General features: G+C 68.1%; 43 protein-coding genes and 1 pseudogene (2 of these 44 cut by a window edge). 22 read left to right on the forward strand and 22 right to left on the reverse strand.

The window, feature by feature from the left end; genetic code table 11:
- The 3 genes and pseudogenes from ACLJPX_RS18395 to ACLJPX_RS18405 form a co-directional block, all read left to right on the forward strand.
- Positions 1-442, forward strand: the final stretch of a protein-coding gene (locus ACLJPX_RS18395) for an acetyl/propionyl/methylcrotonyl-CoA carboxylase subunit alpha (protein ID WP_410601170.1). It extends 920 nt beyond the left edge of the window; only the last 442 of its 1,362 coding nucleotides appear in the window; its start codon lies off the left edge, out of view; the stop codon is at positions 440-442.
- A 283-nt stretch (positions 443-725) separates the two neighbouring features.
- Positions 726-944: pseudogene (locus ACLJPX_RS18400) on the forward strand (AfsR/SARP family transcriptional regulator); the annotation flags it as partial.
- A 48-nt stretch (positions 945-992) separates the two neighbouring features.
- A complete protein-coding gene (locus ACLJPX_RS18405; protein WP_410601333.1) occupies positions 993-2,645 on the forward strand; it encodes a BTAD domain-containing putative transcriptional regulator in 1,653 nt (550 codons plus the stop codon).
- A gap of 126 nt (positions 2,646-2,771) precedes the next feature.
- Here ACLJPX_RS18405 and ACLJPX_RS18410 read toward each other — a convergent pair whose 3' ends face one another.
- Complete coding sequence (locus ACLJPX_RS18410) at positions 2,772-3,995, reverse strand: nucleotide disphospho-sugar-binding domain-containing protein (RefSeq protein ID WP_410601171.1); 1,224 nt, start codon at positions 3,993-3,995, stop codon at positions 2,772-2,774.
- 688 nt (positions 3,996-4,683) lie between these two features.
- Positions 4,684-4,995 carry a hypothetical protein gene (locus ACLJPX_RS18415; protein ID WP_410601172.1) on the reverse strand — a complete coding sequence of 104 codons (312 nt, stop codon included), beginning with the start codon at positions 4,993-4,995 and terminating at the stop codon, positions 4,684-4,686.
- Between the two features lie 967 nt (positions 4,996-5,962).
- On the opposite strand from ACLJPX_RS18415, the gene ACLJPX_RS18420 reads away from it, so the two are divergent.
- The 4 genes from ACLJPX_RS18420 to ACLJPX_RS18435 are packed head-to-tail and all read left to right on the forward strand — an operon-like array spanning position 5,963 to position 9,544.
- Positions 5,963-7,285: a M20/M25/M40 family metallo-hydrolase gene (locus tag ACLJPX_RS18420; protein WP_101608016.1), complete on the forward strand. Its 1,323-nt coding sequence runs from the start codon at positions 5,963-5,965 to the stop codon at positions 7,283-7,285.
- Positions 7,285-8,163: an alpha/beta fold hydrolase gene (locus ACLJPX_RS18425; protein WP_101608015.1), complete on the forward strand. Its 879-nt coding sequence runs from the start codon at positions 7,285-7,287 to the stop codon at positions 8,161-8,163. The genes ACLJPX_RS18420 and ACLJPX_RS18425 overlap by 1 nt, the downstream gene beginning before the upstream one ends.
- Before the next feature lie 40 nt (positions 8,164-8,203).
- Complete coding sequence (locus ACLJPX_RS18430) at positions 8,204-8,800, forward strand: winged helix-turn-helix domain-containing protein (protein ID WP_101608014.1); 597 nt, start codon at positions 8,204-8,206, stop codon at positions 8,798-8,800.
- Positions 8,801-9,544, forward strand: a complete 744-nt coding sequence (locus ACLJPX_RS18435) for an SRPBCC family protein (RefSeq protein ID WP_410601173.1) — start codon at positions 8,801-8,803, stop codon at positions 9,542-9,544.
- On the opposite strand, the gene ACLJPX_RS18440 is transcribed toward ACLJPX_RS18435, so the two are convergent.
- The 3 genes from ACLJPX_RS18440 to ACLJPX_RS18450 form a co-directional block, all read right to left on the reverse strand.
- On the reverse strand, positions 9,537-9,758 hold the full coding sequence (locus tag ACLJPX_RS18440) for a DUF5703 family protein (protein ID WP_016334446.1): 222 nt from the start codon (positions 9,756-9,758) through the stop codon (positions 9,537-9,539). The two genes, ACLJPX_RS18435 and ACLJPX_RS18440, sit on opposite strands and share 8 nt — an antisense overlap.
- A complete protein-coding gene (locus ACLJPX_RS18445; protein WP_410601174.1) occupies positions 9,755-10,768 on the reverse strand; it encodes a YncE family protein in 1,014 nt (337 codons plus the stop codon). The genes ACLJPX_RS18440 and ACLJPX_RS18445 overlap by 4 nt, the downstream gene beginning before the upstream one ends.
- A gap of 113 nt (positions 10,769-10,881) precedes the next feature.
- Positions 10,882-11,847: an aldo/keto reductase gene (locus tag ACLJPX_RS18450; protein WP_199193005.1), complete on the reverse strand. Its 966-nt coding sequence runs from the start codon at positions 11,845-11,847 to the stop codon at positions 10,882-10,884.
- A 137-nt stretch (positions 11,848-11,984) separates the two neighbouring features.
- On the opposite strand from ACLJPX_RS18450, the gene ACLJPX_RS18455 reads away from it, so the two are divergent.
- The 4 genes from ACLJPX_RS18455 to ACLJPX_RS18470 all read left to right on the forward strand — a co-directional run bounded on the left by ACLJPX_RS18455 (position 11,985) and on the right by ACLJPX_RS18470 (position 16,789).
- Positions 11,985-13,031, forward strand: coding sequence for an LLM class F420-dependent oxidoreductase (locus ACLJPX_RS18455; protein WP_410601175.1), 1,047 nt, complete (start codon positions 11,985-11,987; stop codon positions 13,029-13,031).
- Positions 13,031-13,870 carry an undecaprenyl-diphosphate phosphatase gene (locus ACLJPX_RS18460; RefSeq protein ID WP_101608009.1) on the forward strand — a complete coding sequence of 280 codons (840 nt, stop codon included), beginning with the start codon at positions 13,031-13,033 and terminating at the stop codon, positions 13,868-13,870. The genes ACLJPX_RS18455 and ACLJPX_RS18460 overlap by 1 nt, the downstream gene beginning before the upstream one ends.
- A gap of 63 nt (positions 13,871-13,933) precedes the next feature.
- Positions 13,934-14,644 (forward strand): histidine phosphatase family protein, encoded by a 711-nt coding sequence (locus tag ACLJPX_RS18465; protein ID WP_101613208.1) that lies wholly within the window; start codon positions 13,934-13,936, stop codon positions 14,642-14,644.
- Between the two features lie 102 nt (positions 14,645-14,746).
- Positions 14,747-16,789 (forward strand): M3 family metallopeptidase, encoded by a 2,043-nt coding sequence (locus tag ACLJPX_RS18470; protein WP_410601176.1) that lies wholly within the window; start codon positions 14,747-14,749, stop codon positions 16,787-16,789.
- 57 nt (positions 16,790-16,846) lie between these two features.
- Here ACLJPX_RS18470 and ACLJPX_RS18475 read toward each other — a convergent pair whose 3' ends face one another.
- Positions 16,847-18,070 carry an aminotransferase class V-fold PLP-dependent enzyme gene (locus tag ACLJPX_RS18475; RefSeq protein ID WP_410601177.1) on the reverse strand — a complete coding sequence of 408 codons (1,224 nt, stop codon included), beginning with the start codon at positions 18,068-18,070 and terminating at the stop codon, positions 16,847-16,849.
- On the opposite strand from ACLJPX_RS18475, the gene ACLJPX_RS18480 reads away from it, so the two are divergent.
- Complete coding sequence (locus ACLJPX_RS18480) at positions 18,069-19,448, forward strand: PLP-dependent aminotransferase family protein (protein ID WP_410601178.1); 1,380 nt, start codon at positions 18,069-18,071, stop codon at positions 19,446-19,448. The two genes, ACLJPX_RS18475 and ACLJPX_RS18480, sit on opposite strands and share 2 nt — an antisense overlap.
- An 18-nt stretch (positions 19,449-19,466) precedes the next feature.
- Here the strand turns inward: ACLJPX_RS18480 and ACLJPX_RS18485 are convergent, their stop codons facing one another.
- Complete coding sequence (locus ACLJPX_RS18485; RefSeq protein WP_410601179.1) at positions 19,467-20,096, reverse strand: hypothetical protein; 630 nt, start codon at positions 20,094-20,096, stop codon at positions 19,467-19,469.
- A 70-nt stretch (positions 20,097-20,166) separates the two neighbouring features.
- Positions 20,167-21,960 carry a right-handed parallel beta-helix repeat-containing protein gene (locus ACLJPX_RS18490; protein ID WP_410601180.1) on the reverse strand — a complete coding sequence of 598 codons (1,794 nt, stop codon included), beginning with the start codon at positions 21,958-21,960 and terminating at the stop codon, positions 20,167-20,169.
- An 87-nt stretch (positions 21,961-22,047) separates the two neighbouring features.
- Here ACLJPX_RS18490 and ACLJPX_RS18495 point away from each other — a divergent pair, with 87 nt between their 5' ends.
- On the forward strand, positions 22,048-22,914 hold the full coding sequence (locus ACLJPX_RS18495) for a TetR/AcrR family transcriptional regulator (protein ID WP_410601181.1): 867 nt from the start codon (positions 22,048-22,050) through the stop codon (positions 22,912-22,914).
- Positions 22,915-23,025: 111 nt separating this feature from the next.
- Positions 23,026-24,159 (forward strand): SWIM zinc finger family protein, encoded by a 1,134-nt coding sequence (locus ACLJPX_RS18500; protein ID WP_410601182.1) that lies wholly within the window; start codon positions 23,026-23,028, stop codon positions 24,157-24,159.
- On the opposite strand, the gene ACLJPX_RS18505 is transcribed toward ACLJPX_RS18500, so the two are convergent.
- From ACLJPX_RS18505 to ACLJPX_RS18515, 3 genes are all read right to left on the reverse strand, one after another.
- On the reverse strand, positions 24,142-26,589 hold the full coding sequence (locus ACLJPX_RS18505) for a DUF6493 family protein (protein WP_410601183.1): 2,448 nt from the start codon (positions 26,587-26,589) through the stop codon (positions 24,142-24,144). The two genes, ACLJPX_RS18500 and ACLJPX_RS18505, sit on opposite strands and share 18 nt — an antisense overlap.
- Positions 26,590-26,743: 154 nt before the next feature.
- Positions 26,744-26,977: a DUF397 domain-containing protein gene (locus ACLJPX_RS18510; RefSeq protein ID WP_410601184.1), complete on the reverse strand. Its 234-nt coding sequence runs from the start codon at positions 26,975-26,977 to the stop codon at positions 26,744-26,746.
- Positions 26,967-27,836 (reverse strand): helix-turn-helix domain-containing protein, encoded by an 870-nt coding sequence (locus tag ACLJPX_RS18515; protein ID WP_410601185.1) that lies wholly within the window; start codon positions 27,834-27,836, stop codon positions 26,967-26,969. The genes ACLJPX_RS18510 and ACLJPX_RS18515 overlap by 11 nt, the downstream gene beginning before the upstream one ends.
- 284 nt (positions 27,837-28,120) lie before the next feature.
- Between ACLJPX_RS18515 and ACLJPX_RS18520 the strand changes: the two genes are divergently transcribed.
- Positions 28,121-29,218 (forward strand): ThiF family adenylyltransferase, encoded by a 1,098-nt coding sequence (locus ACLJPX_RS18520; protein WP_410601186.1) that lies wholly within the window; start codon positions 28,121-28,123, stop codon positions 29,216-29,218.
- On the opposite strand, the gene ACLJPX_RS18525 is transcribed toward ACLJPX_RS18520, so the two are convergent.
- Both ACLJPX_RS18525 and ACLJPX_RS18530 read right to left on the reverse strand, forming a co-directional pair.
- Positions 29,219-30,097 carry a helix-turn-helix domain-containing protein gene (locus tag ACLJPX_RS18525; RefSeq protein ID WP_410601187.1) on the reverse strand — a complete coding sequence of 293 codons (879 nt, stop codon included), beginning with the start codon at positions 30,095-30,097 and terminating at the stop codon, positions 29,219-29,221.
- A 432-nt stretch (positions 30,098-30,529) separates the two neighbouring features.
- Positions 30,530-31,366: an NAD(P)-dependent oxidoreductase gene (locus ACLJPX_RS18530; protein WP_410601188.1), complete on the reverse strand. Its 837-nt coding sequence runs from the start codon at positions 31,364-31,366 to the stop codon at positions 30,530-30,532.
- A 52-nt stretch (positions 31,367-31,418) separates the two neighbouring features.
- Between ACLJPX_RS18530 and ACLJPX_RS18535 the strand changes: the two genes are divergently transcribed.
- Together ACLJPX_RS18535 and ACLJPX_RS18540 are read left to right on the forward strand one after the other, a co-directional pair.
- Positions 31,419-31,778 (forward strand): MerR family transcriptional regulator, encoded by a 360-nt coding sequence (locus ACLJPX_RS18535; RefSeq protein WP_410601189.1) that lies wholly within the window; start codon positions 31,419-31,421, stop codon positions 31,776-31,778.
- 1 nt (position 31,779) lies between these two features.
- Positions 31,780-32,208 (forward strand): hypothetical protein, encoded by a 429-nt coding sequence (locus ACLJPX_RS18540; RefSeq protein WP_410601190.1) that lies wholly within the window; start codon positions 31,780-31,782, stop codon positions 32,206-32,208.
- Between the two features lie 58 nt (positions 32,209-32,266).
- Here ACLJPX_RS18540 and ACLJPX_RS18545 read toward each other — a convergent pair whose 3' ends face one another.
- Positions 32,267-33,256 (reverse strand): malate dehydrogenase, encoded by a 990-nt coding sequence (locus ACLJPX_RS18545; RefSeq protein ID WP_410601191.1) that lies wholly within the window; start codon positions 33,254-33,256, stop codon positions 32,267-32,269.
- A gap of 470 nt (positions 33,257-33,726) precedes the next feature.
- Between ACLJPX_RS18545 and ACLJPX_RS18550 the strand changes: the two genes are divergently transcribed.
- Both ACLJPX_RS18550 and ACLJPX_RS18555 read left to right on the forward strand, forming a co-directional pair.
- Positions 33,727-34,368, forward strand: coding sequence for a DUF4360 domain-containing protein (locus ACLJPX_RS18550; RefSeq protein WP_168214328.1), 642 nt, complete (start codon positions 33,727-33,729; stop codon positions 34,366-34,368).
- A gap of 279 nt (positions 34,369-34,647) precedes the next feature.
- Positions 34,648-35,292 (forward strand): DUF4360 domain-containing protein, encoded by a 645-nt coding sequence (locus tag ACLJPX_RS18555; RefSeq protein WP_101607992.1) that lies wholly within the window; start codon positions 34,648-34,650, stop codon positions 35,290-35,292.
- Between the two features lie 44 nt (positions 35,293-35,336).
- On the opposite strand, the gene ACLJPX_RS18560 is transcribed toward ACLJPX_RS18555, so the two are convergent.
- The 4 genes from ACLJPX_RS18560 to ACLJPX_RS18575 form a co-directional block, all read right to left on the reverse strand.
- The gene (locus ACLJPX_RS18560; RefSeq protein ID WP_410601192.1) at positions 35,337-37,430 is read right to left on the reverse strand and encodes an FUSC family protein; all 2,094 of its coding nucleotides are present in this window, start codon (positions 37,428-37,430) and stop codon (positions 35,337-35,339) included.
- Positions 37,427-40,510 carry a GH92 family glycosyl hydrolase gene (locus ACLJPX_RS18565; protein WP_410601193.1) on the reverse strand — a complete coding sequence of 1,028 codons (3,084 nt, stop codon included), beginning with the start codon at positions 40,508-40,510 and terminating at the stop codon, positions 37,427-37,429. Before ACLJPX_RS18565 ends, ACLJPX_RS18560 begins: the two co-directional genes overlap by 4 nt.
- A gap of 64 nt (positions 40,511-40,574) precedes the next feature.
- The gene (locus tag ACLJPX_RS18570; RefSeq protein ID WP_410601194.1) at positions 40,575-41,333 is read right to left on the reverse strand and encodes an SDR family oxidoreductase; all 759 of its coding nucleotides are present in this window, start codon (positions 41,331-41,333) and stop codon (positions 40,575-40,577) included.
- Between the two features lie 31 nt (positions 41,334-41,364).
- Entirely contained in the window at positions 41,365-42,261 is an 897-nt protein-coding gene (locus ACLJPX_RS18575) for an RNA polymerase sigma-70 factor (RefSeq protein ID WP_410601195.1), read from the reverse strand.
- Positions 42,262-42,465: 204 nt separating this feature from the next.
- On the opposite strand from ACLJPX_RS18575, the gene ACLJPX_RS18580 reads away from it, so the two are divergent.
- Together ACLJPX_RS18580 and ACLJPX_RS18585 are read left to right on the forward strand one after the other, a co-directional pair.
- Positions 42,466-45,198: a M36 family metallopeptidase gene (locus tag ACLJPX_RS18580; RefSeq protein ID WP_410601196.1), complete on the forward strand. Its 2,733-nt coding sequence runs from the start codon at positions 42,466-42,468 to the stop codon at positions 45,196-45,198.
- Between the two features lie 566 nt (positions 45,199-45,764).
- Complete coding sequence (locus ACLJPX_RS18585; protein WP_410601197.1) at positions 45,765-47,180, forward strand: MFS transporter; 1,416 nt, start codon at positions 45,765-45,767, stop codon at positions 47,178-47,180.
- A 63-nt stretch (positions 47,181-47,243) separates the two neighbouring features.
- On the opposite strand, the gene ACLJPX_RS18590 is transcribed toward ACLJPX_RS18585, so the two are convergent.
- Positions 47,244-51,536 carry a GH92 family glycosyl hydrolase gene (locus tag ACLJPX_RS18590; protein WP_410601198.1) on the reverse strand — a complete coding sequence of 1,431 codons (4,293 nt, stop codon included), beginning with the start codon at positions 51,534-51,536 and terminating at the stop codon, positions 47,244-47,246.
- A gap of 241 nt (positions 51,537-51,777) precedes the next feature.
- Between ACLJPX_RS18590 and ACLJPX_RS18595 the strand changes: the two genes are divergently transcribed.
- Positions 51,778-53,421: a tannase/feruloyl esterase family alpha/beta hydrolase gene (locus ACLJPX_RS18595; protein WP_410601199.1), complete on the forward strand. Its 1,644-nt coding sequence runs from the start codon at positions 51,778-51,780 to the stop codon at positions 53,419-53,421.
- Between the two features lie 330 nt (positions 53,422-53,751).
- Here ACLJPX_RS18595 and ACLJPX_RS18600 read toward each other — a convergent pair whose 3' ends face one another.
- The 3 genes in view from ACLJPX_RS18600 to ACLJPX_RS18610 are tightly spaced (each overlapping or abutting the next) and all read right to left on the reverse strand, a layout consistent with a single transcriptional unit that may run on beyond the window.
- A complete protein-coding gene (locus ACLJPX_RS18600; protein ID WP_410601200.1) occupies positions 53,752-54,414 on the reverse strand; it encodes an ABC transporter ATP-binding protein in 663 nt (220 codons plus the stop codon).
- Positions 54,414-55,106: an ABC transporter ATP-binding protein gene (locus ACLJPX_RS18605; RefSeq protein ID WP_410601201.1), complete on the reverse strand. Its 693-nt coding sequence runs from the start codon at positions 55,104-55,106 to the stop codon at positions 54,414-54,416. Before ACLJPX_RS18605 ends, ACLJPX_RS18600 begins: the two co-directional genes overlap by 1 nt.
- Positions 55,099-57,671 carry the 3' portion of an ABC transporter permease gene (locus tag ACLJPX_RS18610; protein WP_410601334.1) on the reverse strand. It continues 7 nt past the right edge of the window, so 2,573 of the gene's 2,580 nt are visible here — the last part of the coding sequence; its start codon lies beyond the right edge, outside the window; the stop codon is at positions 55,099-55,101. Before ACLJPX_RS18610 ends, ACLJPX_RS18605 begins: the two co-directional genes overlap by 8 nt.

Genomic DNA, 57,671 nt, shown 5'->3' on the forward strand with positions numbered 1-57,671 from the left:
GGTGACCGGCATCGATCTGGTGCGTGAGCAGATCCGCGTCGCGGCCGGGTTGCCGCTTTCGATGACCCAAAACGATGTCGTGGTACGGGGTGTCGCGGTGGAGTGCCGGGTCAATGCCGAGGACCCGCACCGTGATTTCGCGCCCTGCCCGGGTGAGCTGACCGAATTCGTGCCACCGGGTGGGCCTTTCGTGCGGGTGGACACCGCGGCGTACACCGGCTGGCGGGTACCGGCCGACTACGACTCACTGCTGGCGAAAGTGGTCGTCTGGGCCCCCGACCGGGCCACGGCTTTGGCCAGAATGGACCGCGCGCTCGGCGAGTTCAAGATCGGCGGGCCCGGTATCCATACCACCAAGAACCTGCTTCGTGAGGTACTGGCGAATAAGGTGTTCATGGCCGGCGAACACACCACAGCCCTACTGGAACAGTGGCGCTCATGACGTGGAATAAGCAGAATTCCGCCTACCGGGCACACGTTTCCGTCGGAACGCGCGCCTTTTTCGTTCTCGTCTCGATCATCACTAGCGAGGGGATACTGATCCTCCAGCGATCAACCAGTTGACTGGAGTAGACCTGAATGTGCTGTCGTAGTTCGTGATTCGGTAACTATCACCTTCGACGGCCTGGGGATGGGGGTAGGGCTTTTCGATGCTGTCGCGTAGTCTATTTGCTACAGACTGTGACATCTAACCAAGTTCATCAGTGTCCTGGGGAGGCGGCAATATGCAGGTCAGTTTGCTTGGTCCGCTTGAAGTTCTCCGCGACGGAGTGGTGGCCACTCCGTCGGCACCCAAGTTACGGCGAGTATTGAGCCTGCTGGTTGTCGAGGCTAACAACATCGTTCGAATTCAGCGAATCGTCGACGAGCTATGGGATGACCGCCCGCCGGCGAGTGTTGGCACCACGATTCAGACCTACGTTTACCAACTGCGTAAGCTATTGAAACTCGATGCCACAGCGGACCGGCGAAAAGCTTTGAACTCCGACCTGGTGACGCCCGCATTGTACACCTCACCGCATGGCTACCGATTGTCTTTCGCCGAGTCGGGCCTCGATTCGAAACGATTCGAGGAGCTCGCCAACCGAGGTCGCACCGAACTCGAGTCCGGCCAGATCGCGACGGCGACCCAGACGTTTTCGGACGCGCTACGGCTGTGGCGGGGCCCGGCGCTGGTCGATGTCGACCTCGGCCCGGTGCTGCGGTCCGAGGTGCTCCGGCTGGACGAAATGCGCCGGACCGCGCTGGAACTACGCATCCAGGCCGATCTGCAGCTGGGCAGGCACCATGAATTGCTCGCCGAGCTCACCAGCCTGGCCGCCGAGCACCCGACGCACGAGGGCTATCAGGCGATGCTGATGGTCGCACTGCATCGCGTCGGCAGGCGCACCGACGCACTGCGGGCGTACCAGCGGATGAGAACGAGGCTGTCCAGCGACCTCGGCCTGGATCCATCGGGCAAGCTGCAGCGGCTGCACAGCGTCTTGCTCACCAGCGATTCGACGCTTGACCTGCCGTCATCGGCGACCTGGGCCCGTCCGGTGAGCCAGGCGGCGTCCACGCCGCAGCCGTCACCGCATCAGCTGCCGCCGGAGACCCCGGTCCTGATCGGCCGGGACGAACAGCTCACGAAGGCCCTCGAAGCGCTGGCCACCGAGCATCGCCCGGGGCCGGTGGTAGCGCTCGTCGTCGGCCCGCCGGGCTCCGGCACGTCGGCGTTCAGTATCCGGGCGGCCCATCAGGTCAGCGGCCGTTACCCGGACGGCCAGCTTTACGCGAGGCTCGTCGATCTCGATGGCAGGCCGAAGAACGCGGGCGACGTGCTCACCGAGTTTCTCACCTCGCTCGGGGTTCCGGAGTCGCAGATTCCCGATGGCGCCGACGCGCGGTCGAGGATGTTCCTCAGCCGGACCATGCGGAAGAAATTGTTGCTGGTACTGGATGACGTGGTCGGCGTCGACCAGCTGCGGCCGTTGCTCCCGGCAGGCGAGGAATGCGCGGTGCTGGTGTCCTGCCGTCGCCGGATCTTCACTCCGCTGGTGGTGACCACAGTGGAGATCCAGCCGCTGAGTGAGGCCGATGGGTTGCGGCTGCTCAGTGAACTGCTGGGACCGCGCCGGGTGAGCGCCGACCCGGAAGCCGCCAGCGCGATCGTCGCGCTGTGCGACGGCCTGCCATCGGCGCTGCACGCGGTGGCCGCCCGGCTGCAAGAGCGTCCACATTGGTCGATCAGGCGGCTGGTCGACTGGATCGGCCGCGAGTCCGCCCAGGACATACCGACCGCCGATCCATTTGGCCTGATCGCGAGTGTGGAGCGTACCTACCAGACGGCGTCACCGACGGTCCGTGCCGCGTTCCGGCTGCTGATCTGGCTGGAGGCCAGCACGCTTTCGGTCCCGGATGCGGCGAACACACTCGGCGTAGACGAGCGTCACGCCGAATCTCTGCTGGAAGACCTCGTAGAACTCCAGATCTTGGAAGCCGACCACGGCCCCGGTGTGCCAGGCCCCCGCTACCGGTTCCTCGAGAGTATCCGCACGGCAGGCCGGCAGCTGAGTTCCGACACGAAGCCGCAGGTGACCGGTAAGTGGGCAAGGACCCCACGGATAAGCGCACGGACTCGCTCGTCCAGCTCCCCGACGTAAGGGCGCTCGGCGGAGTGCCGTCGGATGGCTGCCGGGCAGTCGCTGGGACATCGTGCACGATCAGACGGATGGTTCGGGCCGATGTCTCGGCGCCGACGCCTTCGGGAACCTATCGGAACCCGGGCGCTAACCGGCGGGGACGATGGCGAGTTTTTCCAAAATGGGCACCAGGTCGGCCGGTGGGGGCCTGACGTCGAGGTCGCTGCGCAAGGCGGCTGCCCGTTCGGCGTGCCCGGGTTGCTCCAGCAGTGCTGTGACGGCCGCGGTGACAGCTCCCGTGGTTGCCTGATGGGCGGGGAGGTGAAGCCCCGCGTAGGTGGCCGCCAGCCTGGTCCCGTTGGAGTGCTGTTCGACACCGAAGGTCAGCGCCAGCTGGGGAACTCCGGTGGCCAGCGCCGTCATAGTGGTGCCCGCTCCGCCGTGGTGGACGATCGCGGAGCAGGTCGGCAGCAGCAGTCGCAGCGGAAAGCTTTCCAGGGTACGGACATTCGGGAAAGGGGGCAGTGTCGCGAGGTCTCTGGCCGTCGCGGCGACCACGACCTCACAGTCCAAAGTGGTCACCGCGCCGAGTACCTTCGCCAGCGAGAACGAGCCGTGGCCCGCCACGCGGGTCAGCTCACTGCCCAGTGTGACGCAGATGCGCCGGCGCGAGGGCGCGGTCAGCAGCCATGGCGGCATTTCACCCGCGCCGTTGTACGGGATGTAGCGGACCGGCAGTCGCGTCGCACTGGTCGGCGGTGCCAGCTCGGCCGGGCATGGGTCGATGACGTGGGCCGCCTCGTCGAGCCTGGTCGGCGTGACGCCGTAACCATTGAAGATGTCCGGCGCGTGGGGCATGAGGCACAGCCGCGGCGGTTCCGCTGTGCCGACCGGTCCCCAGAGCGACACCACTCCGGGCACGTCCAGTACCCGTGCGACAAGCATGCCTTCGAAGCTGACCGGGTCATAGAGCACGAGTTCAGGACGCCAGCGGCAGGCGAAGTCCACAGCGGCCTCGCACGACCGGCGAAGCAGTGCGTGCGAGGCCCGGTCGTGCTCGGCCTGGTACGCGGCCATGTCGAACGCGTCGAGGCTGGTGAGTGGAACGCCGGTCACGGGGTGCAGTGGCAGCCACGGATACGGCCAAGTGCCATCGCGGGCGTCCCTGATGTAGAGCAGCCGGGTCTGCCGCACCATGTCCAGATCGGTGAGTATCGGCACCGGGGTCAGGCCGGCGCGGGCGAGCGTCTCCGTCTGGGACGGCGCGCAGGCGACGCGCACTTCGTGCCCCGCCGACTGCAGTGCCCAGCCCAGCGGGACCATCGAGAGGTAGTGCGTCGGCCAGGCCGATACGGAGAGCATCACGCGCATGACGGTTACCTTGCACCGGCGGCTTCGAACGCACCTGAAGGCTCACTCAAACGCTCACCGGTGATCGACTCCTTTCGTTGAACGGATTGCTGGACCGTCGCCGTGCACCCCTGCCTCATCGGCACCATGAATGCCGCGCATGGCGACTATGTCGCTGGTCGAGTACGAGGAGGCGAACATGTCGCTGATCATGAGTGTGTCAGGTGACGGCAAGAATGCCGGAACCCACTTGTCGTCGCACTATTCCGGCATACCCGTGAAACGCGTACCTCACGGTGATGATGTACATGGTAAGCAATGACGTTCCAATAGTGGCCGGTCGTTCGGCAACGTGGCGGCGACACACCACACTGCTCCTGCGGCGAAGTCGATACGCAGGGCCATCGGCACGTCCACCGCGGTCGCGGGCTGGACGAAGCTGCCATCGGCTCGTCGGGCCGGCCCCAGTTCCAGTCGCTCCCGATGAGCGGCGGTCTCGCGGATCGGCGTCCGCAGGTATCGGTTTCACGCGATGATCTTCCTCGGTTACCCGGCCAAACGCACCCCGGTTCTGGAGGACGAGGTACCGCCTCATCAGTCACCGAACGTCCGGTCGTGCCGCGAAGCGCGAGCAGTGCACCGGTCACGCGTGGGTCGGCCACCAATCGCTGAACCCGCTGGGCCAGCGCGAGTTCCTGCTCGCGCGTGGTCATGGCCGCTCGCCGCCGTCGCCGAGCGGACGCGGGACCGTGGCGCGACGTCGTCGTGGTGATCGTCGTCCGGCGACTCGCCAGGCCGGCGGGTGGGTTCGGTTGAAGGTCTCGGTGAAGCCGCGGAGGGCTTGTTTGGCGGCGCGGTCGTCGGGTGCCTGGCCCGTGCTGCGTTCGGCCCAGAAGACCAGGGCGTTGATGGTCTGGCGGATCGTGCCGGTCTGGTAGCCGCGGGTGTGGCACCAGTGCCGGTAGTGCGCGAGGCGGGCGCGGTAGCAGCTGATGGTCTTGTCGGAGTACCGACGCAGCATCGATGGGCGAAGTTCCGTCTCGAAACGCGAGGACCTGGACACCCCTCCAAAATGCCATTAACACGGCCTCCACGAGTGCAGGAACCTCCGTTTCGTATCCGCGAGAGCAACGCCCCGAGGCGCTAATTCTCGATAGCTACAAGATGTGGGTGAAACCCGTAGGTATGACTCACATCTTTGGCGGCGAGGTGACGCTGAGGCCTGCATGTCGTGAATCCAGTTTCCTGGCTCGACCTGCTGCTTCGTAGAGGACCAGCTGCATCCTGAGCATTCGCGTCCGGCATGGAGAGATCCGATCTTTACCGTGTCTGGTCAAGTCTTAACATCCGCCGTCTGGGGTCGGATGGCAGAAGAGTTTTGACCTGGTTCCCCGCTTTCTGAGTAGTGTGAGAATGTACTTCCATCAAGAAAATTATCGTCGGCATCGTCATTGGGAATCCATCGGCGACGACGGTCTGAAAGGCGTGAGCACGACCGCGGCGGACACAAGAATCGCCACATCCTGAGCCGGGTGCCTCGGTTATTCAGCTGGGCGCTGCCCGCGGGGAGCTGGGCCCTCTGGGGCCGTGAGACGTCCGGTCGCAACCGGTCCTGACCAGCTCGAACGCGCGTCGGCCTACGGGCGACCGCGGCGGGGCCCCGCCGCGAAGGCTTTCCTCCGGTGTCCGCGCGGCGGCCCCGGGCGGAGCCCGAGGTTACGGCTCGTCATCCGGTCGACACCGGTCTGCTGTAGCTGGGCGAGCAGTAGGGCGATTTGTCCGTTTCGAGTCGGTGCTGGCGTGCGAGGCTTAGCTTTCTGCGGCCTCGACCTCCAGCGTCCTGGTCACGCACTGATGGAGGCGCTCGAGCGCGCGGGTCGCCGACTGAGCTACCCGCCTGCGGTGGTGCGGTCGGGAGTGGGTCTTCACACGTGTCCACGCGGCGGTCGTGACGGGTCGGCCGGCTCCACCAATGGTAGGAATGCCTGGTGACCGAACCGAATCTGATCGAAGCCGCCGCCGAAGAGGCAGTCACCCTCACCAGTGAACTGATCCGCATCGACACCACCAACACGGGTGATCCCGACACGCTCGTCGGTGAACGCGCCGCGGCGGAGTACGTCGCCGAGAAGCTCACCGACGCGGGCTATGAGATCACCTACGTCGAGTCCGGGGGCAAGAACCGCCACAACGTGATCGTCCGGCTGCCGGGCGCCGACCCGTCGCGGGGCGCGCTCCTGATCCACGGTCACCTCGACGCCGTCCCCGCCGACGCCTCCGAGTGGTCGGTGCACCCGTTCTCCGGCGCGATCCAGGACGACTACGTCTGGGGCCGCGGCGCGGTCGACATGAAGGACATGTGCGCGATGACGCTCGCGCTGGCCCGCCACTACAAGATCAACAACATCGTGCCGCCGCGTGACCTCGTCTTCGCGTTCCTCGCCGACGAGGAGGCGGGCGGGAAGTACGGCGCGCAGTGGCTGGTGGAGAACCGGCCCGAGCTGTTCGAGGGGGTCACCGAGGCCATCAGCGAGGTCGGCGGCTTCTCGATCACGCTCAAGGACAACGTCCGCGCGTACCTCATCGAGACGGCGGAAAAGGGCATCCGCTGGATGAAGCTGCGGGTGCGAGGCACCGCGGGCCATGGTTCGATGATCCACCGCGACAACGCCGTCACCAAGCTGTCCGAGGCCGTCGCCAGGCTCGGCAACCACCGCTTCCCGCTGGTCATGACCGACTCCGTCCGCGAGTTCCTGGACGGCGTCACCGAGATCACCGGCTGGGACTTCCCCGAGGACGACATCGAGGGGTCCGTCGCCAAGCTCGGCAACATCTCCCGGATGATCGGCGCGACCCTGCGCGACACGGCGAACCCGACGATGCTCACCGCGGGCTACAAGTCCAACGTGATCCCCTCGGTCGCGGAAGCCTCGGTCGACTGCCGGATCCTGCCCGGCCGTCTCGAGGCGTTCAACGCCGAGCTGGAGGAGATCCTCGGCCCGGACATCGAGAAGGAGTGGATGGAGCTGCCGCCGGTCGAGACGACCTTCGACGGCGCCCTCGTCGACGCGATGACCGCGGCGGTCCTCGCCGAGGACCCGGGCGCCCGCACGCTCCCGTACATGCTTTCCGGCGGCACGGACGCGAAGTCGTTCCAGTCCCTCGGGATCCGCAACTTCGGGTTCGCCCCGCTGCAGCTGCCCGCGGACCTCGACTTCTCGGCGCTGTTCCACGGCGTCGACGAGCGTGTCCCGGTCGACGCGCTGAAGTTCGGCGTGCGGGTGCTCGACCGTTTCCTCCGCTCCGCCTGATGTCCGGTCTGCTGGCCGCCGACGGAACACCCCTGCATTTCGAACGCTGGGGTGATCCGTCGGCGCCGGTGACCGTGGTGCTCCTGCACGGGTACGCCCTCGACAGGCGGAGCTGGCGCGCCGTCGCGCCGGTGCTGGCCGAGGCCGCGGAGGAGCCGATCGCGGTGCTGGCCTACGACCAGCGCGGGCACGGCGAATCCGGTGAGGTCCGCGCCGCGTCGGCGACGATGGGGCATCTCGCCGACGACCTCGCCGAGGTGCTGGAGAAGGTGATTCCCGAGGGTCGTGTCGTCCTGGTCGGTCACGACATGGGCGGCCTCGCGATCCTTTCGCTCGCCCAGCGGCATCCGGACGTCTTCGCGGCCAGGGTGGCGGGGATCGGGTTGCTCGCCATGTCCGCCGGCGGCGTCACCCCGGACGCGATCTGGCCGAACGCGCTCGGGAAACTCGGCCGCGACCTCGAAATGGTCTTCGGGACGAAGCTGATCGGCCTGGTGCGGGAGCACACCAGCAAGGCGGTGACCGCCGGCCTGCGGTGGTGGCTCTTCGGGGACGACCCGGTGCCCGGCGACGTCGAATTGACCGTCCGGATGATCCGCGGCAACTGGCCCCAGACGGTGTCCGCGTTCCGCCCCGCACTGGACGCCTACACGCGGGAGTCCGCGTTGTCGCAGGTCGGCGCGGTGCCGGTGACGGCGATCGTGGGGGAGCGCGACAAACTGGTGCCCACCGCCGACGTCGAAGAACTGGCGGGCGCGGTGGAGAACGGGACGTCCGTGGTGCTGCCCGGGGTCGGGCACGTCGTCCCGCTGGAGGCGGCCCCGCAGGTGGTGCCCCGGCTGCTCGCCCTGGCGACGAGGGCTCGCCGACAAGACTGACTGCCTTGACAAGTTCTCTTTTCGGTGACACCTTCTTGCCATGTTCTCCGTAGCGGTGATCGAGGACGCGGAAGCGGCCGAAGTGTCGTTGGACCCGGTCCGGGCCCGGCTGCTGTCCGAACTCGCGGAACCGGCGTCGGCCACGATGCTGGCCGCGCGGGTGGATCTGCCGCGGCAGAAGGTGAACTACCACCTGCGCGCGCTGGAAAAGCACGGCCTGGTCGAGCTCGTCGAAGAGCGGCGCAAGGGCAACGTCACCGAACGCATGATGCGCGCGACCGCGGCGTCCTACGTGATCTCGCCGACCGCGCTTTCCGCGGTCCAGCCCGACCCGGCCGAGTCGCCGGACCGCCTTTCCGCGCGCTGGCTGCTCGCGGTCGCGGGCAGGCTGGTGCGCGACGTCGGCCTGCTGATCACCGGCTCCACCAAGGCGCGCAAGCGGGTCGCGACCTTCGCGATCGACGGCGAGGTGCGGTTCTCGAACGCGGCCGACAGGGCGGCGTTCGCCGAAGAACTCACCGTCGCGATCACGAACCTGGTGAGCAAGTACCACGACGAAGGCGCCGAACAGGGCCGCGATCACCGGATCGTCGTCGCCGTCCATCCGAGCGTCAAAACCGAGACCGAGGAGCGCTGAGTGGGGCACGAATTCGAGATCGCCGACCGCGTCGAGGTCGACGCGACGCCGGAGCAGGTCTGGGACGCCATCGCGACCGGGCCGGGGATCACGTCATGGTTCATGGGACGCAGTGAGGTGGACGGCGGCGTCGGCGGCACGGTGAAGACCGCGTTCGGCGGCTACGAACCCGCGTCCGCGATCACGTCGTGGGATCCGCTCGAAAGGCTCGTCTACGGCACGGAACGCGAGGAGGACGGGCGGTTCGTCGCCTACGAGTTCCTGATCGAGGCCCGGTCCGGCGGCAGCACCGTGCTGCGGACCGTGACGAGCGGCTTCCTGCCCGGCGACGACTGGGAAGACGAGTTCGAGGCGATGCGCGGTGGCGGCGAGCTGTTCCTCCGCACCTTGGTCGAGTACCTCAACGGGTTCGCGGGCCGGAAAGCGGTGCCGGTGACGGTGTTCGGGCCCGCGATCGAAGACTGGGACCGCGCGTGGCTGGCGCTGGGCCGGAAACTGGGTCTCGCCGGGCGGCCGGACACGGGCGACGGGGTCCGGCTGAGCACGGGGTCGATGTCCACAGTGGACGGCGAGGTCTATCTGGCGAACGAGCAGACGGTCGGGATCCGGACCGGGGACGCGCTCCTGCGCTTCGTCCGCGGTTTCCGCGGGCCGATGCTCGCGATGCATCACCTGTTCGGCGACGTCGACCCCGCGGAACAGGACGAGCTCTGGGCGGACTGGCTCGGCCGCGTCTTCAGGTGATCAGGCCGGGCAGGGGTGTGGCGGTGCGCTTGCGGCGCAACCACACCCTCCGGGTCCCATCGGAGTAGAGCCGGACGGTCGAGAGCTCCCAGCCGGCGAACTCGGCGTGGATCGACAGCTGCGTCGCCGCCGCCCGCCGGGAAACACCGGGAGGCAACTGCAGCCGCCGGTACTCCCAATCCCCTTCGACCACCGCCTCGTCCACAACTGTCATGGCGTGATCACCTGGATCCCTTCTCCGATGGCCGAGCCGACGACCACACGGCCCCCCTGCTCGTCGACGGTGACCGAATCTGGCTGCCGCAGGGTGGGGAACCGGTGCTTCTCGATCGGCTCTCCGCCGCGGACGTCGAAGCCGACGACCTCGTTGCGCTCGGTGAGGGTGACCCAGGCGAGACCCTGGGCGCGGTCGTAGGCGATGCCGTACGCCCCGCCGGGGACGGGGTAACGCTGGCGCAGCAGCAGCGGCGTCGTGGAGAACGCCAGCAACGCGCCCGCTCGCGCGTCGGTGACGAAAACGCGCCCGAGATCGTCGGTGACCGCGTTGGCCGCGCCGTCGCCCGCGCGGAGGCCTTCGCCGATCTTGCCCTCGGCCAGGTCGACCGAGAACAGAGCCGTGCGCAGCTTGTCCAGGACGACCACGCCGTCGCCGGTGTTCAGCACGTCGTCGGCGCTGTAGATCTGGCCGGTGACGGTCTTCGGGCCCGCGTTGGCGGACAGCACCTCGACGACCTTGCGATCACGGACCGAGACCAGCGTCGAGTCGCCGTCCGCGAGACCGGCGGAAGGCTGCCCCGCGACCGGGACCGTCTCCAGTGCGCCGCCGGGCAGGGAGACCTTCGCCAGCAGGCTCTTGCCGGGGACGCTGGCGAGCACCTGGCCGCCGGAGACCGTGAGCCGCTCGGCGGGGCCGGGCAAGGCCACGGTCGTCTTCGGGGTGTCCAGGGCCGAGAGATCGTAGAGGCGCAGCGAAGGCGGCTCCGAGACTGCGACGATCAGCGTCTTGCTCGCCTCGTCGGTGGCCAGCGCTTTGACCCCGGGCCCGGCGAACACCGAACCGGCGGGCTTGGCCGTCACCGCGGGGGAGACGGCGGCCGTCACCGCGACGGGGTTCTGCACGATCTGGAGCGTGTCGTTCGGGGTGTCGTCCGCACTGCAGGACGAGAGCACCAGGGCACCGGCGAGCGGGATCGCGATCCGGGAAACGGCGGACAGCCGACCCACCTTGGTGCCTCCACCTGCTACTCGTCGAACGGACCTGTCCAGCATCCCCCAGGAACCCCACCGCGTCACGTCTGTGTCACCTAACAGTCACCTAATCCAGTAATCGAGACGGCTCAAAGGCCGCGTTCGGGGTACCCGACCTCGATCGCGCTGACGTCGTCGAGCGCCGATCGGATGGCGGGCGGGAGCGTGATCTCCTCGGCCGTGAGCGACCCGGTGAGCTGTCCGGTGTCGCGTGCTCCGACCACGGGAGCGACCACTCCCGGCCGGTCGCGGACCCAGGCCAGCGCGACGGCCAGCGGCGAGGTGCCCAGCCCGTCGGCGGCGGTCGCGACCGCCTGCACGATCCTGGCCGCGCGATCGGTCCGGTGATGTTCGACATAGCCCGCGAAAACACTCGAAGCGCCACGAGAATCGGCGGGTGTCCCGGTGCGGTACTTGCCGGTGAGCACGCCCCGGCCGAGCGGGGCCCAGGGCAGGATCCCGATGCCGTGGTGCTCCGAGGCGGGCACGACCTCGCGGTCCACTCCGCGCTCCAGCAGTGAGTACTCGACCTGCGTCGAGACCAGCGGGGCGACGGCGGAACTGCGGGCCGCGGCGGTCGCGAGCTGCCAGCCCGAGTAGTTGGAGACGCCGACGTAGCGGGCCTTTCCGCTGGTCACGGCGTAGTCGAGGGCCGCGAGGGTCTCGTCGACCGGCACGGTGGTGTCCCAGGCGTGCAGCTGCCAGAGGTCGATGTGGTCGGTGCCGAGGCGGCGCAGCGAACCTTCGAGGGCGCTCAGCAGCGCGCCGCGAGAGGCGCCACCACCGAACGGGCCGTCGGTGCGGCGGGCGACCGCCTTGGTGGCGAGCACGATGTCGTCACGCGGGACGAGGTCGCCGAGCAGCGCGCCGAGAACGCGTTCGCTCTCACCCTCGCTGTAGATGTCGGCGGTGTCGACCAGGGTGCCCCCGGCGTCGACGAACGCGACCAGCTGGCTGGCCGCCTCCTCGGAGTCGGTGTCGCCACCCCACGTCATGGTCCCGAGGGCCATCCGCGAGACCCGCAGTCCCGACCGGCCGAGCTGTCGCTTTTCCACGACGGGCGAGCCTAGCCGGAAGGCCGGTGCGGGACGCGGAGCAGGTGAGCGTGTCGTGATCGAGTACCACCGGCCGGGTCACCGCGGTGTCAACACCCTGAACGGAGGAGTGACACTCCGATGGATACATTCACGCCGTGCGACTCGGACTGAACTTGGGCTATTGGGGCGCGGGCAACGACGCGGCCAACCTGGCATTGGCGAAGAAGGCGGACGAACTGGACTACGCGGTCGTCTGGGCCGCGGAGGCGTACGGCTCGGACGCGCCGACGGTGCTGGCGTGGGTGGCGGCGCAGACTTCACGGATCGACGTGGGCAGCGCGGTGTTGCAGATCCCGGCGCGGACGCCCGCGATGACCGCGATGACCGCCGCGACCCTGGACACGCTGTCGGGCGGGCGGTTCCGCCTCGGCCTCGGTGTGTCCGGGCCGCAGGTCTCCGAAGGCTGGCACGGCGTGAAGTTCGCGTCACCCCTCGGCCGGACGCGCGAATACGTCGAGATCGTCCGCAAGGCGCTGTCCCGTGAGCGGCTGAAGTACGAAGGCGAGCACTTCGAGCTCCCGCTGCCCGGCGGGCCCGGCAAGGCGCTGACGCTGACCGTGCATCCCGAACGCGAAGAGATCCCCGTGTACCTGGCCGCCATCGGCCCGAAGAACCTCGAACTGACCGGCGAGATCGCGAACGGCTGGCTGCCCGTGTTCTTCTCGCCCGAGCACGCCGGAGAGCAGCTGAAGCTGATCCAGGCGGGCGCGGAGAAGGCCGAGCGGTCCCTCGACGGCTTCGACGTCGTTCCCACCGTCCCGCTCGTGGTCGGTGACGACTGGAAGGCCTGCGCCGACGCGGTCCGCGGGTACGCGGCGCTGTACCTCGGCGGGATGGGCAGCCGGGACAAGAACTTCTACAACCAGCTCGCCTGCCGGATGGGCTTCGAGCGCGAAGCCGCCGACGTCCAGCAGAAGTACCTGGGCAAGAACTACGAAGGCGCGATGGCGGCCGTCCCGCTGGAGTTCATCGACGCGACGTCGCTGCTGGGCCCCAAGGAGCGGATCGCCGAACGGATGCAGGCCTTCGCCGGAGCGGGGGTCACGACGCTGACCGTCGCGCCCTCCATGCCGGACCCCGAGAGCTCCGCACACGCTCTCGAAGTCGCGGCCGAAGCGATCGAACTGGCCGGTGTCGCCTGATGGGATGGTTCGAAGCACTGGTCCTGGGGCTCGTCCAGGGCCTCACGGAGTTCCTGCCGATCTCCTCCAGCGCGCACCTGCGGATCACCGCGGCGCTCGCCGGCTGGGACGACCCGGGCGCCGCCTTCACCGCGGTGACCCAGATCGGCACCGAACTCGCCGTCATCCTGTACTTCTCGAGCAAGATCGGGAAGATCCTCCGTGCCTGGTTCTTCTCGATCTACAAGAAGGACTGGCGGCAAGACCCGGACGCGCGGCTCGGCTGGCTGATCATCATCGGCTCGCTGCCGATCGTGGTGCTGGGCCTGCTGCTGCAGGACGCGATCGACGAGACCTTCCGTGATCTGCGGATCACCGCCACCACGCTGATCGTGTTCGGCCTCATCCTCCTGCTGGCCGACCGGATCGGGCGGCAGGAACGGACGCTGGACCACCTGACCGTGCCGCACGGCCTCGGCTTCGGGTTCGCGCAGGCGCTGGCGCTGATCCCGGGCGTCTCCCGCTCCGGCGGCACCACCAGCGCCGGGCTGCTGCTCGGCTACACCCGCGCGGAGGCGGCGGAGTACTCCTTCCTGCTGGCGCTGCCGGCGGTGTTCGGCTCGGGCCTGTACAAGCTGACCGACATCGGCAAGGACGGCGCCCCGGCCCAGTGGGGGCCGACGATCCTGGCGACGCTGGTCGCGTTCGGCGTCGGCTACGCCGTCATCGCCTGGCTGATGTCCTACATCAAGACCAAGAGCTTCGTGCCGTTCGTGATCTACCGGCTCGTGCTCGGGGTCCTGCTGTTCGTGCTGATCTTCACCGGTGTCCTCGACCCCGGCGCGGGTCCGCACCTGTAAACCTCCGCATCCAGAGGACGAAACGCGGGAGCGGGCAAAGCACGGACACGTAGGGTGGGCAACGTGAGTACTGTGATCCTTCTGCGCCATGGCAAGTCCACGGCGAACGGCTCGGGCGTCCTTGCCGGGCGCACGCCCAAGGTCGGGCTGGACGACACCGGCCGGGCACAGGCGGCGGCGCTCGTCGAGCGCCTGGCGCCGGTTCCTCTCGCCGAGCTGGTGGTCTCGCCGATGCTCCGCTGCCGCCAGACGGTCGCGAAGCTGGCCGAGGCACGCGGTCTGGACAAGGTCAAAGAGCCCGGTTTGTCCGAAGTGGACTACGGCGAATGGACCGGTCGCGCGCTCAAGGATCTGTTCAAGGAACCCCTGTGGCGGGTCGTGCAGGCGCACCCCTCGGCCGCGGTCTTCCCCGGCGGGGAAGGACTGGCCGAGATGCAGGCGCGTTCGGTCGCGGCCGTTCGCGCGCACGACGCCCGGATCACCGCGAAACACGGCGAGAACGCGGTCTGGCTCCTGTGCAGCCACGGCGACGTGATCAAGTCGATCCTCGCCGACGCGCTCGGCCAGCATCTCGACGCGTTCCAGCGGATCGTGGTCGACCCGGCGTCGGTTTCGGTGGTCCGCTACACCGAGACTCGTCCGTTCGTGTTGCGCGTCAACGACAACGGCGGTGACCTGGCCGGGATCGCCCCACCGGCACCGAAAGCCAAAGCCAAGCGCGGCAAGGGAAAGCAGAGCTCCGACGCGGTGGTGGGCGGTACCACCGGAGCGTGACCGACACCGTCTGCGGCGTCACGCCACGGACGGCATCCACCGGCCCCTGACTGCCCGTAAGGTGGCCTGAACAGCAGATTCGACGACCCGGGAGCAACACCGATGATTTCGCAGGACAACCCGTTCGCCGCGCCGAGTGAGCTGCCCTACGCCCTTCCGCCGTTCGACCGAATCGCCGACGAACACTTCCTGCCCGCCTTCGAAGCGGGCCTGGCCGAGCACGCCGCCGAAATCGACGCGATCGCCGGTTCCGCCGAGCCGCCCACGTTCGAGAACACCATCGCCGCGCTGGAGAAGTCCGGCAGGCTGCTGTCTCGCGTTTCCAGCGTGTTCTACAACCTCTCCGGATCGAACGCGAACGACGAGATCCAGCGAGTGCAGGCCGAAATGGCGCCGCGACTGGCCGCGCACGCCGATGCCGTCAACCTGAACCCGGCGTTGTTCGCCCGGATCAACACGCTGTTCGAGCGCAAGGACGAACTCGGCCTCGACACCGAGTCGCTCCGCCTGCTCGAGCGTCACCACACCGACGTCCGCCGGGCCGGCGCGGGGCTTCCCGAAGCCGACCAGAAGCGCCTGCGCGAGCTGAACGAGCAGCTTTCGACCCTGTCGACCAGGTTCCAGCAGAATCTGCTGAAGGACACCAACGAACTCGCCGTCGTCGTCGAAGACGTCGCGGAACTCGCCGGGTTGGGCGGGGACGAGATCGCGACGGCAGCCGAGACCGCGGGGGAGGAGGGCAAGTACGTCCTCAAGCTGACCCTGCCGACAGCACAGGCGGCGCTGGCCACGCTGGAGGACCGCGCGCTGCGCGAGCGGATCTTCACCGCGTCGGTGTCGCGGGGCAACCGGGGCAACGAGTTCGACAACAACGAGATCGTCGCCCAGCTGGTCCGGTTGCGCGCCGAGCGGGCCGCCGTGCTCGGCTTCCCCGACCACGCCTCGTACGTCATCGAAGACGAGACCGCGAAGACGGCCGCCGCCGCTGCCGGGCTGCTGGAGCGCCTCGCGCCGGTCGCCGTGGCCAACGCCAAGGCGGAGGCCGAAGAACTGCAGCGGTACCTCGAAGCCGACATCCCCGGCGCCGTCCTGCGGCCGTGGGACTGGGCGTTCTACGCCGAGCGCGTCCGCAAGGACCGGTTCGAGGTCGACACCGCGGCGCTCCGCCCGTACTTCGAGCTGAACCGGGTGCTGACCGACGGGGTCTTCTTCGCCGCCTCCAAGCTGTACGGCTTGAGCTTCACCGAGCGGGAGGACCTGCCGAAGTACCACCCCGAGGTCCGGACCTTCGAGGTCTTCGACGCCGACGGCACGGCACTCGGCCTGTTCCTGCTGGACTACTACGCCCGCGACTCGAAGCGCGGCGGCGCCTGGATGAACAACTTCGTCGACCAGACGACAGTGCTGGGCACCAAGACGGTCGTGGTGAACGTGCTCAACGTCGCCAAGCCTCCGGCGGGGGAGCCGACCCTGCTGACCTTCGACGAGGTCGTCACCGCGTTCCACGAGTTCGGGCACGCGCTCCACTCGTTGCTGTCGGACGTGCAGTACCCGACGTTCTCCGGCACCAGCGTTCCGCGTGACTTCGTCGAGTACCCCTCACAGGTCAACGAGATGTGGATGCTCTGGCCCGAGGTCCTGGCCAACTACGCCAAGCACCACGTGACCGGCGAGCCGCTTCCGCAGGAGCAGATCGACAAGCTCCTGGCGTCGCAGCAGTACGGCGAAGGCTTCTCCACGACCGAGTACCTCGCCGCGGCCCTTCTGGACCAGGCGTGGCACGCGCTCGGCACCGAGGACCACGTCGAAGACGTCCAGAGGTTCGAGGCCGAGGCGCTGACCAAGGCCGGAGTCGCGCTGGAAGCCGTGCCGCCGCGGTACCGCACCACCTACTTCGCGCACGTTTTCAGCGGCGGCTACAGCGCCGGGTACTACTCCTACATCTGGAGCGAGGTCCTCGACGCCGACACCGTCCAGTGGTTCCGCGAAAACGGCGGGCTCACCAGGGAGAACGGTGACCACTTCCGCCGTGAGCTGCTCGGGCGCGGTGGCAGCATCGACCCGATGGACGCCTTCCGCGCGTTCCGCGGCCGTGACCCGGAGATCGAGCCGCTGCTGCAGCGCCGCGGTCTCGCCGGCGCCTGACGCTCTGACGGCTTCCCTGCCCGTGCACCCCCCAGTGCCCAGGCAGGGAAGCCGCGATCAGGCGGCGAGTTCGGCGACGGCCGCGGTCACGTCGTCCACCTCTTGTTCGGTGTTGTAGTAGTGCGGGCTCAGCCGCAGGCACCAGTCGACGTTCTTGTCGCCGAAGTCGAACTGGGCGAACTCCCGGTAGCTGAGTGCCGAGTTGATCCGCCGGGCGTCCATCGCCTCCTTGAACGGGACGGCTTCCCAGCCTTTGATCGAGAACGTCACCAGCGCGCCCAGCTTCCGGCCCCGGTCGAGCACCTCGACGCCGGGAAGGGCGGCGAGCCCGTCACGCAGTCTCGACGCGAGCGCAGGCGTTCGCCGTGAGATCGCCTCCAGGCCGACCTCCCGGGCGTAGCGCGCCGCCCGCGCGCTGCCGAGCACCGTGGCGTACGGGAATTCCCATTCTTCGAACCGGACGGCCGACCCGGCGGGCTCGTACTTTCTCGGCGCGGCCCAGCGGGCGCCGTGCATGTCGATGAACAGCGGCTCGTGGCCGTCCGCGAGGAAGCGATCGGAGACGAACAGGAAGCCGGAGCCGCGCGGACCGCGCAGGAACTTGCGACACGTCGAGGTGAGCAGGTCGGCGCCGATCTCCTCGACGTCGACGGGGTACTGACCGACCGACTGGCAGGCGTCGACCAGGTACAGCAGACCGAGCTCGCGGCAGTGCCGCCCGATCTCGGCGACCGGCTGGACCAGTCCCGAATTGGTCGGGATATGCGTGGCCGCCACCAGTTTCGGCTTCCTGCTGCGCATGAGCGCCGCCATGGCCTCGACGTCGACACCGCCTTCCGGCGTGTCCGGTGCGTGAACGACCTGGACGCCGAACCGCTTCCGCAGTGACAGGAACGCGATCTGGTTGGAGATGAAGTCGTTGCGGGTGGTGAGAACGATGTCGCCGGTTTCGAACCGGATCGAGGACAGCGCTGTGGAGTAGGCGTGGGTGGCGCTGGCCGCGAAGGCGATGTTGCGCGGCCGCGCGTTGATGAGCGCGGCGATCTCGCGGTAGAAGCCGGCGACCTCGTCGGCCCGTACGGCAGCGGCCTCGTAACCGCCGATCTCGGCTTCGAGATTCAGGTGGTCGAGCATCGCGGCCAGCACCGGCTTCGCCACGAGACCACAGCCCGCGTTGTTGAAGTGGACGACCTTCTCGCTACCGGGGGTATCGGCTCGCAGCGCTGGAATGTCCAGTAGTGATTCCGCGCGGTTTTCAGTAGCACTATCATGTTCTTTCATGTCGGATAGTAGCACTTCTGCGCTCGTGGCCCAGCTGCGTTCCTTGGTCCGTGCGGCGGCGCCGGGGGACCGGCTGCCCAGTAGCCGGGAGCTGATCGAGCGCTACCGGGTCGGCCCGGTGACGGTCTCGCGCGCGATCGCCCTGCTGGCCGCGGAAGGTGCTGTCGTGACCCGCCCCGGCAGTGGGACGTACGTGGCGACGAAGCCGAGGACGGCGGGAGAACCGCTCGACACGGCGTGGCAGACCGTCGCGTTGACTGATCGCAGCGTCGACACCCGGTCCCTCACCGGCACCCTGGGGCCGCCGCCGGACGGCGCGATCCTGCTCGACGGCGGCTATCCGCACCGGTCACTGCAGGCGGCCCGGTTCTTGAGTGCGGCGCTCGCGCGGGCGGGCCGCCGTCCGGACGCCTGGGACCGCGCACCCGCCACCGGGCTGGCCGCGCTGAGGTCGGTGTTCGCGGGACCGGCCGGTGCGTCGCCGGACGACGTCCTGATCACGGCCGGCGGACAGAGCGGGCTGTCGATGGCGTTCCGGGCCATCGCCGCTCCGGGAAGTCCTGTGCTGGTCGAGTCGCCGACCTATCCGGGAGCGCTCGCCGCGGCGCGAGCGGCGGGACTCCGTCCGGTGCCGGTCCCGATCGACGAGGACGGTGTCCGTCCGGATCTGCTCGCCGAGGCGTTCGCGATGACCGGCGCCCGGCTCTTCTACTGTCAGCCCACCTTCCACAATCCGACCGGGACCGTGCTGGCCGCCGAACGTCGCGCTCAGGTGCTGGAGGTGGCGCGGGCGGCGGGTGCGTTCGTGCTCGAGGACGACTTCGCCCGCTACCTGTCGCACGAATCCACGGCACCGCGTCCGCTGATCGCCGACGACCGCGACGGCACGGTCGTCCACCTGACGTCGGTGACGAAAGCGGCGGCGCCGAGCCTGCGGATCGGGGCGCTGATCGCGCGAGGGCCGGTGCTCGACCGGATGAAGGCGATCCGGCGGGTCGACGACTTCTTCGTCTCCCGTCCGCTGCAGGAAGCGGCACTCGAACTCCTCAGCGCGCCGTCCTGGGAACGTCACGTGCGGAAACTGGGCGCCGAATTGCGGGAACGGTGCGCGAAAGCGGCCGCGGCGCTGGCGGGGGAGTGTCCTGAATGGACTGTCGCACGCCTTCCCTCGGGTGGGCTGCACCTGTGGGTGCGGCTACCGGCGGGGAGTGACGCGAACGCACTCGCCCGCGCCGCGAGAGAGCGGGGAGTCGTCGTCGGGGCAGGGGAGCGGTTCTTCGCCACCGAACCGTCCGGGCCGTTCCTGCGCCTGGGCTTCGCCGCGACGGCCGACCTCGCCGAACTCACCGAAGGCATCCGGCGCTTGAGAGATGTATAACGACCTATACGGCGTCGCTCAGGCCAAAAAAGCTTCAAGGGCCAGATAAACACCACCGCCGAGGACGACGCCGGCGATCGTCCCCACCGTGACCTCGGCCTTCGTGTGGTCGCCGAGCTCTACGCGGGACCAGCAGACCCAGCCGACGCCGAGGAAGACCAGGGCGAGCCAGGGGCCGTAGACCCGGATCAGCATGACGGCCGCACCCGCCGCCACCATCGCGTGCATGGAGATCTTGAACTTGAAGCCGAAGGTGATCGCCAGTGCGGCGACCAGGCAGACGAGTTCGGCGGCCGCGAGCGCGATCATCTCGTGCGGAGCGCCGCCGGCGATCAGGATGACGAATCCGGCGGTCAGCGAGCCGATGCAGACCGCGAACGGGACGAGCCGTCCGGCCCGATCGGTCACATGGTGGCTGTCCCACTTGCCCTTCCGCGCGCCCCGCACGATCACGGCCATCGGGATCAGTGAGCCGGTCACGCCGACGATGAGTCCCCACAGCACCGTCTCGCCGAGGTGGTAGCCGGTCACCTTCCAGGCGACGATCAGCGGCAGGCCGAGCACCCAGACCCAGGGGGCGAGCACCTCGGTCGCGATCCTCGCGAGGCGATGGCGTGTGCCGGGGGAGTCCGTGGACTGGGTCGGCATGGCGGGCGGTCTCCTCGTGGATCGTGGGCGGAACGGCTCCTGCCGGGCGAGCGCCCGGCAGGAGCGGTGATCATCGTTCCAGACCCCGGCGGCCCGCCCGCGCGAGGATGTCGGCGCCCGCCGGATCGGCCTGGACTTCCTTGTCGAAGTTCTCCTTGGAGAGCAAGGTGTTCCCGGCCATCGTCACCGTCTCGGGTGCTCCACCGTCCGGCTGGACGTCCCAGAAGTTGCCGAGGAAGGCGACGTTCTCCAGCGGCGGGCCGACCTGGAGCACGATCGGCGTGTCGGCGCCGTGGACGATGTTGCCGACGACGGTGATCCACGCGGCGCCGTAGTCGGTGTAGAGCCCGAAGTTGAACGAGGTGAGGACGTCCCGGATCACGTTGCCGCGGACGGTCGCCCCGCCGGCGAAGGAGGAGCCCTGCGGCGCGGAGAGGTAGATCCCGCCGCCGTCCATCAGCTTCCCCATGCTGCGTTCGACGAGGTTCGCGATCACCTGGGTGCCCTTGGCCCGCTCGCCGCCGGTGATCACGATGCCGTTGTGCGGGACGTCGTGGATCTCGTTGTGCGCCACGGTCGTCTCTTCGGACTCGACCACGATGACGGCGGACGAGCCGCGGTACTCGGTGCCGATGTGGTGGACGAGGTTGTCCTCGAGCGAGACCCGGGTGCTGTCGTGGACGGCGATCCCGCTGCCCGAGATCTCGTCGAAGATACATCCCCGGATCTCGACGTCGGTGCTGTCTTCGATCAGCAGCCCACCCGCGCCGAGCCGGGTGAAGTGGTTGCCCTCCAGCGTGACCCGCCTGACCGACGCGAGGCTGACGTTGGCGGGCAGCTGAACCGGACTGGCCGGGACATGGACGTAGCCGACGTCCGCGCCCATGTCGATCTTCCGGAAGTCGCCCTGCTCGTAGCGGGCGTTTCCGTGGTAGTGCAGGTATCCGCCGGTGCGCGTGGGGCCCGACCAGGCCGCGTCGGCGAGAGTGAAGCCGCGGAGCACGAGGTCGTGTACGCCCTTCCCGCTGACGAGCGTTTCGAGCACCGGCGCGAGGACGGTGGTCTCGCCGATCTCCTCGCCGGGGCGCGGGCGGTAATGCAGGACGTGTTCGCCCTGCTCGGTGCGGCTGACGGCGAAGGTGCCCGGCTCGGTCAGGAACGCCACGTTGTTCTCGAGTACGGAAGGGGCTGCGAGACCGTCCCAGGTCCCGTCCCCGCCTGCTGCGTACCACTTCGAGTCGTAGAGGGATTTGGCGTTGTCGAAGGCGGGCTGGACCATGGTGATGGTGGTCGACGCGGCATCGCCGGAAACCGATGCGACCGCGAGCCGGGCTTCGGACCACGGGTAGACGCCGGGGTAGACGAACTCCAGCCCGGAGGGGTCCGGCCAGGACTGGGGTTCGAGGCTGTCCGTGACGTAACCGGTAGCGGTTTTCGTCACGGTACCCGGCAATCCGGTCATGCGGGCCGCCCGCGTCGCAGGACGGCCGTCCACGGTGAGCCGTCGTGGTGCCAGTTCGCCGACCGGAGCCGTCCAGACGCCGTCGTCACCTGCCGACCAGCCGGAGATCTCGCGGCCGCCGCTCAGTTCGACCTTCGCCTGTGCGGGCGTTCCGTAGCCGTCCGCCTGGTAGATCACGCGGAAGCCGTTCGTGCCGGAATCCGCCAGCTTGTCGTCGAAGGCCAGGGGTTCTCGCAGGTGATGGACGCCGGCGGTGAAGGCGACGACGATGTCCCCGGTCATCCCGGCGGTGGCGGCGCGGACGGCTTCTTGCGCCGCTCTCGGTGTGGCGAAGGGCTGGTCGACGGTGCCAGGCCAGTCGTCCTGGCCGTCGGGGGACACGTACAACCTGATTTCAGGCATGCGGAAGCGCTCCTGGGAGTTGTTTATGAGATATACTGAGGTTTATCAGCTAAACACGCGAGAGCGCCGAGCGTCAAGGGAGTAGTGGTGGCGAAAGACGACGCGCAGCCGGATCCGGAGCGCGCGATCGAGCTGCTGTGGGGAGCGCCCGAGCCGGATCGGCCGGGGTTGAGCCTCGGCCGGATCGTCACGGCGGCGGTCGAGGTCGCGGACGCCGAAGGGCTTGCCGCGCTGTCGATGCGCAAGGTCGCGGAACGGTTCGGTACCACCACGATGTCGCTCTACCGGTACGTTCCCGGCAAGGCGGAACTGGTGGAACTCATGCGGGACGCCGTGTACGGCGAGTTCCCGATGGAGCCTTCGGAGGGTCTCGGCTGGCGGGAGGGTCTCGAACGCTGGTCGCGGCGAGCGTGGGGGATCCACCAGCGGCACCCGTGGCTGGTCCACAGCGCCGGGACCAGGCGGCTGCCCGGTCCGAACATCATGGCCGGCTACGACCACGCCCTCGACGTCGCGTCACGCAGTGGTCTGGCGCCCGCGGAGGTGATCGCGGTGGTGAATCTGGTGGGCGGATTCGTCGAGTCCGTCGCTCGTCAGGCAGCGGACACCGTGGAGCTCCAGCGGCGCACGGGTGTGTCCCATGAGCGCTGGTGGAGCGAGCGCGAGTCCTTGTTCGAGCGCCTCAACGGCTACCCGGCCTTGGAGCGGCTGTGGAAGAGCGGGGGGATGGATACCCCGCTCGATCCCTTCGAGTTCGGGCTGCGCAGCACTCTCGACGGTGTCCAAGCGCTGGTCGAAGGCAGGGCGAGTGAGGTAACGCGTGACGAAACCAGGGGAGGGGAGTGCGTCATGTGCGGCAAGCCTCTGGACGGGGGAGTGCGAGGCAGGCCGCGGGACTACTGCTCGAGGGCTTGTCAGCAACGTGCGTATCGCCAACGTCAGGCTCAGGCTTGACATCTTTGAATGTATAACGACCTATACATCCCGGCAAAGAACAAGATCATTCTTAAACGTAGCCAGTCAAAACCTGCAAAGAGTGTCAGGGGCTCTGGCTAGGGTGGCCCAATGATCACCGAGATCTTGCTGGAGCCGGTTGAAGAAGACGTCCGGGTACCAGTGCTTTTCGACGGTTTCGTCGAACCCGGGGCGCAGGCGGCGCAAGCTCTACTGGTCCTGGGGAAAGTCGCGCGTACGCGGTTCTGGATGCCACCGTCGATGGTGAACCGGCTCATCGCCGAGTCCGATCCGGTGTTCACCGCGGACAGGACGACGCTGCGCGCGGAGGCGTTTTCGCCGTGCTGTGGCGTCTACGCCAGGCTCGACCTGCTGGAAGCGGGCGAGCTCGGCGAGGGATGCACCAATGTGGATCTGTCCGAGGCGACGAGGACGGTGCTGGCTGGGGTGGTGGCGCAAGATCCGTTGCACCTGACCGTTCGTGGGGACGGAATCCATCTCCGCACTCTCGACGGGCAGAACGACGAGTCGCTCGTGCCACTGCCGGATCGCTGGGTGGCAGGCTTCGCCGAGGTCGCTGCTGTCACGGCTGGCGCCGTGAAGAAGGCGGAACTAGACAAGCTCGAAGCACGCGCCTTTCTGCGGAGGCTGCCCACCGCCGTCGGGAAGTCGTGGGCGGTGGCGTCCGGCCGTGGACTCCGGTTGACCGCGCGAGCGGGCCAGGACTCGATACCGGCGTCCAGGCTGCATCGGCTCCGGATCGTCGAGCCGCTGATCCGGTTCGCCCAAGGCATGACCGTCTACACACGGCCGGGCAGCGAGGTCGCGAGCTGGGTGCTCGATCTGGAGCGGGCGCGGCTGATCGTGACGCTGTCTCCTGAACCGTCCCGCGGCTTCTCCGGTGAGGGCGGCTGGCTGAACTCGCTGGCGGCCGGCCTCGAAGCGCAGGAACTCGTCGCGGGCCGCGCCGGACACGACGTCGTCGATGGCACGTGGTTCTCGCGCGAACTCCCGAGCGGGCGTGGCCCGGAGAACCGGCGGCTGGCGAAGGCCCGTGAGCTCGTTGCCGCCGGAGCCGTCCGGTCGTTGCCCGACGGCGGCTACGAGATCGCTCGTGCCGGGTCGGTGCAGCGTGTGCGGCTCTCGCCGCCCGGGTGCACCTGTGCCTGGTGGGCCAAGCATCAGGAGAACCGCGGTCCGTGTTCACACGTGCTGGCGGCCCGGATGTCAGCGGTTGAGGCGTGATGCCGCCTTCGCTGCCTTCGAACCGCCCTTGAACCCCGCCAGCCATTCCTTCGTTTCGGCGCTGATCGCGCCTGCGCCACGTTCCACCAGGTCCGCGGCGAGTTCCAGCAGCGCGAAGACGCCCCGGTGGGAAGGTTCCAAGGCGGGCAGCAAAGTGTCCAGAGTGGACAGTACGGCGATCGGGTGTTCGTTCGCGATGATCGACAGCCGGGGTGCCAGCCTCGTCGGAATGAGGTGGGGACCGAGCACTCCCAGTGCTTCGCCGAGCGCGCGAGGGCCGAGCATCCGCTGGTCCAACAGGGTCAGCGCGGCGTCCGTGCCCAGCTGGGAGGCGGTCGGTCGTTTCAGCACGAGCGTGGTGGCGATGAGCATCGTGCCGGGGAATCCCGGTATCGACGGACTGTCGAGGAATGGGGGCAGTACGGCCTTCTCGACGGGATAGCCGACTTCGATGTCGTTGAAGAACAGGTTCCCGGCGACCGCGGCTTCGAGGTAGTCGCGGTCGTACGGCGAGGACACCGTCTCGTGGCATTCGGTGAAGCCGAGCCACTCGGGATCCGGGCCGTCGTAGAGCACGCCTAGCCAGGGGACCTTCGGTGAGACGGCTTCCGGGGTTTCGCCGATGTCCAGTGAGTCCAGGCCGTACGCGTCGGGGCCGACCTTCGCCGACCAGGTCATCGGAGGTCCGGGTTCACCGCGCAGTGCGGCGGCGGGGTCTGCGGATTCCGGGTGCCGTGCGCGGGCGGCGGCGAGGGCGGTCCAGCCGGTTTCGGAGATCGGCGGCCCGCCGAGGGCGTAGCGGATGTGGTCGGCGTGCGGTCCGGTGAGCGCGTCGGCGTGCGCGAGCGCTTCGGTCCGGGTGTCCGGGGCGAGCCGGAGCAGTGCGTCGGCGACGTCGTCCTCGGGTGCTTCGGGGTGTTCGAGCATGCGGGAGACGAAGACGACCGGGTCGAGCCAGCCGCCTTGGTGGGTGGCCGCGGAGACGGGTACGGCGGTGCCTTCCAGCAGGGCGGTGACCCGGTGGTGGAGCGGTCGGCGCCAGCCGTCGACCTGGGGCGGGTGGGTGACGTCGCGGCCGCTGAGGCCGAGGATGAGGGTGGCGAGCAGTTTGGGTACGGCCGCGCTGTACTTCTCGTTCGTGATTTTGGTGGCGCGTTTGACCAGCGGTTTGAGGGCGTCCTTGAGTTCGGCGGCGACGCGGTGGGTGCCGTCGAGGACGGCCAGGAGCAGGTCGGCCTGGTCGGGGTCGGCGAGGAGGGAGGAGAGGGCTTCTGCGACCGCGGCCGGGGTGTCCGGGATTTCGAGCGGGATGGTGAGCGTCTCGCGCTGGTGCCAGGGCGGTCGCACGGGTTCCGGGTACTCGACGGTCTCGATGACGGCCGGGGTGTCCGGGGTGACGCCGAGTCTGGCGGTGGCGAGGGCGCGGACGTCGGAGGCTTCGTGGGTGAGCGCCGCTTCGAAGACCTCGTCGGCGAGGCCGGTCAGCTCGGGGCGCTGGTCGGCGATGCGGCTGGCGAGTTTGAGCGCGAGTTTGGCGGTGGCGGCGCCGCGTCCGGCCGCTGCCGCGGGGAGATGCCGGAGGGCGACTTCGCCGTCGAGTGTGCCTTGTTTGTCCACTAGGGACAGCGCCTTGACGGCGAAGGAGACGGTGCGGGGGAGGCCGCTTCCGCACAGCCGGGCGTAGCGGTTCTGCGCTGTCGTGCGCTCGTCGGGAGTGGGTTCGAGGGCTTCGTGGAGCGCCGCGTACCACTGGGCGCGGAAGGCGGCGAAGTCGCGGGCGAGGATGTCGAGGGTGAGGTCGAAGAGCCGGGTGCGGTCGAGTTCGCCGGTTCCGGTCAGTTCGAGCAGTGCGGTGGACCACTTGTCCTCGTCGCGGACGTATTTGTCGAAGGCGGCGAAGCTGGCGTCTCCGTTGCCTTCGGTCGCGAGCAGTTCCCAGAGTTCGGTGAGTGCTTCGGGTTCGGTGCGGAGGCGTTCGGCCAAGGACTGTCCGCGGAAGCGTCCGGCCCAGCGGAACCAGCCGGCGTGGTAGTCGGCGGTCTTGATGGGTTCGAGGTCGCCGTCGAAGATCATGCGGCGGATCGCTTCCCAGGCGGTTTGGTGGCCGATCATGCGGAGGGCGATCGTCTTGCGTTCGGCGAGTGAGCGGTCTTGGAGGACGCGTTCGAGGATCGTGGGTGAGGCGATCCAGAGTTTGCGCAGCAGGGGGTCGCTCGCGGGGAGGATGGCCCAGAGGGCGGTCGCGGCTTGCTGTCCCTTGAGCGGGTTTCGGGCGCCGTAGGTGTTGGGCTCCAGCTCGACGAACTCGCTGCTGTCCTTGAACGCGGCCAGGAGGTCGGGGAGCAGGGCCTTCCGCTCGGCTTGGGAGAGCTCGAGGGTCCGGGTGAGGACTTCCGACGGTTGGCCGGTGAGGAGCACGTTCAGCTGCACTCGGTCAATTTAGCGTTCGGTGGTGCCGCGCCGTGGTGGGTCTCGTGAGTGGTAAGGGCGGTTCTAACCGTCCTTACCACTCACGAGGTCAGGGACGGGATCAAGGCGCGGCAGATCCGCTCGTGAGGGTGCCGTCCGTCCGGTGAACGCGGACCTACCGGAGCAGGTCGTCGAACTCGCCTGCCTTCGCGCCGAGCACGAAGGCTTGAATCTCGTGAGGCTCGAAAACGAGGACCGGACTCTTCTCGCCGAGCTTCGAATCCCGCACACCGACATAGCCTGGTACGGAGGCGTTGAATTCAACGCAACCGCTCGCGCCGTTGCTGTAGCTGGATTTCCACCAGCCTGACGCATGGGTGAAGGTGGGGCGGGGTGAATCAGTGGACATCAAGTTCCTCAGCCAGGTTGCGGAGCAGTTCACGTGAACGCTCGGGGTTATCCGCTTGCACCTGCAAACGTTCGAAGGTGTTCCGAAAATCTAGCAAGGCCTCGGCGCTTTCGTAATAGAGGCCTTCGCGGCGGTTCTCGACATAGACGGTGCCGGGGTCGCCCCTGAACTCGGGAGGGTAGGTCAAGATGATGAACATGCCGTCCGACGCCCCGTGGGCACCTGCGGTGAAGGGGAGGACCTGGATGTCGATCTTCGGTCGTTCGGACAGGTCGATCAGGTGCTGCAGTTGCTCACGCATTACCGCGGGCCCGCCGATCTGACGTCGCAGGACCCCCTCGTCGATGATCGACCAGATCTGTGGGGCGTCTTCGGGGCGGTCCAGAATCTCCTGTCGTGCCATCCGCAGATCGAGGATGGCCTCGAGTTCGGCTTCGGTGGACCACTTGCGGCCTTCCCGCACGATCGCGCGTGCGTAGTCGCGAGTTTGGAAGAGCCCGGGAAGTGCCACCAGGTCGACGGTGTTGATTCGCGCAGCACCGGTTTCCAGACCCAGGTACAACGTGAACCACTCGGGTACCGCGCGGTTGAATTTGATCCACCAGTCCCGGCCACGTTTGGCTCGCCGGGTCATGTCGCGGAAGAACGTCGACCTGTCCGGTACGCCGTAGAACGTGAGCAGGATTTCCAGGTCTGCCGGCGCGGGCAGGTTCCGGGCGGTCTCGATATGCGCGATGACGGTGGTGGCCTTGCCGATGCGCTCTGCCGCGGTCGCTCTGTCGTAGCCCGCCGCTTCCCGGAGGCGCTTCATCTCGAGTGCGATCCAGCGCTTGACCGCGGTGGGGTTCAGAGTGCTCACGAAGTCACCGCCTCTTCAAGATCGATCGCGGAACGTGGTCGTGACATCACCCGCATGGCCCACAAGGATGCCATAGACGCCCACAATGTGAAGCTCTACATTTGAGAGGATCTACAACCAAGGATTCTACATTGTGGAGGCTGTGAAGGCGCCAGCGGGTCCGGCGAGTCGGCGACAGGAGGTGGATGGCGATGATCGAGATCGTGATGGTGGAGCGCGCTGAGGCGATACACCACGTCTATTGCCACGACAACAACTGATCGACCGCCGAGGGAGGGGTTCTGATGCGTCCACGCGTGAAAGGCGAGCATCGACCGGTCCGTTTCGGGGACGGTTGGATTCGGATCGGCGGGAAGGTGTTCGGCATCGCCGCCGAACTGAGGGATCCGGATGGTGCGGTGTGGGCGCTGCTGGAACATCTCGACGGAACGAGAACGATCGCTCAGATTGCCGCCGAACTGGCGCGGCGATACCCGTCTCACTCCTTCGACGAGGTCTCCTCGGCCGTCGAAAGGCTGGTCGAACTCGGGTATGTCGAGGACGCCGACGAGCCGGAGTGTGTCGAGCTGAGTTCGCGACAACGCGAACGACATTCGAGAGGTCGTTCGCTGTACCGCTGGATCGATCTGGAGCGGAGGGCTTCAAGCTGGGACTTCCAGGTCCGCTTGGCCGAAGCCCGAGTGGTGGTGGTCGGTGTGGGCGGCGTCGGTTGCACGGCCGCCTTGGGCCTGTGCATGTCCGGCGTCGGCCGGCTGCACTGCGTCGACCCGGACGTCGTCGAACTGTCCAACCTCAGTCGCCAGATCCTCTACACCGAGCGGGATCTGGGTCGGCTGAAGGTGGAGGTGGCGGTGGAAAGGTTGCGTGCGGCCAATTCCGATGTCGAAGTGACCGGGGAGTCGACGAGGATCGAGGACGTGTCCGCCCTGCGAAGGCTGACTGTCGACTGCGATGTCCTGGTGATGGTCGCCGACCAGCCTTCGGAGATCCGGGACTGGGCGAACCGGGCATGCGCTTCGACCCGTACTCCCTGGGTATACGGGGGCTATCACGGCCCGCAGGTCAATGTCGGCATCTACCGTCCGGGCGCCGGACCGTGTTACGAGTGCGCTCGGCTCGCCGAGCAGGACCGCGAGGCCCTGCGCCCACCTTTGGACATCTGGCCGTCGGCGGCCGACGGGACAGTGAACGCGGCGAACGCGGTGACGGCCGGCGTGGTGGGCAACCTGGTCGCGCACGCGGCGATGCGCTTGATCACGGACGCGCCGAAGCTCCGGCTGAACTGTCAGTACGGATTCAGCCTGGCCACCATGGACCACAGCTTCATCGCCGGCCTGGACGAGCCGCATTCGGACTGCCGGGCTTGCCGGGCGGCAGGGTGATCAGCCGGCCGGGTTCTCGGTGGTCAGCCGGCGCGAGACGTTCTGAATCAGTCGCGCCGCTTCCGCGCCGGAGACGGCTTGGTCATAGAGTCGGCGGAACAACTGCTCGTACAGGCTGATCTCGTCCGGGTCCAAGACCAGGTGCTCACCGGTGAAGGTCTCCACCACGACCGATTCCGCGTCGAAGATTCTGAAACCGTGCAGAGGTGCTATCGGTGTGGCCTTGGCGAAGGGCAAAATTCTCAGGTCGACCGTGCGCAGACCAGCCAGTGACTGGAGCCGGTCCAATTGGCCGAGTTGGGTCTCGAGGTCTCCGACGCGGACCCACAGCGCGGCCTCTCCGATCACGAGCGGCAAGTTCCTGTTCGACTGGTACAGCAGGGCTTGTCGTTCGATCCGCGCGGCCACCATCTGTTCGATCTCGTCGCCGGAGGCGTTGCCCATCTGGGCGGGCCCTGACGGGAGGGCGAGCAGTTTTCGCATGAAGCCGGGTGTTTGCAGCAGGCCGGGGAGCATCGAAGGTTGGAAGGTGGCGACCCTCTCCGCCTGGTGCTCCAGTTCGCGAACGGACCTCTGGACGGCTCCAGCTCCGCCGGACTTGCGGAACTCCTGGCGAAACGACACCGATTCCACCCGGGCACGCTTGAGTAGCTCCGTGACGGCCTCCTCGTCGCCGCGGGCGTCGGCTGCCGCGAGCCAGGCGAGGATGTCCTCGCCTGTCGGAAACTGCGCGGCGGTTTCGATCTTGGACACCCGTGATTGCGGCCAGCGCAGTTCTTTCGCGAACTGGTTGCCCGACATCCCTGTGGCAGCGCGGATCTCACGAAGTTTCACGGCGAGCCGTGCGCGATCGGAGCCAGGGGCGGGCGGAGTGGGCATGATCCCCTTTCGTAACGGTCGAGGCCCGGCGTGTCCGCCGGTCAGAGCGTGATCATGGTACCCCTCTCCCCGCACTAGCGTGAGAATAGTACACGAATAGTCTCTTCGCTTGAGAATAGAAAGCGAATAGCCTGGGGTTGGCGCGACGGTCTCGTGGATCGCCGGACCGGACGCCACGACGCAGACAAAGGGAGACCTATGTTCGCCAACTGGATCCAGATCGCCGAACTAGTCTTGCTGCCTTTGGGACTGGGGGTCGGCTACGGCGCTGGACGGGTTTGCCGCAGAGACGAACGCGCGTCCTTTGAGGGCGGTGACACCATCAGTCATCCCGGTCTGGTGCCGGAGTACCGATACCTTGACGACCCGGTCCGGACCCCAGGGCAGTCCGAAGAATATTTCGGCGGACGGTAGGTGCCGGCTCGTGCTCTCCTAGAGTGCGGCGAGCCTGCCGAATCCCTCGGATCCGTGGCCGGCGTCGATCGCTCGCCCCACTTGGGTTCGGGCCGCGGTGAGAACGCCGTTGTCGAGATTTCGCGCCCGGATCGCCTCGAGGATGTGGTCCATGGTGGCCGCCGTGGACTCGAGTGTGCCGTACTCGCCGGGGTAGTGGTCCGCGGCGACCTGGGCGGCGAGCAGGTCGATCATGTCGGGGAAGAAGCCGAGCATCGCCTTGGCGTGTCCGGCGATGGCGTCGGCGCCGATGTCCTCCGCCTTGGCGAGCGCGAACATGTGGATCACCCCGCTCATCGAGGTCCAGAGCATGTCCTGCAGGGAGGCGTCGAACGCGGCGGCGCGGCCGGGGTCCTCGCCGAGGTGGTTCGCGTTCTCACCGAGCGCGGCCAGCGTGCCGCGGTGCTTTTCGTAGACGTCGGCCGGGCCGCTGTAGAACAGGGTGGCTTCCGGCCCTCCGATGGCTTCGGTGGTCGCGACGATCACGCCGTCGAGGTAGTCGACTCCGTGGTCCGCCGCCCAGGAGGCCATCTCGCGGGCTTGCCGCGGTGAGCCGCCGCTGAGGTTGACCAGAGTGCGGCCTTTGAGCGCGTCGGTGTCGAGAATGGACTCGGCCACCTCGTAGTCCCGGACGCAGACGACGACGAGAGGACTGACCGCGATCGCCTGGCCGGCGGTCGCGGCGACGGTTGCGTCGAGTCCGTTTTCCTTGCCAGGGGTGCGATTCCACCCGGTGGTGGGGTGGCCGGCGGCGATGAAGGCGGCGGCGAGGGCGTGGCCCATGGGGCCGAGTCCGAGGACGGTCACGGAGGTCATGGCAGCTAAGCTAAACCTTGACATTGACGTCAGAGTCAAGTCTGGGGGGCGGATGCGGATCGGGGAACTCGCGCGGCGGAGTGGCGTCAGCGAACGCGCGCTGCGGTACTACGAGGCACAAGGTTTGCTGACGCCGGAGCGGCGGCCGAGTGGTTATCGCGTGTACGGCGAGACCGACGTGGCGGCGGTGCGGCGGATCAGGATCCTGCTCGCGGCCGGGTTGAACACCGCGCAGATCCTGGAGATCCTGCCGTGCATCGTCGACGAGGACGGCTGGCTGACGCCGGATTGCCCGGAGCTCGTCGACGCTTTGCGGCAGCAGCGGAACCGGATCGACGAGGCGATCGGCGAGCTGGAGACCACTCGTGCGAACCTCGACACGATCATCGGCGCGGATCAGCGGGTGAGGTGACATGAGCACGGTGCCGGGTGCGGTCCGGTCGTCCCGGGCATTGCTGTTCGCGGTGGCGGTGAGCCATCTGGTGATTCCGCTGGTGATGTGGGCGAACGAGGCTGCGCTGCGCGCGGAGATCGCGGCGCGGTACCCGGGTTTCGGGCAGGCCGAGGTCGACCGCTCGGCCGCGGTCGCGATCGAGTCCGGGGCCGTGTTCCACGGGATCCTGCTGGTGCTGTGCGTGGTCCCGGCGTGGAAGCTCGCGACGGGGCGCCGCTGGACGCGGCAGTTGACCACGGCCACGCAGCTGCTTTCGGTGGTGTTCAGCGTGTTCTCGTGGACGTCTTCGTCGATGTTCCACGCGGTGATCCCGGTCGTCGTCCTCGCCCAGGTGGTGCTGGTCGCGCTGTTGTGGGTGCCCCGGCCCGCGCGGGACTTCTTCGCTTGACGAACGAAAGGCGGCCGTGTCCCTCGGGACACGGCCGCCTTTCGCGGGTTGTTCAGGCTCAGATGAGGCCGAGCTTCTTCACCGCGTCGCGCTCTTCGGCCAGCTCGTTGACCGAAGCGTCGATGCGGGCGCGCGAGAAGTCGTCGATCTCCAGGCCCTGGACGATCTTGTACTCGCCGTTCGCGGCGGTGACCGGGAACGAGGAGATCAGGCCCTCCGGGACACCGTAGGAGCCGTCGGACACGACCGCCGCCGAGGTCCAGTCACCCTCGGGGGTGCCGTTGACCCAGGTGTGGACGTGGTCGATCGCCGCGGAGGCGGCCGATGCCGCAGAGGACAGGCCACGGGCCTCGATGATCGCCGCGCCGCGCTTGGCGACGGTCGGGATGAAGTTCTCGGTCAGCCACTCCTGGTCGGTGATGACCTCGGTCGCGGCCTTGCCGGACACCTCGGCGTGCGCGATCGACGGGTACTGGGTCGCGGAGTGGTTGCCCCAGATCGCGACCTTCTTCAGCTCGGTCACCGGTACGCCCAGCTTCTTCGACAGCTGCGCGAGGGCGCGGTTGTGGTCGAGGCGGGTCATCGCGGTGAAGCGGTCGGCCGGGACGTCGGGCGCGTGCGCCTGCGCGATGAGGGCGTTGGTGTTGGCGGGGTTGCCGACCACGAGGACCTTGATGTCGCTCGCCGCGCCGGCGTTGATGGCCTCACCCTGCGGCTTGAAGATGCCACCGTTGGCCTCGAGCAGGTCGCCGCGCTCCATGCCCTTGGCGCGGGGACGGGCGCCGACCAGCAGGGCGACGTTCGTGCCCTCGAAGGCCTGCTTCGGGTCGTCGAAGATGTCGATGCCCGCCAGCAGCGAGAACGCGCCGTCTTCGAGCTCCATCGCGGTGCCCTCAGCCGCCTTGACCGCCTGCGGGATCTCCAGGAGCCGCAGCTTCACCGGGGTGTCCGGGCCGAGCAGCTGACCGGACGCGATGCGGAAGAGCAGCGCGTAGCCGATCTGGCCGGCCGCACCGGTGACGGTGACGTTGACAGGGGCTTGGGTCATTGCGGTTCTCCAGCTTGAGGCGACATCGACTTGTACCGCGATGCTAGTCCTGTCCCGAGTCGCCGTTCGGGTGCGTCCAGTCACCTTTGTCTTGATCGATGCCGCTACCGGTCGAGTTCGCGGTGAGGCGTGACACAGGCCATGCACCGGAACCGTGTCGGACGTGGCGGCCGGGAGCTCGCGGCTGGGGTCGCGAGCCTCGCCGAGAGCCGATCGCGGTTTGTCTCTTCGGAATCGTCAACACCGACTCCGGGGAACACATTTCCATATCGTGCGAACCGAATGGTGTTTTCCGGGACGATGGTGTTTTCATCGACCTCGGAAAACGGTTACAGGCCCATAAGACAATTTCATGAACCGATTGCCAGTACGGTTGCGTCCGATCGGCGGACGGCACCATGATGATCGTTTCGCTAACATGAGTCCGCCCAGTTCCCCGCCCCCCGTGTGGAAGTTTTGGGAAGGACCCCATGCTCACCGCAGTGGTTGCCGCCGTATCGCTTTTCTCATCGATAATAACACCGAATAGCTTGGCGCCGCCCCCGGGACCGCCGCCGGACCGCGTCACCATCGACGTGATCACCGTCAATGGTTCCGGCTGCCCGCCCGGTTCGTCCGCGGTCGCCGTCGCCAAGGACAACAGCGCTTTCACGGTGACCTACAGTGAATACACCGCCCAGGTCGGCGTCGGCGCGAAGCCCACCGACTTCCGGAAGAACTGCCAGCTCAACCTCAACATCCACGTGCCGCAGGGATTCACCTACGGTATCGCCAGCGCCGACTACCGCGGTTTCGCCTCGCTCGAATCGGGCTCCAAGGCGCTGCAGCGGGCGAATTACTACTTCCAGGGAAATTCGCCGACAGCGCAGGTGAGTCACCCCGTCAACGGGCCACTGTCGGACAACTGGCAGTTCCGCGACGAGGCCGAGGGCGGCGTCATCATCTACAAGCCGTGCGGCGAGGACCGCAATCTCAACGTGAACACGGAACTGCGGGTCGGGGCCGGAACTTCGGATCCGAAGAAGACCACCAGTTTCATCACGATGGACTCGACCGACGGCGGGTTCAGGACCACCTATCACTTCTCGTGGAAGACCTGCCCGACAGCCTGACATCGTCTCCAGGGTGACGGCCTGCTTCCCCGCCCGGAAGAAGGCCGTCCCACCCATGCCTGGTCAGGGCCTTGGCCGTCCTGACGAGGACTTCGCGGCTCGTCGTCGCCCCACCTGGCGGCGACGGGTCTTCTCGACGACCCCTTTTCCGCGGTCACCGCGATATCCGGGTGGCCGGAACCGTTTTCGTCCGATCGGCGGGCGGCCCGGAAACGATCGTCTCCGCTAACATCGAATCCCCCCAGTTCCCCGCCGTGTGGAAGTTTTGGGAAGGATCCCATGCTCAATGCGCTGGTTGCTGCCGTAACGCTTTTCTCCTCGGTTGTCACACCGAATGGCTGGGTGCCGCCCCTGCTGCCGTCCGACAAGATAGTCATCGACGTCGTGACGGTCAACGGAACCGGATGCAGACCGGGTACCTCGGCTGTTTCCGTGTCACCGGACAACACCGCATTCACGGTGACCTACAGCGAATACACCGCCCAGGTCGGCGTCGGCGCCAAACCGACCGATCTGCGCAAGAACTGTCAGCTCAACCTCTACGTTCACGTACCGCAGGGATTCACCTACGGTATCGCGAGCGCGGACTACCGCGGTTTCGCCTCGCTGGCCGCGGGTGCCACCGGAATCGAACGAGCAAACTATTACTTCCAGGGCAATTCCCCGACCTCCTACGTCAACCACAACCTGAAAGGCCCGTTCGAAGACAACTGGCAGTTCACCGACGACATCGAAGTCGGTGCCATCGTCTACAAGCCCTGCGGTGAGGACCGGAACTTCAACATCAACACGGAATTGCGGGCCGCGGTCGGCACTTCCGATCCGAAGAAGACCACCAGCTTCGTCACCATGGACTCGACCGACGGTGCCATCAAGACCACGTACCACTTCTCCTGGAAACCCTGTCCCAAACCCAAGAACTGATCCCTGAGGTGGCGGCCTTCTTCGAACTTCGGCGAAGGAGGCCGTCACCCTTTCCCGGACGGCGCCGGATCGGTGGCTTCGACCCCGAATACGCGGCCCAGCGCGATCACCGTCTCGTCGAGATGCCCGAGACTGGTGAGGACCGAACGCGCCTGCGGATCGTCGATCCGGTCCGCCACCGGTGTGCCGTCGTCCCGGACCAGCGTTCCGTGCCCGGAACCGCCGGGTGCGCCGATCGCCTTCCCCAGCACCGCGATGTTCGCCCGGATCCGCCCGGTGTACAGCATCAGCCGATCCGCCTCGTTCACCAGCAGCCCGGCCTGCGACCGCGCCGCGACGTGCCGGGCGCGGAACGCGATCGTCTCCACCGTCGTGAGCACGTGCCAGCCGTAGTCACGACGGCTGCTCAGGTTCACCGGATGGGTGAGCGGCTCGATCGTCGTGCGGACCTTGTCCACCGCCCGGTCCAGATCACGCGACTTCTCGATGACACTGACGTTCTCCGCGCCGGACAACAGGCCCGCGGCCTTCTGGACGAACTCGTCCAGTTCGTCCAGCAACGCCGAGACGTCGTCCAGCATCACCGCACGGGTGCGCACCGGCACGATCACCACCGCCGCGAGCACGCCCGCCGCCGCACCGACCGCGGTCTCCGCGACCCGGATCCACAGCACCTCGAGGCTGAACGTCCCCAGCAGGCTGTAGAGCAGCCCGAGCATGCTGGTGATGAAGAACGCCATGATCACCTGCGACACCCGCGCCATGTAGACCATGCCGAACACGCACACCAGGATCAGCGCCAGCGTCGCGGGCACACTGCCCGACACCAGCAGCGTCAGCACCAGCCCGCCCACGATGCCGATCAGCGTCCCGCCGAGCCGCCGGACGCCCTTCACGAACGTCGCGCCCGCGGTCGACGAGCCGATGAACACCACGAACACCGTCAGCACCGCCCAGTACCACCGCTGACTCGACACCAGCTCCCCGCCGAGGACGGCGAGCCCGCCGCCCACCACGGCCTGGATCGCGCTGCGGGTCTGGTTGTCGTAGGCGAACGCCGCAGACTTCTCCTCGTCGGGGTCTTCGGGATCACCCCCGGCGTCGGAGACGTCGTGCTCGGCGACCCGCTGCGCCCGCACGTCGGCCAGCGCGAGTTCGGCGATGGCCCGGCGGACCCCGTCGCCGGGCGCGGCGTGCTCGTCGATACGGCTGCCTTCCACCAGCATCTTGCTGAACTCTTCGGTTTCGCTGATCAGCGGCAGTTCCCGTGGATCACGTTCGATCAGCGACCGGAACCGCCGCATCCGCGCGATCAGGTCGTCCCGGACGTCGTCGTCGAGATCCTCGGCGCAGGTGCGTTGCACGGTGATCGTCAGCCATTGCACCGCCAGCTCGACCTCGATCGCGCGGCGCCGGAGCCGGTTGGCCGAGTCCGCGCCGGTGACCTCGGGCGCGGTGTCCTCGATGAGCAGTACGGACTCGTGCATGCGGGAGTTCGTCGTGCGGAGCCGCTTGCGGGTGCGCTCGCTGCCGCCGACCGCGAGATGGTCTTCGGCGGCCCGCACCACCGCGGCGAGCCTCGCCCGGAACGCCCGCCGGATCCGGAGGAACTCCGCGTCGGTGCGCCGGCGCAGCAGGAGGAACCGGACCACCGCGTTGGCGGCGATCCCGATGGTCAGCGCGAGCAGCAGGACCGGCACCTGCTTCAGGTGGGTCTGCAGGAACATCGCGAAGAAGAACAGGAAGAACGACAGCGATCCCAGCGCGATCCCGCGCGAACCGAACCGCTGCGCGTAGACCGCGACGAAGATCAGCAGTACGAACACGATGCTGTCCAGTGGCGGCACCGCCGAACCGACACTGGCCGCGGTGAGCGACGCCGCGCCGAGCAGCAGCCCCAGCACCAGCGTCACCGCCTGCTGTCCCGGGGTCGTGTCGTTGACGGTGAAGGCGGACGTCATCGCGGCGATCGCGGCGACGAGTGTGACCGTGAGCGGCTGATGGAACGGCAGGATGGCCAGCACCGCGACGATGATGCTGAGGACCGCCGAGAAGCCGAGCCGGAGCCGGAGCCGGACCAGGCCGGGATCGGAGGCGACCAGACGGTCGGTCGTGGCCTGGGTGATGCGGGCGATCATCGGGCGAGCAGCTCTCCTTGGGCGAGGGTGACCCGCCTGGCGGTGGACGAGGTGACACGGAGACGGTAACGGGCGTACTTCGCCGGCTCGGCGAGGGCGAAGGGCCGCGTCTGGCGGCGCCATCGGAACACCTCGCCCTCACGCTGGTCCAGCAGCGCCCAGCGCTCGCCGTCGTCGGACCCCTCCAGCACCCACGAGCGCGGATCACCCCGGCGGCTTCCCGAGGTCAGCGTGTACATCACGACCTCGCGCGCGGAGCCGTCCGTGGGGAAGTCGATGACCGGTTCGCGGGAGGGGAAGGTGATCTCGGTCCTGGTGGTGTCGTCGAACAGGGCGCCCGGGCCCACCGTGATGTCCGCGAGCGGGCGCGGGTCGGCCGGTTCGGCGGGGGACCGGCCCCAGTCCGACGGCCGTTCGCCCATGGTGAATTCCAGCACCGCGCCGTCGGCCAGTGCCGAATGCGGGAGCGTGCTGCTCTCGTGCGGACGTCCGTCGATCGTCAGCCCGTGGACGTAGACGGTGTCCGCGGTGTTGCCGGGCGCCTCAACGACCAGGTCCTTCCCGTTCTCCAGGTGGACGGTCGCCTTCGTGAACAGCGGCGACCCGATCGCGTACTCGGGGCTGCCCATCGCCAGCGGGTAGAACCCGAGCGCGCCGAAGATGTACCAGGCGGACATCTCGCCGTTGTCCTCGTCGCCCGGATAACCCTGGCCGAGGTCACCGCCGACGTAGAGCCGCCGCAGGACCTCCCGCACGATCCGCTGTGTCTTCGACGGCGCTCCGGCGTAGTTGTAGATGAAGGGGATGTGGTGCGACGGCTGGTTGGAATGCCCGTACTGTCCCATCCGGACGTCGCGGGCCTCGGTCATCTCGTGGATCAGCCCGCCGTAGGACCCCGGTTTCCGGCCGGTCTCCGGGGTCGCGAAGAACGTGTCCAGTTTGGACTCCAGCGCTTCGGTGCCGCCGTGCAGCGCGGCGAGCCCGGCACCGTCGTGGGGGACGGAGAAGGCGGTGTTCCAGGAGTTCGTCTCGGTGAAGTCGCCGCCCCACGCCTCCGGGTCGTAGCCCTCGGCGGCGAAGTGACGGCTGCCGTCGCGGTTGCGGCCCTGGAAGAACCCGATCAGGTGATCGAAGTGGTTCGCGTACTGCTGTGAGCGCTGCCGGAAGTACGCGGCGTCGTCCAGGCGGCCGAGTTCCTCGGCGAGATTGGCCAGGCCGAAGTCGTTGATGCACCCTTCCAGCGCCCACGACAGGCCTTCGTGGACCGATGTCGGCGTGAACCCGAGGAAGATCGACTCGTGCAGGCCCTTCCGGCCGACGCTCTGCCCGCGCGGTGTCACCGTCGCGTTCTTCAACGCCGCTTCGTAGGCGGCCTCGACGTCGAACCCGCGCACACCCTTGAGGTAGGCGTCGGCGAACGCGACGTCGGAACTGGTCCCGGTCATCAGGTTGGCGTACCCGGGGGAGGACCAGCGCGAGATCCAGCCGCCTTCGCGGTACTGCTTAACGAAGCCGTCGATCATCCGCCCGCACCGGCCGGGGGTGAGCAGGGCGTACGCGGGCCACGTGGTGCGATAGGTGTCCCAAAAGCCGTTGTTGACGTACATCTCGCCGTCCACGACCTTCGCGCCGGTCCTGGTGCGGGTGCTGGGCCGGAGACGCCGGATGACCGGGCTCGCGTGGCGGACACCGTCCGGGGTGTCCTCGTGCGCGGAGTTCGGATACAGGAACAGGCGATAGAGGTTGGAGTAGAACGTGTCGCGCTGGTCCTCGGTGGCGCCCTCGATCTCGACGCGGTCCAGCACCTCGGCCCACCGCGCGCGGGCCTGATCGCGGACCTGCTCGAAGCTCGTTCCGGCGGGGATCTCGAGTTCGAGGTTCCGCTTCGCCTGCGCGAGGCTGATCAGCGACGTCGCGATCCGCATCGTCACCTCACCCGCCGCGAACTCCAGGAACCCGGTCACCGTGCGCCAGGCCGGGCGCCGGATCTTCCCGCCGCGTTCGGCCGGGACGTCGAACTCGGCGTGCACGAACATCCGCTTCGCCCCGGCCGACAGCCTGCTGCGGACCCAGGTGTGGCCGGTGACCACGCCGTTCGCCGCGTCCAGCCGCAACCCGCCCCGGTTGCGGGCGTTGTCGAACAGCAGCCAGCCGCGGTCGCCCGGGAAGGTGAACCGGAACAGGGCCGCGTGATCCGCCGGGGCGATGTCGGTGGTGACGTCGTTGGTGAACCGGACACCGTAGTGATGCGGCCGGTCGATCTCGTCGTCGTGGGAGAACGCGAGCGCGCGGCGGGACCGGTCCGGCTCGACCGGGCCGATTCCCGGCATCACGTGGAAGGTGTGCCGGTCGCCCATCCACGGGCTCGGCTGATGCGACAGCGCGAACGCCTGCAGCGCCGGACGGTTGGCGGCGTCGTTGTGCCGGTGGTAGCTGTAGAGCCAGTTGGTGACGCCCGCGTCGGTGACCGGGGTCCAGAAGTTGAAGCCGTGCGGGACGGCCGTCGCGGGGAAGTTGTTGCCCCGCGAGAACTTGTCACTGGAATGCGTGCCACGGGTGGTGCGGACGTGGTCGACCGGGTCGCGGATCTCGGCGACGTGCTCGGTGACCCGGACGTCGTCCAGCCAGCCCGCGCTTTCGCCGTCCGGTGGTTCGCTGACCAGGACGATCCGGGCGATCCGCCGTCCGGCGAACTCGCCCAGCCCGCGCCGCACCAGGTTCCACTGATCGACGTACAGCGTCTTGTCCTGGCCCTGCTTCTCGGCGCTGAACCCGGCGCGCGTCCCGTCGGCGAACTCGACGTCCAGCGCCACGAACGTGCTGCGATAGCTGGGGACCGCGTCGGTCTCGGCCTCGGGGAAGACCACATAGGACAGTTCGGTGTGCCCGGTGACCTCGACGTCCACTTCGAACACCGTCGCGCGTTGGGAGTTCTCGTAGCGGAGGGCGCGCTCGCCGGTGAACCCGACGCCCGGCTTCGCCGTCGGCGACGACCGCGGCCCGGTGCCGACGCGCAAGGCCGGATCCACCGGCTGCGGATCACCCGTTTCGAAGGAGGAGAAGAACCCGGTGATCGTCACCAGGCCACCGTAACTCGCCCCCGCGAGCACGGCTCGGTGTGATCGTCCCGTCGCAAGTAGAGGACTAAACGCGGGAAGAGAGGAACTCCTCGAAGGTGCCCGCTCCGGTCGCGTTCTCCGGCGTCAGGTTCCCACCCGCCCGAAACGCCCGGAACGCCTTGCCGGGCAGCCACAGCGGCACGATCGGTTTCCGGCGCCCCACCGACCGCTGGTAGGCCTCCGCCAGGTCACGGGCGGTCCGCACCTCGGGGCCACCCAGATCCGGTACCCGCCCGGCGGGCTCGCCGGAGGCCAACGCGACCAGCCGGTCCGCGACGTCACCGGTGCTGACCGGCTGGAACCGGAAGCCGGAGGGCATGAACGTCACCGGCAGCCGCCGCTGCACCGCCGACGCCCGCGCGACGAGGTCGTGGAACTGGGTCGCGCGCAGCACCGTCCACGGCAGACCGGACCCCTCGATCACCTTCTCCGAGGCCAGCTTCTCGTCGTAGTAGAAGAACCGGATCACGTCGATGCCGACGATCGAGATGTACACCAGATGCGGGCCGCCCGCCCGCCGCGCGGCCTCGGTCAGGTTCCGCGTCCCCTCCTCGTCCCCGCGGCCCAGGGTCGAGGCGCAATGGATGATCACCGACACACCGGTGACGGCCTCGGCGAGACCGTCACCGGTCCGCAGATCACACCGCGCCCACTCGTGGGACTCGCCGGAAGGGCGCGGCCGGCGGCTCATCACCCGGACCGGCAGTCCCTCGGCGGACAGCCGCCACACCACCTCACGGCCGAGATCGCCGGTACCGCCGGTCACCAGGATCGGTTTCGTCACCAAGGTCCTCCGTTCACGAGAGCTTCCACCCTCAAGAACCGGCGGGCCACCCGGAACGTGACAGCTGCCGCGAGGCGAACGCGAGTTTGTCCGGATTCGCGACCGCGCGGAGCCCGGAGATCCGGCCGTCCACGACCTCGAACCCGAGGATGCCGTACAGCGCATCGCCGACCGTCGCGATGACCGCCGGCCCGCCGTTGACCTCGCCGATCTCGATCGACACCTGCGTGTCTCTCGCGAACATCCCGGCGTACAGACGCGCGACCTTCGCGGCGCCGTGCACCGGGCGCCGACCCGCGGAGGCCTTGCCGCCACCGTCCGACCAAGCCGTGACCTCGGCGGTGAACAGGCTCTCCAGGGCAGGCAGGTCACCGTCCCGTGCCGCCGACAGGAAGCTCTCGACGAGCTTCTCCAGCTGCGACGGGTTCGAAACCCGTCGCTCGTCCGATCGGTCCAGCGCCCGTCGCGCCCGGCTGTGCAACTGGCGCGAGTTGACCTCGGAGACGTCGAGGATCGCGGCGATCTCGCGATGGCTGTAGGCGAATGCCTCCTTCAACACGAACACCGCCCGCTCGACCGGGCCGAGCTGTTCCAGCAGCACCAGCATCGCCAGCGACACCGAATCCCGCTGTTCCGCCGTCTCCAGCGGACCGAGCGTGTCGTCCGAGGTCAGGACCGGTTCGGGCAGCCACGGCCCGACATATCGCTCGCGCTGGACCCTGGCCGAGGTCAGCCGGTTCAGGCAGAGATTGGTGACCACCTTCGCCAGCCACGCCCGCGGCGACTCGATCGACCCGCGTTCGGCGCCCGCCCACTTCAGGTAGGCGTCCTGGACAGCGTCTTCCGCCTCCGCGGCCGAACCGAGGAGGCGGTACGCGAGCCCGAACATGACGGGACGCAGTTCCTCGAATTCCGTCGCGCCGTCCATTGTCTCCTACGAATCCCGCTTTTTCCACTGTGGACGGTCCGGAGCCGGGGGTACCGCTCACCGGGATGGCCGTACCTGATCGGCGCTGACGTCCACTGTGACTGTATCGGTACGAAGGGAACGTCTGCGTCACCACCGAGAGAGGGGTCTGGAGTGACGTCACGTTCGTCACGTTCGCGTGCCTCGTTGTGCGCTGCGACCGCAATGACAGTGTTAGCGCTGATCACAGCGCCCCAAGCCGGCGCGGCACCGGCACCGGGCGCCGTGCACACCACACCGGACAGATCCGGAAAGGACATCGACGTCAGAGACACGGCGAGAACCAGCCCGCGCGTCCTTGGCGCGCAGGACCGGCTCGCGGCGTCCCGGGCGAACTCCGTCGCGAAGGCGCGCGCGGAACTGGGCAACCAGGCCGTGCTCGACTTCGACGAACTCACCGGCACCCCCCGCATCCTCGCCCGCACCGACGGCTTCCTCACCGGCCCGAGCGGCAAAGCGCCCCGCGACATCGTGCTCGACTATCTGCGCGCGCAGGAAGGACTCGTCGGCCTCAGCGCCGGCGACACCGCGAAACTCGGCCTGCGCAAGGATTACGTCGACGTCGAAGGCACGCATCACCTGTCCTTCACCCAGGCCGTCGGCGGGATTCCGTTGTTCGGCAACGGTTTGAAGGCACACGTCACCAAGGACGGCAGGCTGATCCAGCTGGACGGCTCGCCCGTGCGCGACCTTCCCGCCTCGCTGGGCACGGCCGCGCTCGCGGCTCCCGGCCCGGACTCGAAGCAGGTCGCGTTCCTCACCGCCGACGGGATCCGGCTCGCCTGGTACACGCTGGCCAAACCCGCCGTGGACAAGATGTTCCAGGAGGTGACCGACGCCGCGACCGGGAAGCTGCTCTACCGCAAGAACCTGGTGAACCACGCCAACGACGCCGACGGTGCCAAGGGACTCGCCTGGGAAGCCCAGCCGGGCCCGCAGAAACAGGTCAACCTGACCCAGAAGGGCTGGCTGCCCGCCGACGCGAAGACCTTGGACGGCAACGTCGCGCACGTCGCCGCCGACATCAACGGCGACCTGAAGTTCCAGCCCCAGGAAGAGGTCGGGCCGAACACCGACGGCACCTACCGGTACAAGTTCACCGACTTCAACGCCGCCGTCGGACCGCCCTGCTCGGCCGCCAGGCCGTGCTCCTGGGACCCGAAGACGCCGGGCTCGTGGGCGAAGAACCGCGAACAGAACGCCGTGCAGGCACTGGCCTACGTCGGCAGCTTCCACGACCACCTCGCCTCCTTCCCGATCGGTTTCACCCGCCAGGCGGGCAACTTCGAGAAGGTCGACGGCGACGCTGTCCAGGTCCACACCCTGCTCGGCGCCCAGGAACCGGGCTACTACGACAACGCGTTCATGGGCACCCCGCCCGACGGCCAGGCACCGACCATGGGGATGTTCCTGTTCCACGACCCCAGGGACCCCACCGACCCGTTCCTCGCGGCGAACTCCGCGGACGACGCCACGATCATCCACCACGAGTACACCCACGGGCTGTCGAACCGGCTCGTCGTCGACGCGCAGGGAAACTCCACTCTGAACTCCCTGCAGTCCGGCGCGATGGGGGAGGCGTGGAGCGACTGGTACGCCTTCGACTACCTCGTCGGCCGCAACGCGATCAAGGACACCCCGGCTCCCGGTGAGCTCCTCGGCGGCGACTACGTCAGCGACGGGAAACCCCTCGCCCGCACCCAGCCGCTGGACTGCCCGGTCGGCGCGGGCGCGCCGCAGTGTCCCGGAACGCCCGGAGCTGGCCCCGGTGGCTACACCTACGGCGACCTCGGCCGGATCCTCGGTTTCCCGGAGGTGCACGCCGACGGCGAGATCTGGGCGAGCACGCTGTGGGACGTCCGCTCGGCACTCGGCGTCCAGCTCGCGCGGGCGCTGGTCACCCGCGCGATGGAGCTTTCGCCCGCGTCACCGTCCTTCCTGGACATGCGGAACGCGATCCTGCAGGCCGACACGGTGATCAACGGCGGCCGCGCGCACGCCAAGCTGTGGAAGGCCTTCGCAGCCCGCGGCATGGGCTACTTCGCCGCGTCGATCACCGGCGCCGACACCGAACCGGCCGAGGACTTCTCCACGCCGCCTCCCGCGGGCACCCCGACCGGGACGGTGACCGGCAAGGTCACCAACCGTGAAGGCGGCGCCCCGATCGCGGGCGTCGCGGTCCGGTTCAGCGGCCACGACTCCGGTTTCGGCGGCTCGCTGTCCGCGGTCACCGACGCCGGCGGCACCTACACGATCCCCGGTGTGCTGCCGGGCACCTATCCGAAGGTCTACGCCGCCGGTGGCGGCGCGGACAGTGAGACCCGCGCGGTGTCGGTGCGCTCGGGTACCACCAAGGTCGACTGGTCGCTCCGGCTCAACTGGGCCTCCGGCACCGCGGGGGCCACGGTCGCCGGATTCAACGGCGTCGACTTCAGCCAGTACGGCTGCGGTCCCGGCGATCTGCTGGCGTCTTCGGTGCTCGGCGGCGGTGGCTGGTCGACCGACAAGGTGGTCCGCCCCGACGGCACGATCGAGAGCAGGTTCATCACGATCAAGCTGGGCAAACCGGTCAACGTCAGCGCCATCGAGATCGACCCGGCCAACCACTGCGGTGATGATCCGCCCGCCGCGGCCAAGGACGTCACGGTCGAGACCTCGGTGGACGGCACGACCTGGGTGAAGGCGGGCACCGGCGACTTCAAGCCCGCCGACCTGAACAAGCTCAGCGCGCTCCAGCTCGCGCCGGGCAGCGGGACCGGGGTGCTGTTCGTGCGGCTCACCGTTTCGTCCAACCAGCTGTCGTTCTACCCGGGCAACGTCTGCTCGCCGCAGCCGTCCACGGCCGGGTGCCTGTACATGGACGTGCAGAAACTCGCGGTGCGGGGCGCTCCTGCCTGACCCGCTGTGCGTGGTAGTGACGGTTCTCTTTGAGGAGAAGGGCAAACGTGTCGTGTTCACGGGCGGGGTGCGCCGAGCCTTCAGCGTCGCGGATCTGACCGGCCGACGAGAGCCGGCCACATCCTGACTGTCCACAAAGGATGAGTTCGGGCGAGCAAATGTCCGATTGATGCCCATGTGCACGCTTTGCAAGGGGGGTCGTGAGTGGTAAAGCGGGTTCTAACCCTCTTTATCACTCACGACCCGTCAAAAACCACGCATCTAGCAATCAAACGGACATTCAGTCGCCTGGGCGTGCCTCCGTGGACGCTCGGGAAACGACTGGCGCCCGCCGGCCGGTCCAGAACCACGCCGCGAAGGCCACCTCTCAGCCTTGAAGCCAGCGAAGGGAGCCTTCAACACAGAGGCTCGGTCACCCCACATTTGACCTACCTCTCAATAGCTGTCACTACCACTTACGAGTGTTGTATGAACATGGCATCGGGGTAGAAACGTGCTCTCCGTTCTGAGCACGCGCATACACGGGTTCGAATGAACCGTCACTCCTTCACCTCGAAGGAGTGTTCATGTTGCGTTCCCCCACTTCCCGCGCACCCCGGTCCCTGATCGAAGTATGGCCCGCGCTGGCCGGGCTCTCGGCCGTGTTCCTGTTCGAGATGCTCGACAACTCGATCCTCAACGTCGCGTTGCCGACCATCGGCCGCGAGCTCTCCGCCTCGGCGACCACCCTGCAATGGGTGACCGGGGTGTATTCCGTCGTGTTCGGCGGGCTGATGCTGGCGTTCGGCGCGCTGGCCGACCGGGTCGGCAGGCGCAAGATCATGCTGGCCGGGCTCGTTCTGCTGGCAGTGGCGAGCCTGGCCACGATGTTCGTCACCGTCGCGTGGCAGCTCATCGCGGTCCGGGCCGTCATGGGTATCGCGGCGGCGATGACGACACCGGGGTCGCTCGCTCTCGCGTTCCGCCTGTTCGACGAAGACGTGCTGCGCGTCCGCGCGACCACCCTGATCTCGACGGTGGGCCTGGTCGGTCTCGCCGTCGGCCCCACCGTCGGCGGGCTCGCGCTCGCCGTCGCGCCGTGGCAAGCCCTGCTGGTGGTGAACGTGCCGGTCGCCGCGCTCGCGTTCATCGGCGTCCGGACCGGCATCCCCGCCGACGATCCCGCCGAACTGCACCGCGATCCGATCGACGTCGCGGGCGCCGTGCTGGGGACCGCCACGATCGTCCTCACGCTTCTCACGCCCACGCTCTTCGTCGAAGCAGGCACCGCCTCGGCTCTGCCCTGGGGCACCGCCGCGGCCGCGCTCGTCGCCGGAACCTGCTTCGTCCTCCGTGAGAAGACGGCCCGCTATCCCTTGCTGGACCTGAAGCTCGTCGCCCGGCCCCTGGTGTCCAGCGGACTGGCGCTCAAGGCCGCGGCCGGCCTGGCGACCGCCGGGCTGAGCTACCTCGTGACCCTGCACCTGCAGTTCGGCCTGGGCTGGGCACCCGCCCAGGCGGCGATCGGGATGCTGCCCCAGGTCGTCGTCCTGATCGCCGGCGGCGCTCTCGTCGGCCCCCTGGTCACCCGCGTCGGCCTCACCAAAGCCGCCTGGCTCAGCGCAGGCGCGGTCGTGTGCGGTCTCGCCGTCTACACCGCGTTCGGTGGCTTCGGCTACGTCTGGATCGCCCTCGCGCTCGCCCTCGTCGCGGCGGGGATGCGCGTGGTCGGGGTCGTCGCGGGAACCAACGTGATGCGCGGCCTGCCGCCGAACCGGACCACCATCGGGGCCGCGCTCGTCGACACCGCCAGCGAAGTCACCACCGGGATCGGCATTGCGCTGGGCGGCACCATCCTGGCGCTGGTCTTCCCCGGCGCGCTGACGACGGCCCTGCACACGGCAGGCTTCCAGACGGCGACCACCTACGCCGGACTCGCCCTCACCCTGCTGTCCGGCGCCCTCGTCGGTTTCGGCATCCTGCGCGGACGTCGTCCCGAATAGACGTGAAGGCCCCTTCACAGCGCTAGGCGCAATGAAGGGGGCCTTCACGTACTTACCGGAGGACTACAGCTTCGCGCACTGCCCGGCGGACGGACCGCGGACGGTGTTCTGCAGGTCGTAGTCCGTCGGAGCGGGGGAGTTGGCCGCGCACGCCAGAGGTCCGCCGATCGTGCTGGCGGTCAGCACCGGCCCCTTGTTGCCCGTCAACGCCACCGGACCGCCGATCTCGGTCAGTTCGATCGACACCGGCCCGGTCGACCCGGTGATCGCCACCGGGCCGTTCACCTTCGTCCGGTCCAGCACGATCTGCGCCGCACCCGTCGCCGTCAGCGGCCCGGAGATCGACCCGCCGCGGACGATCAGGCTCGCACCCTGCGCTACCGAAACCGGGCCGGACACCGTCGCACCGTCCACACAGGTCACCCCGTTGCGCACGGTCAGCGGGCCCTTGTGCGCGGCCGTGATCGTTTGGGTGCACGCCGCGTCGGGCTTGCCGAGCACCTCGAATTCCGACAGCGACGCCTCCCCGCCCGTGGTCGCGGTGACCTCGAGCCGGTAGTACGCGTAGTGCGCCGGGTTCGCGATCTTGAACGCCCTGGTCTGCTGACGCCACGGGAACTTCTGGTCGGTCCGCGCATCCGCGACCGCCCATGTCTTCCCGTCGTAGGAACCCTTCAGCACCCAGCTCTTCGCGTCGCCCGCGCCCTTGCCGGAAGTCAGCGTGTAGAACGAACCCGCCTCCTTCGTCGAAGGCACCTGGTACTGGATCGGCGCCTTGACCTTCGCCTCGGTCCGCGACGTGTTGTCGAAGAACGCGGCGTCCCCGCCGGAGACCGGCTTGGTCAGGTCGTGCACCGGCGTCGGCACCGCGTCGCCCTTGGTGATCGACTTCGGCGCGTCGTCGGGGCCGGTGCCCCACGACGACGGGTTCGGGCCCATGTCGAAGTCGAGCGTCCCACCGTTCGCGATCGCGGAATGCGCCAGCGACGTCGAGGACTGGGCCTTGCCGTTCACCTTGAGGCCCTGCACGTAGACGTTCTTCGCGCTGTTCTTCGGCGCGTTGACCACGATCTTCTTGCCGCCGGGCAGGTTCACGGTCGCCTTGGTGAACAGCGGCGACCCGATCGCGTAGTCCGAGCTGCCGACCTGCAACGGGTAGAAGCCCAGCATGCCGAACAGCCACCAGGCGGACTGCTCACCGTTGTCCTCGTCACCGCCGTAGCCCTGACCCAGCTCACTGCCGACGTACAACCTCGCCAGCGCCTCGCGGACCTTCGCCTGCGTCTTCGACGGCTGACCCGCGTAGTCGTACATGTAGAGCGTGTGATGCGCGGCCTGGTTGGAATGGGCGTACATGCCCATCCGGACGTCCCGCGCCTCGGTCATTTCGTGGATGATCCCGCCGTAGCTGCCGTACTTCAGGCCGGTCTCCGGGGTGGCGAAGAATTCGTCCAATTTGGACGCCAGCCCCGCCTTGCCGCCGAAGAGGTTCGCCAGGCCCTGGCCGTCCTGCGGAACGGAGAACCGCATGCCGTACGCGTTGGTCTCGGTGTAGTCGATACCCCAGACCTCCGGGTCGAACTGGTCCTTCGCCCGGGTGAACTTGCCCGCCGCGTCACGGCCCTGGAAGAAGCCGACACTCGGGTCGAACACGTTCACGTACTGCGTGGCCCGCTCGGTGAAGTACCCGTAGTTGTCCAGGTACTCCTGCTTGCGCGGGTCTGTCGCCGGAGCCTCGTCGTAGAGCTTCTTCGACATGTTCGCGATGGCGTTGTCGTTGACGTAGCCCTCGATCGCCCACGAGAACCCGTGGTCGGCGGTGTTCGGCGCGTACCCGAGGAACGTGCCCTCGTCGATGCCCTTCCGGCCGACCGCCCCGTTCGGCGGCGTCACGGTGGCGTTCTTGATCGCGGAGTCGTAGGCCGACTGGACGTCGAAACCCTTGACTCCCTTGAGATACGCGTCCGCGAAAGCGGCGTCCGAACTGGTCCCGGTCATCAGATCCGCGTAGCCGGGGGAGGACCAGCGCGAGATCCAGCCGCCGTCACGGTACTGCTGCACGAAACCGTCGACCAGCTTCCCGGTCGTGTCCGGACTGAGCAGCGAATACGCCGACCACACCGTGCGATAGGTGTCCCAGAAGCCGTTGTTGACGTAGAACTCGCCGTCGACCAGTTTCGCCCCGGTCTGTGTCGGGGTGTCCTGTCCGGTCTTCGGCGACACCGGGCTCGCGTACTTCTTCACCGGCTTCTCGACGGTGCCGACGTTCTCGAAGCCCGAGTTCGGGTACAGGAAGAGCCGGTACAGGTTCGAGTACAGCGTGATCAGCTGGTCTTTGGACGCGCCCTCGACCTCGATGACCTTGAGCTTCTCGTCCCAGGCCTTCGCCGCCGTCTCACCGACCGACTCGACCGTCGCGTTCGGGGCGAGTTCCTGCGCCAGGTTCTTCTTCGCCTGCTCGACGCTGATCAGCGAGGTCGCGATCCGCATGTTCACCGTCTTGTCGGCGCCCGCGTCGAACTTGAGGTAACCGAGGACGTTGTCCCGCTTCTGGTCGCCGGAACCGGTCGACAGCTTCGAACCGGCGGTCACCGGCTTGTCGAAGGTGGCGTAGACGAACATCCGCGACGCACCCGCGGACAGCCCGCTCTTCACGTCGCTGTAGCCGGTGATGGCCCGGCCCGCGGGGTCGAGGGTCAGCCCGCCGTTGTTGTTGACGTTGTCGAAGATCAGGTTCGAGTCCGCACCGGGGAACTTGAACCGGTACAGCGCCGCGTGATCGGTCGGCGCGACCTCGGTCTTGATCCCGTTCTCGAAATCGACGCCGTAGTAGTGCGCCCGCGCCGTCTCGTTGGAGTGCTTGAACGGCAGCTTCCGTGCTTCACGATCCGGGTTGGGCACGCCGGTGGCGGTCGAGGGCAGGAACTGGAAGGTCTGCCGGTCGGCCATCCACGGACTCGGCGCGTGGCTCGCGGAGAACGCCTGCAGCGCCGGGAGGTTCTGCTCGTTGTTGCGCGAGTGGTAGGAGTACATCCAGCTCAACGTGCCCGCGTCGGTCGTCGGGATCCAGAAGTTGAACCCGTGCGGCACCGCTGTCGCGGGCATGTTGTTGCCGCGCGAGAACGACCCGTTCGACAACGAACCGCGCGTGGTCAGCACGTTGTCGCTCGGGCGAAGGCTCGCCGGCGGCGTCGGCGTGGCCGACACCTTGATGTCGTCCAGCCAGCCCTGCAGCGAACCCGGGCCGCTCGCGTTGTCGTAGCCGACCAGGATCCGGTCGACCGTCTTGCCCTTCGCGACCACGCCGATCTGCGAGCGCACCAGGTTCCACTGGTTGGTGTAGAGCACCTTGCTCGCGCCCTGGCCTTGCGGCGAAAGCCCGAAACCGTACTGGTCGACCGCGCCGAGCTGGCTCAGGTACGTGCCGTCGGTGAACGCCAGGTCCACCGCGACGTTCGTGCTCGGGTACTTCAGGTCGCCTCGGATGAACTCCGGCTGCACCTTGTACGACAGCTCCGAGGTCGCCGCCACCGGGATGTCGACGTCGAAGATCTTGTTGTACGACCAGCCGTGCCCCTGCGCCTTGTGGCTGCCGGAGTAGCGGAACGCCCGCGTGCCGGTGAAGCCGACGCGGTTCTTGTTCGTGTAGCCGCCAGTCGGGCCGCTGTCGGCGAAGCTGCGCATGTTCGGCAGGGCAGGCGGCGCCGGGTCCTCGTTGGCCAGCAGCAGCTCCGAGAGCTGCATGATGTCGCCGCCGTTGTTCTTCGTGATGTTCAGCCGGAAGAACTTGTACGCGGCACTCGCCGCGGGCAGGCGGTACTCCTTGGCCTGGAACCGCCCCGAGAACTTCTGGCCGGTCTGCTTGTCCAGATCCGTCCAAGCCTGGCCGTCGGCGGAGCCCTGCAGCGTCCAGTCCTGCGGGTCGCGGTTGTCGAAGTCGTTCGCCGAGGACAGCGCGTACCGCGTGATCGACGTCGGCTCGGACAGCACGACCTGCGCGAAGCCGGTCGGCGTCCAGGCGAGCCACTTGGTGTCGGTCGAGCCGTCGACCAGGTTAGACACCCCCTCGTTCGGGGTGTTCTCGCTGTTGGCGGACGTCTCGGTGACCTTGCCGCGGATGTCACCGGGGATGGTGGTGGCGTTCGCGCCGTCGACGCCGAACGCCTTCGGCTTGCCGGACGGGTCGACGTCGACGGTGTCGCTCCACGTCGGCTGCGGTTCACCCTGTTCGAAAGAGGAGTAGAAGTCCGGCGGAGCTTCTTCGGCCGCGGCGGTGGCCGGGAGGGCTACCAGCCCAGACGCCACGACCGTGGCACTCAAGAGGCTGCAGACCCAAGGTCTGACGCTTCGGGGCATCGTTGCACCAATGCTTTCTCGCGGGGGCATGCTGGGCGCCGCACAGGCGGGGGACCGGGGACGCCAAGAGAGAAAAACTCGGTTGTGACATCGATGTCAAGACACTCGGACAAACCTGGCCCGAACTGGACAACCCGGATGCCCTCGCGAGCGCTTCCGAAACCCGGTGGACAACCTCCGGGGGCCGGGCCAGGGTGAACGAATCCGACTGAAAGCCGATCCGGGAAACTGGGGTGGGGAAATGCGGCGGTTGTCCATGCTCGGCGTGGCAGCGCTCATCACGGCAGGCTCGATACTCACGGCACCGGCGGCCACCGCCGGCGAAACGACCTTCCGCCCGGTGCGCACCTGCGCCGACCTGGTGCGGACCTACGACGTTCCCGGGGCGGTCACGCACGTCAAGACCGCGACCGTGGTGCCGGCGACGGCGACCGAACCGGAGAACTGCGACGTCCGCGGCTACGTCGAACCGGCGGTGCAGTTCCAGCTCCGGCTGCCGACCAAGACCTACGCGGGCCGGTATCTGCAGTTCGGCTGCGGCGGTTTCTGCGGCGTCGTCAGCACCCCGCCGTTCGCCGACTGCGGACTGCCGCACGGCGGCGACGTCGCGGTCGCGGCCACCGACGACGGTCACGTCGGCAAGAGCGAGCTGATCTTCGACGACGGCAAATGGGCCGAGAACAACCAGGCCGCGCGCGACGACTTCGCCTTCCGGGCCCCGCACGTGGTGTCGAAGGCGTCCAAGCGCCTCATTTCGGCGTTCTACGGCGCTCCGCCGAAGAAGTCCTACTTCAGCGGTTGTTCCGACGGCGGCCGCGAAGCGCTCCTGCTCGCGCAGCGCTACCCGCACGACTTCGACGGCATCATCGCCGGCGCACCGGCCGGCTACTGGGGTCCGCTCATCGGCGCCTACCAGACCTGGCTCGCCAAGGTGAACACCGGCGCCGACGGCAAGCCGATCTTGACCGCGGAAAAGCTCCCGGCACTGCACGCCGCCGCGCTGTCCTCTTGCGACAACGCCGACGGACTCGGTGACGGCGCCATCGACGACCCGCGCACCTGCCGCTTCGACCCGGCGACGATCGCCTGCCCGACCGGCACCGACAACGCCGGCTGCCTCACCCCGGCCCAGGTCGAGGCCACCAAGAAGATCTACGCGCCGCCCACCGACGAACGCGGCCGCAAGCTGTACCCGGGCGGCCAGACCGTCGGCTCCGAACTGTCCTGGTACGGCTGGATCATCCCGGCGCCGGAATTCGGCGGCGTCCCCGCCGCGTACGGACTCGCTGACAACTACCTGAAGTACATGGCCTACCCGATCGGGACACCGCATTCGTCGGTCGACAAGTTCGCCTTCACCTCGCGTGAATTCGACAAGCTGACCCCGGAAGGCATCCGCTCCAACGCGATGTCGACGGACCTGCGTGAGTTCCGGCGCTCCGGCGGCAAACTCGTGATCTGGCACGGCTGGGCGGACCAGGCGATCCCCCCGGCGGGCACCATCGACTACTACCAGCGGCTCACCCGAGCCAACGGCGGCCCCGCCGCGACGCGGGACTGGGCCCGGCTGTTCATGGTCCCCGGCCTGTACCACTGCGCGACCGGCGACAAGCTGACCGAGTACGACCCGCTGAAGGAACTGGTCTCCTGGGTCGAACGCGGCACCGCGCCGGACCGGACGATCGCCACCGGCCGCGACGCCACCGGCAAGGTCTTCCGCACCCGGCCGGTGTTCCCGTACCCGCTGCAGGCCAAGTACGACGGCACCGGAAGCGTCGACGACGCCGCGAACTTCGTGCCGGTCCCGCCGTCGCGACCTTCGCAGGACATCGTGAACTGGGCCGGGAACGATCTGTACGGGAAGGCGGGCCCGGTAGCTCCCTGACGCGCGTCAGGGGTGTTCGCTGTTCCCAATGTCGCATTCGAGTCGCTGAGCGTCTCGAATGCGACATTGGGAACAATCGATGCTGAGACCGCGCGACTCGCCATTCGCGTCTCCGGTTGTGGCGAAGGGCCCCTTCGCCCCGTACCAGCTACTGGGACGTGGCTGGTAAGCGTGAGGTGCTACCTGCGGTAGAGGTGTGTGGAAATAGGGACGTTGAACGTCCCTATTTCCACACACCTCCACGTCTCCGTCTCGGTCGCCAGTGCAATGAAGGGGACTTTCATCGCAAAATTTGCAATGAAAGTCCCCTTCATTGCACTTCTGAGCCGCTTACGAAAGAACGCCGTCCAGCAGCCGTACCCGCCGGTCGGCGATCCGGTGCACGTCGTCGTCGTGCGTCGCCACGATGACCGCGGCGCCCTCTTCCGCGCAGCGTCGCAGCAGTCTCAGCACTCGCGGGGTGCTCCCGGCGTCCAGGTGCGCGGTCGGTTCGTCGGTGAGCAGGACCCGTGGACGCCCGCTGACGGCCCTGGCGAGCGCCACCCGCTGCTGCTGCCCGAAGGAGACCTCGAGGGGATAGCGGTCGCCGAGGTCACCGATCCCGAGTTCCTCCAGCAGTTCCGAAACCCGCGTGTGGATGTCCTTCGCGCTGGGCTTGGGGATGTCGGACCGGAGCCGCAACGGCAACGCCACGTTCTCCGCGATCGTCAGTTCGTTCGCGAGACCGAGCGCCTGGGGCAGGACGGCGCAGGTGTGCCACGGCGGCGCGCCCGCTATCGGGACGCCGTCCAGCAGGACACTGCCGGAATCCGGCGAGTCGAAGCCGCACAGCAGAGCCAGCAGCGCGCTCTTGCCGGAGCCGGATCTGCCGGAAACGGTGACCAGTTCTCCCGGGGCCACCCGCAGTTCGAGCCCGCGCAGGACTTCGACGTCCCCGCTGGGATGGGGGAACCGGCGGCGCAACCCGACGGCCTCGAGGGCGGGTTCCGCCATCACGGCACGACCTCCCGTTCTTCGACAGCTTCGAGGCTGCCTTTGTGCATCCGCGCGACGCGGCTGCCGAGTTCGATGAGCCGGTCGTCGTGCGAAGCGACGATCACGGCGAAATCCTGGTCCGCCAGGTACTTCAGCGTGTCGAGTACCAGGTCGGCCGACCCTTCGTCCAGCTGGGACGTCGGCTCGTCGGCGAGGACGACGGTCGAGCGGCGCGCCAGGGTGCAGCCGAACGCGAGGCGCTGCTGCTGCCCGCCGGACAGCGCGGAGATCTGCCAGGCGCCGGTGCCGCCGAGCCCCAACTGTTCGAGGATGTCGTCGGGCAGGCATTCCGTTCCGGCCGATTCTGCCGCCGCGCGGAGATTGTCGGCGACGCTCAAATACGCGAGCAGGTTGTCGGTCGGGTTCTGGAACACCAGCCCGAGGTGGTTGCGCCGCAGCGCCCGCCGCTCGCGATGCCGCAGCGTGGCGGTTTCGGTGCCCTGGAAGGAGATCGTGCCCCGAACGGGTTGCTCGAACAGGCCGAGCGTCCGCAGCAGGGTGGATTTTCCGGAACCGGACGGCCCGGCCAGCACGGTGATCCCGCGTGCGGGGATGTCGATGGTGACGTCGTCGACACCGGTGACGGTGCCCGCGGGCGTCTGGTAGTCGACGCCGATCCCGCGAAGCCGGAAGATCGGTTTCTCAGGCACGAATCAGCTCCGCGGTCCGGGCGGTGCGCACCGAGCGCATCGCGATCCAGCCTGCCAGCGCCACGACGAGCACGCCGACGGCCAGCACGGTCAGGGCCATCGGGGTCGGGTTGGGCAGGGCCGAACGCGGGGCGAGGAAGGTCGCCGGGTCGAAGCGCGGCACCGAAAGTCCCGCGACGGAAATCCCGCAGGCGACGCCGATGACCACCGCGAGCCCGCTGAGCGCGCCCAGTTCCATCAGGTGACTCGCCAGCAGGGCGCGCGGTCGCATGCCCATCCGCAGGACCAGCGCCCCGGCCAGCGCGTTCTGGCGTCGGCGGACTTCGACCGCGACCAGCAGCGACAGCACCGCCACCACCCCGAGCACGGCGCCGAGCAGGGCCATGAACGAGAACGTCCAGGACACGACGTAGAACGGAAGCGCGTCGAGGGCGGAGTCACGGGTGACGCGGTTGACCGCCGTGGCCACTCCCACGGAGACCAGCGCTTCGGTCACCTGCGTCATCGACGAGCCGGACAGCAGGCTCCACTTTGGCACGGCGCGCAGTTGGGCGGCGCTGAGCGATTCCCGGGAGATCACGTACCCGGCCTTGGTGCCGATGATCGGGAACATCGACAGCTCGCCGATCGTCCTGGCGTCCGGGAGACCGGCTCCCAGCCGGGGTTTCTGGGCCGCGTCGTTCCCGACCCGGATCGCCGGGACACCGTTGCCGGGACCACCCGACAGGCCGCCGAGCAACCGGTCCACCTCGGCACCGTCGAGCGGGCCGAGGGTGGCGGCGCGCCGGAAGGTCTGCGGATCCACGACCAGCACGACGTTGCCCGTGCCGGTGAGCTCGCCGACGATCGTGGTGCTGCCGTTGATCTCGGCGGGCAGCGGGATCTGGCCGGTGCCGATGACGCTTTCGGTGTCCACCCGGGTCTCGGCGCCGACGAAGATCGCCGACTTGGTGTGCAGCGCCTCTTCCTGCCCGCGCGCGATCCCGATCCCGGTCGCGAGGGTGCCGATGGCCAGCGTGCCGATCACGAGGACGCCGGTGACCGGCGCGCGAGCGCTGGCGAGCCGCCGGATCGCCAGTTGCAGCGCGGGCCGGGACCACAGCCGCGCGCGGTGCGACGCGAGCAGCGCGAGCCAGGCCAGTCGCGCGGCCAGGAGGCCGACGGTGAGCACGACGAACACCGGATAGGTGAGCGCGAGCGGGTCGACCTGGGGGAGCGGGTTCCCGATCCGGGATCCCTTGCTGTAGTCGACGAGCCGGGTCCAGCCGAGCAGGGCGACGCCGGCGGTGAGCAGTTCCCACGGGAAGACCGCCAGCAGCTTCATGCCCTTACGGCGTCCGGACTTGACCCGGCCGAGTTCGAACTCCCGATGCGTGCGGAAGGCGATCACCCCGGCCAGCAGCGCGAGCGAAACGAGGAGGATCACGGCCGCGACGAGCGACCCTCTCAGCAGCGCCCCTTCGCCGATTTCCCCTGGCGGACCGTAAACCCCGAGCAACAGCCGGGCGAGCACCCCGCCGGCCACACCGCCGGCCACGATGGGCAGTCCGAGTTCGGCGACCGCGAGCATCCCCAGTGCTCCCGGCGCGCTGCCGCGGGCGGCCAGCAGCCGCAGCTGCGGGTGACGGCGCTGGTGCCACTGCAACGCGACGGTGCCGATACCGGCGCAGCCGACCAGGATGCTGATGGCCGCGAGCGGCAGGATCGAGACCAGGACATTCGATTCGGCCTGGTTGCTGATCTCCACGGAGCGCTCGAACGGCACCGAACCGGTGATCGCGTCACCGAGGCCGCGGGCACCCAGATCCGCCTTGACGTCGGCGATGAGCGCCTTCGAGCGTTCCAGCAGGTCCTCTGCCTCGCTCACGGTCTTGGGCGGAGCCTCGTAGAACGACAGGTGCAGCGCCTTGATCTCCGGAAGGCCCAGCGTGCGGACGGCGTCGTCGAACGTCTTCCCGTCGGTGGCGAACATGACCGAGTCGAGCGGGTCGTTGGCGAGCCTGCTGACCACCGCGTTCCGTTGCTGCGAGCACCACCAGCGCGGCGCCGGGTCGGCGAGGTCGCGGTACAGCCCGGTGACCGGAGGGAGCTGGGCACCCCGGAAGCTCGGCGTGGTCCCGGCTTTGATCCCTTCCGCCTTGGCCACGACGGTCCCGAGCAGGAGCCCGGCGCCCGCAGACCCGTTCGTCACGTCGAGGTGACCCGGGACCGCCTGGTCCCGGTGGGCGAGGGTGACCTTGTAGTTGGAATCCCCGTTGAACTCGGTGCCGACGAGAACGGTCGTGTAGCGGGAGGTGACCGGCGCGGCGAAACCGTGCGCCGGAGCCTTACTCCGGACCGAGTCGATGATCTGCGGAGCAGCCGCGGCAGGGACGTTGTCCTTGCTGAAGACCGGTCCGTAGTAATCCGGGCAGGCGATGCCGGACTGGTACGCGACCGCCGCACCGCCCGCGGCGGAAGCCTGCAGGACGGCGGCGGTACCGAGGAAACAGGCCAGTAAGGCGGTCACCGCGGCGATGATCAAAGTCAAAGGGCTGGTCAATGCCGCCCGCGGAGCCGCTCGCC

It is taken from the genome of Amycolatopsis sp. lyj-90 (assembly GCF_046549035.1).
GTDB lineage: Bacteria > Actinomycetota > Actinomycetes > Mycobacteriales > Pseudonocardiaceae > Amycolatopsis.

What these genes read in the sequence shown, in the direction of transcription:
- ACLJPX_RS18470 (WP_410601176.1), top strand. Translation starts at nt 14,747, where the DNA reads ATGATTTCGCAGGACAACCCGTTCGCCGCGCCGAGTGAGCTGCCCTAC.
- ACLJPX_RS18430 (WP_101608014.1), top strand. Translation starts at nt 8,204, where the DNA reads ATGTTCTCCGTAGCGGTGATCGAGGACGCGGAAGCGGCCGAAGTGTCG.
- ACLJPX_RS18560 (WP_410601192.1), bottom strand. Translation starts at nt 37,430, where the DNA reads ATGATCGCCCGCATCACCCAGGCCACGACCGACCGTCTGGTCGCCTCC.
- ACLJPX_RS18500 (WP_410601182.1), top strand. Translation starts at nt 23,026, where the DNA reads ATGATCACCGAGATCTTGCTGGAGCCGGTTGAAGAAGACGTCCGGGTA.
- ACLJPX_RS18520 (WP_410601186.1), top strand. Translation starts at nt 28,121, where the DNA reads ATGCGTCCACGCGTGAAAGGCGAGCATCGACCGGTCCGTTTCGGGGAC.
- ACLJPX_RS18415 (WP_410601172.1), bottom strand. Translation starts at nt 4,995, where the DNA reads ATGCTGCGTCGGTACTCCGACAAGACCATCAGCTGCTACCGCGCCCGC.
- ACLJPX_RS18510 (WP_410601184.1), bottom strand. Translation starts at nt 26,977, where the DNA reads ATGTCCACTGATTCACCCCGCCCCACCTTCACCCATGCGTCAGGCTGG.
- ACLJPX_RS18595 (WP_410601199.1), top strand. Translation starts at nt 51,778, where the DNA reads ATGCGGCGGTTGTCCATGCTCGGCGTGGCAGCGCTCATCACGGCAGGC.
- ACLJPX_RS18425 (WP_101608015.1), top strand. Translation starts at nt 7,285, where the DNA reads ATGTCCGGTCTGCTGGCCGCCGACGGAACACCCCTGCATTTCGAACGC.
- ACLJPX_RS18555 (WP_101607992.1), top strand. Translation starts at nt 34,648, where the DNA reads ATGCTCAATGCGCTGGTTGCTGCCGTAACGCTTTTCTCCTCGGTTGTC.
- ACLJPX_RS18475 (WP_410601177.1), bottom strand. Translation starts at nt 18,070, where the DNA reads ATGAAAGAACATGATAGTGCTACTGAAAACCGCGCGGAATCACTACTG.
- ACLJPX_RS18600 (WP_410601200.1), bottom strand. Translation starts at nt 54,414, where the DNA reads ATGGCGGAACCCGCCCTCGAGGCCGTCGGGTTGCGCCGCCGGTTCCCC.
- ACLJPX_RS18480 (WP_410601178.1), top strand. Translation starts at nt 18,069, where the DNA reads ATGTCGGATAGTAGCACTTCTGCGCTCGTGGCCCAGCTGCGTTCCTTG.
- ACLJPX_RS18540 (WP_410601190.1), top strand. Translation starts at nt 31,780, where the DNA reads ATGAGCACGGTGCCGGGTGCGGTCCGGTCGTCCCGGGCATTGCTGTTC.
- ACLJPX_RS18535 (WP_410601189.1), top strand. Translation starts at nt 31,419, where the DNA reads ATGCGGATCGGGGAACTCGCGCGGCGGAGTGGCGTCAGCGAACGCGCG.
- ACLJPX_RS18530 (WP_410601188.1), bottom strand. Translation starts at nt 31,366, where the DNA reads ATGACCTCCGTGACCGTCCTCGGACTCGGCCCCATGGGCCACGCCCTC.
- ACLJPX_RS18585 (WP_410601197.1), top strand. Translation starts at nt 45,765, where the DNA reads ATGTTGCGTTCCCCCACTTCCCGCGCACCCCGGTCCCTGATCGAAGTA.
- ACLJPX_RS18460 (WP_101608009.1), top strand. Translation starts at nt 13,031, where the DNA reads ATGGGATGGTTCGAAGCACTGGTCCTGGGGCTCGTCCAGGGCCTCACG.
- ACLJPX_RS18440 (WP_016334446.1), bottom strand. Translation starts at nt 9,758, where the DNA reads ATGACAGTTGTGGACGAGGCGGTGGTCGAAGGGGATTGGGAGTACCGG.
- ACLJPX_RS18490 (WP_410601180.1), bottom strand. Translation starts at nt 21,960, where the DNA reads ATGCCTGAAATCAGGTTGTACGTGTCCCCCGACGGCCAGGACGACTGG.
- ACLJPX_RS18580 (WP_410601196.1), top strand. Translation starts at nt 42,466, where the DNA reads ATGACAGTGTTAGCGCTGATCACAGCGCCCCAAGCCGGCGCGGCACCG.
- ACLJPX_RS18590 (WP_410601198.1), bottom strand. Translation starts at nt 51,536, where the DNA reads ATGCCCCGAAGCGTCAGACCTTGGGTCTGCAGCCTCTTGAGTGCCACG.
- ACLJPX_RS18525 (WP_410601187.1), bottom strand. Translation starts at nt 30,097, where the DNA reads ATGCCCACTCCGCCCGCCCCTGGCTCCGATCGCGCACGGCTCGCCGTG.
- ACLJPX_RS18545 (WP_410601191.1), bottom strand. Translation starts at nt 33,256, where the DNA reads ATGACCCAAGCCCCTGTCAACGTCACCGTCACCGGTGCGGCCGGCCAG.
- ACLJPX_RS18550 (WP_168214328.1), top strand. Translation starts at nt 33,727, where the DNA reads ATGCTCACCGCAGTGGTTGCCGCCGTATCGCTTTTCTCATCGATAATA.
- ACLJPX_RS18485 (WP_410601179.1), bottom strand. Translation starts at nt 20,096, where the DNA reads ATGCCGACCCAGTCCACGGACTCCCCCGGCACACGCCATCGCCTCGCG.
- ACLJPX_RS18575 (WP_410601195.1), bottom strand. Translation starts at nt 42,261, where the DNA reads ATGGACGGCGCGACGGAATTCGAGGAACTGCGTCCCGTCATGTTCGGG.
- ACLJPX_RS18410 (WP_410601171.1), bottom strand. Translation starts at nt 3,995, where the DNA reads ATGCGCGTGATGCTCTCCGTATCGGCCTGGCCGACGCACTACCTCTCG.